At 64.8% G+C, this 57,671-nt stretch carries 48 protein-coding genes and 1 tRNA gene (2 of these 49 cut by a window edge); 11 read left to right on the forward strand and 38 right to left on the reverse strand.

All coding sequences use genetic code 11. The features are described from left to right. The 4 genes from ISP25_RS05505 to pilH form a co-directional block, all read left to right on the forward strand. On the forward strand, window positions 1-163 hold the 3' portion of the coding sequence (locus ISP25_RS05505; RefSeq protein WP_404612300.1) for a hypothetical protein. It extends 107 nt beyond the left edge of the window; 163 of the gene's 270 nt are visible here — the last part of the coding sequence; the start codon falls outside the window, past its left edge; its stop codon occupies window positions 161-163. 74 nt (window positions 164-237) lie between these two features. After that, window positions 238-834: an LOG family protein gene (locus tag ISP25_RS05510; protein WP_404612302.1), complete on the forward strand. Its 597-nt coding sequence runs from the start codon at window positions 238-240 to the stop codon at window positions 832-834. A 12-nt stretch (window positions 835-846) separates the two neighbouring features. Then, window positions 847-1,839, forward strand: coding sequence for an acrylyl-CoA reductase family protein (locus tag ISP25_RS05515; protein WP_404612304.1), 993 nt, complete (start codon window positions 847-849; stop codon window positions 1,837-1,839). Between the two features lie 73 nt (window positions 1,840-1,912). Next, entirely contained in the window at window positions 1,913-2,278 is a 366-nt protein-coding gene (gene pilH, locus ISP25_RS05520; protein WP_192155168.1) for a twitching motility response regulator PilH, read from the forward strand. 146 nt (window positions 2,279-2,424) lie between these two features. Here the strand turns inward: pilH and ISP25_RS05525 are convergent, their stop codons facing one another. Further along, the gene (locus ISP25_RS05525; RefSeq protein WP_404612307.1) at window positions 2,425-3,324 is read right to left on the reverse strand and encodes a DnaJ C-terminal domain-containing protein; all 900 of its coding nucleotides are present in this window, start codon (window positions 3,322-3,324) and stop codon (window positions 2,425-2,427) included. Between the two features lie 88 nt (window positions 3,325-3,412). After that, window positions 3,413-3,853 carry an Hsp20/alpha crystallin family protein gene (locus ISP25_RS05530; protein WP_192155164.1) on the reverse strand — a complete coding sequence of 147 codons (441 nt, stop codon included), beginning with the start codon at window positions 3,851-3,853 and terminating at the stop codon, window positions 3,413-3,415. Between the two features lie 158 nt (window positions 3,854-4,011). Between ISP25_RS05530 and ISP25_RS05535 the strand changes: the two genes are divergently transcribed. The 6 genes from ISP25_RS05535 (at window position 4,012) to ISP25_RS05560 (ending at window position 11,749) form a co-directional block, all read left to right on the forward strand. Next, window positions 4,012-5,820, forward strand: coding sequence for a peptide-N4-asparagine amidase (locus ISP25_RS05535; RefSeq protein WP_404612309.1), 1,809 nt, complete (start codon window positions 4,012-4,014; stop codon window positions 5,818-5,820). Then, complete coding sequence (locus tag ISP25_RS05540; RefSeq protein ID WP_404612311.1) at window positions 5,817-6,299, forward strand: peroxiredoxin; 483 nt, start codon at window positions 5,817-5,819, stop codon at window positions 6,297-6,299. Before ISP25_RS05535 ends, ISP25_RS05540 begins: the two co-directional genes overlap by 4 nt. Before the next feature lie 117 nt (window positions 6,300-6,416). Continuing rightward, on the forward strand, window positions 6,417-6,830 hold the full coding sequence (locus ISP25_RS05545; RefSeq protein WP_404612313.1) for a DoxX family protein: 414 nt from the start codon (window positions 6,417-6,419) through the stop codon (window positions 6,828-6,830). 129 nt (window positions 6,831-6,959) lie between these two features. After that, a complete protein-coding gene (locus ISP25_RS05550; RefSeq protein WP_192155156.1) occupies window positions 6,960-8,630 on the forward strand; it encodes a multicopper oxidase family protein in 1,671 nt (556 codons plus the stop codon). Window positions 8,631-9,187: 557 nt separating this feature from the next. Next, a complete protein-coding gene (locus tag ISP25_RS05555) occupies window positions 9,188-11,230 on the forward strand; it encodes an alkaline phosphatase family protein (protein ID WP_404612315.1) in 2,043 nt (680 codons plus the stop codon). A 69-nt stretch (window positions 11,231-11,299) separates the two neighbouring features. Continuing rightward, window positions 11,300-11,749, forward strand: a complete 450-nt coding sequence (locus ISP25_RS05560; RefSeq protein WP_404612317.1) for a hypothetical protein — start codon at window positions 11,300-11,302, stop codon at window positions 11,747-11,749. A gap of 289 nt (window positions 11,750-12,038) precedes the next feature. Here the strand turns inward: ISP25_RS05560 and ISP25_RS05565 are convergent, their stop codons facing one another. From ISP25_RS05565 to ISP25_RS05665, 21 genes are all read right to left on the reverse strand, one after another. Then, window positions 12,039-14,414: a TonB-dependent siderophore receptor gene (locus ISP25_RS05565; RefSeq protein WP_404612319.1), complete on the reverse strand. Its 2,376-nt coding sequence runs from the start codon at window positions 14,412-14,414 to the stop codon at window positions 12,039-12,041. A gap of 99 nt (window positions 14,415-14,513) precedes the next feature. After that, the gene (locus ISP25_RS05570) at window positions 14,514-15,515 is read right to left on the reverse strand and encodes a FecR family protein (RefSeq protein ID WP_404612321.1); all 1,002 of its coding nucleotides are present in this window, start codon (window positions 15,513-15,515) and stop codon (window positions 14,514-14,516) included. Further along, the gene (locus tag ISP25_RS05575) at window positions 15,515-16,069 is read right to left on the reverse strand and encodes an RNA polymerase sigma factor (protein WP_192155147.1); all 555 of its coding nucleotides are present in this window, start codon (window positions 16,067-16,069) and stop codon (window positions 15,515-15,517) included. The genes ISP25_RS05570 and ISP25_RS05575 overlap by 1 nt, the downstream gene beginning before the upstream one ends. Continuing rightward, complete coding sequence (locus ISP25_RS05580) at window positions 16,066-17,109, reverse strand: VirK/YbjX family protein (protein WP_404616278.1); 1,044 nt, start codon at window positions 17,107-17,109, stop codon at window positions 16,066-16,068. Before ISP25_RS05580 ends, ISP25_RS05575 begins: the two co-directional genes overlap by 4 nt. Window positions 17,110-17,263: 154 nt before the next feature. Beyond that, a complete protein-coding gene (gyrA, locus tag ISP25_RS05585) occupies window positions 17,264-19,936 on the reverse strand; it encodes a DNA gyrase subunit A (RefSeq protein ID WP_404612323.1) in 2,673 nt (890 codons plus the stop codon). A gap of 162 nt (window positions 19,937-20,098) precedes the next feature. Continuing rightward, window positions 20,099-20,509: a GtrA family protein gene (locus tag ISP25_RS05590; RefSeq protein ID WP_404612325.1), complete on the reverse strand. Its 411-nt coding sequence runs from the start codon at window positions 20,507-20,509 to the stop codon at window positions 20,099-20,101. Beyond that, entirely contained in the window at window positions 20,506-21,519 is a 1,014-nt protein-coding gene (gene mtnA, locus ISP25_RS05595; RefSeq protein WP_404612327.1) for an S-methyl-5-thioribose-1-phosphate isomerase, read from the reverse strand. The genes ISP25_RS05590 and mtnA overlap by 4 nt, the downstream gene beginning before the upstream one ends. Window positions 21,520-21,547: 28 nt before the next feature. Continuing rightward, window positions 21,548-21,733, reverse strand: coding sequence for a PspC domain-containing protein (locus tag ISP25_RS05600; protein ID WP_192155138.1), 186 nt, complete (start codon window positions 21,731-21,733; stop codon window positions 21,548-21,550). A gap of 17 nt (window positions 21,734-21,750) precedes the next feature. After that, a complete protein-coding gene (locus ISP25_RS05605; RefSeq protein WP_404612329.1) occupies window positions 21,751-22,818 on the reverse strand; it encodes a class III poly(R)-hydroxyalkanoic acid synthase subunit PhaC in 1,068 nt (355 codons plus the stop codon). A 14-nt stretch (window positions 22,819-22,832) separates the two neighbouring features. After that, window positions 22,833-23,900: a poly(R)-hydroxyalkanoic acid synthase subunit PhaE gene (locus tag ISP25_RS05610; RefSeq protein ID WP_404612331.1), complete on the reverse strand. Its 1,068-nt coding sequence runs from the start codon at window positions 23,898-23,900 to the stop codon at window positions 22,833-22,835. Window positions 23,901-23,962: 62 nt separating this feature from the next. Beyond that, window positions 23,963-25,600 carry a hypothetical protein gene (locus ISP25_RS05615; protein WP_404612333.1) on the reverse strand — a complete coding sequence of 546 codons (1,638 nt, stop codon included), beginning with the start codon at window positions 25,598-25,600 and terminating at the stop codon, window positions 23,963-23,965. Continuing rightward, window positions 25,573-26,529 (reverse strand): glycosyltransferase family 2 protein, encoded by a 957-nt coding sequence (locus ISP25_RS05620; RefSeq protein WP_404612335.1) that lies wholly within the window; start codon window positions 26,527-26,529, stop codon window positions 25,573-25,575. The genes ISP25_RS05615 and ISP25_RS05620 overlap by 28 nt, the downstream gene beginning before the upstream one ends. Window positions 26,530-26,684: 155 nt before the next feature. Next, complete coding sequence (pnp, locus tag ISP25_RS05625) at window positions 26,685-28,781, reverse strand: polyribonucleotide nucleotidyltransferase (RefSeq protein ID WP_192155128.1); 2,097 nt, start codon at window positions 28,779-28,781, stop codon at window positions 26,685-26,687. 143 nt (window positions 28,782-28,924) lie between these two features. Further along, window positions 28,925-29,194, reverse strand: coding sequence for a 30S ribosomal protein S15 (gene rpsO, locus ISP25_RS05630; RefSeq protein ID WP_192106900.1), 270 nt, complete (start codon window positions 29,192-29,194; stop codon window positions 28,925-28,927). Window positions 29,195-29,566: 372 nt separating this feature from the next. After that, window positions 29,567-30,520 carry a tRNA pseudouridine(55) synthase TruB gene (gene truB, locus ISP25_RS05635; protein ID WP_404612338.1) on the reverse strand — a complete coding sequence of 318 codons (954 nt, stop codon included), beginning with the start codon at window positions 30,518-30,520 and terminating at the stop codon, window positions 29,567-29,569. Continuing rightward, a complete protein-coding gene (rbfA, locus tag ISP25_RS05640; RefSeq protein ID WP_404612340.1) occupies window positions 30,507-30,878 on the reverse strand; it encodes a 30S ribosome-binding factor RbfA in 372 nt (123 codons plus the stop codon). Before rbfA ends, truB begins: the two co-directional genes overlap by 14 nt. Before the next feature lie 197 nt (window positions 30,879-31,075). Next, window positions 31,076-33,847 (reverse strand): translation initiation factor IF-2, encoded by a 2,772-nt coding sequence (gene infB / locus ISP25_RS05645; RefSeq protein ID WP_404612342.1) that lies wholly within the window; start codon window positions 33,845-33,847, stop codon window positions 31,076-31,078. Between the two features lie 125 nt (window positions 33,848-33,972). After that, entirely contained in the window at window positions 33,973-35,478 is a 1,506-nt protein-coding gene (gene nusA, locus ISP25_RS05650) for a transcription termination factor NusA (RefSeq protein WP_192155122.1), read from the reverse strand. Window positions 35,479-35,714: 236 nt separating this feature from the next. Next, window positions 35,715-36,257 carry a ribosome maturation factor RimP gene (locus tag ISP25_RS05655; RefSeq protein WP_192155120.1) on the reverse strand — a complete coding sequence of 181 codons (543 nt, stop codon included), beginning with the start codon at window positions 36,255-36,257 and terminating at the stop codon, window positions 35,715-35,717. A 198-nt stretch (window positions 36,258-36,455) separates the two neighbouring features. After that, window positions 36,456-36,532, reverse strand: a tRNA-Met gene (locus ISP25_RS05660). Between the two features lie 114 nt (window positions 36,533-36,646). Beyond that, window positions 36,647-36,886, reverse strand: coding sequence for a hypothetical protein (locus ISP25_RS05665; protein ID WP_404612344.1), 240 nt, complete (start codon window positions 36,884-36,886; stop codon window positions 36,647-36,649). Between the two features lie 363 nt (window positions 36,887-37,249). Here ISP25_RS05665 and ISP25_RS05670 point away from each other — a divergent pair, with 363 nt between their 5' ends. Continuing rightward, window positions 37,250-39,241: a S9 family peptidase gene (locus ISP25_RS05670; protein WP_404612345.1), complete on the forward strand. Its 1,992-nt coding sequence runs from the start codon at window positions 37,250-37,252 to the stop codon at window positions 39,239-39,241. A 194-nt stretch (window positions 39,242-39,435) separates the two neighbouring features. Here ISP25_RS05670 and ISP25_RS05675 read toward each other — a convergent pair whose 3' ends face one another. From ISP25_RS05675 to ISP25_RS05745, 15 genes are all read right to left on the reverse strand, one after another. Beyond that, on the reverse strand, window positions 39,436-42,618 hold the full coding sequence (locus ISP25_RS05675; RefSeq protein WP_404612346.1) for a TonB-dependent receptor: 3,183 nt from the start codon (window positions 42,616-42,618) through the stop codon (window positions 39,436-39,438). Window positions 42,619-43,246: 628 nt separating this feature from the next. After that, window positions 43,247-44,689, reverse strand: a complete 1,443-nt coding sequence (gene nuoN, locus ISP25_RS05680) for an NADH-quinone oxidoreductase subunit NuoN (RefSeq protein ID WP_404612347.1) — start codon at window positions 44,687-44,689, stop codon at window positions 43,247-43,249. Window positions 44,690-44,701: 12 nt separating this feature from the next. Further along, window positions 44,702-46,210, reverse strand: coding sequence for an NADH-quinone oxidoreductase subunit M (locus ISP25_RS05685; RefSeq protein WP_192155111.1), 1,509 nt, complete (start codon window positions 46,208-46,210; stop codon window positions 44,702-44,704). A 15-nt stretch (window positions 46,211-46,225) separates the two neighbouring features. Further along, window positions 46,226-48,277, reverse strand: a complete 2,052-nt coding sequence (gene nuoL, locus ISP25_RS05690; RefSeq protein ID WP_404612348.1) for an NADH-quinone oxidoreductase subunit L — start codon at window positions 48,275-48,277, stop codon at window positions 46,226-46,228. Window positions 48,278-48,281: 4 nt separating this feature from the next. Next, a complete protein-coding gene (gene nuoK, locus ISP25_RS05695) occupies window positions 48,282-48,587 on the reverse strand; it encodes an NADH-quinone oxidoreductase subunit NuoK (protein WP_077483669.1) in 306 nt (101 codons plus the stop codon). Beyond that, on the reverse strand, window positions 48,584-49,240 hold the full coding sequence (locus ISP25_RS05700; RefSeq protein WP_404612351.1) for an NADH-quinone oxidoreductase subunit J: 657 nt from the start codon (window positions 49,238-49,240) through the stop codon (window positions 48,584-48,586). The genes nuoK and ISP25_RS05700 overlap by 4 nt, the downstream gene beginning before the upstream one ends. 12 nt (window positions 49,241-49,252) lie before the next feature. Further along, the gene (gene nuoI / locus ISP25_RS05705) at window positions 49,253-49,744 is read right to left on the reverse strand and encodes an NADH-quinone oxidoreductase subunit NuoI (RefSeq protein ID WP_192155105.1); all 492 of its coding nucleotides are present in this window, start codon (window positions 49,742-49,744) and stop codon (window positions 49,253-49,255) included. Window positions 49,745-49,752: 8 nt separating this feature from the next. Then, window positions 49,753-50,769 (reverse strand): NADH-quinone oxidoreductase subunit NuoH, encoded by a 1,017-nt coding sequence (gene nuoH / locus ISP25_RS05710; RefSeq protein WP_192155103.1) that lies wholly within the window; start codon window positions 50,767-50,769, stop codon window positions 49,753-49,755. Between the two features lie 5 nt (window positions 50,770-50,774). Beyond that, window positions 50,775-53,099, reverse strand: a complete 2,325-nt coding sequence (gene nuoG / locus ISP25_RS05715; RefSeq protein WP_404612353.1) for an NADH-quinone oxidoreductase subunit NuoG — start codon at window positions 53,097-53,099, stop codon at window positions 50,775-50,777. Further along, the gene (gene nuoF / locus ISP25_RS05720) at window positions 53,096-54,433 is read right to left on the reverse strand and encodes an NADH-quinone oxidoreductase subunit NuoF (RefSeq protein WP_404612354.1); all 1,338 of its coding nucleotides are present in this window, start codon (window positions 54,431-54,433) and stop codon (window positions 53,096-53,098) included. Before nuoF ends, nuoG begins: the two co-directional genes overlap by 4 nt. Before the next feature lie 7 nt (window positions 54,434-54,440). After that, complete coding sequence (gene nuoE / locus ISP25_RS05725) at window positions 54,441-54,968, reverse strand: NADH-quinone oxidoreductase subunit NuoE (protein WP_192155097.1); 528 nt, start codon at window positions 54,966-54,968, stop codon at window positions 54,441-54,443. A gap of 21 nt (window positions 54,969-54,989) precedes the next feature. Then, window positions 54,990-56,246 carry an NADH-quinone oxidoreductase subunit D gene (locus ISP25_RS05730; RefSeq protein ID WP_192155094.1) on the reverse strand — a complete coding sequence of 419 codons (1,257 nt, stop codon included), beginning with the start codon at window positions 56,244-56,246 and terminating at the stop codon, window positions 54,990-54,992. 4 nt (window positions 56,247-56,250) lie between these two features. Then, a complete protein-coding gene (locus ISP25_RS05735; protein WP_192155092.1) occupies window positions 56,251-56,982 on the reverse strand; it encodes an NADH-quinone oxidoreductase subunit C in 732 nt (243 codons plus the stop codon). 10 nt (window positions 56,983-56,992) lie between these two features. Beyond that, a complete protein-coding gene (locus ISP25_RS05740) occupies window positions 56,993-57,550 on the reverse strand; it encodes a NuoB/complex I 20 kDa subunit family protein (RefSeq protein ID WP_192155090.1) in 558 nt (185 codons plus the stop codon). Then, window positions 57,541-57,671, reverse strand: partial view of an NADH-quinone oxidoreductase subunit A gene (locus ISP25_RS05745; RefSeq protein ID WP_192155088.1) — the 3' end only. Its footprint extends 226 nt past the window's final position; the window shows 131 of its 357 coding nt (coding positions 227-357); its start codon lies off the right edge, out of view; its stop codon occupies window positions 57,541-57,543. Before ISP25_RS05745 ends, ISP25_RS05740 begins: the two co-directional genes overlap by 10 nt.

Below are 57,671 nucleotides of genomic sequence, written 5' to 3' on the forward strand. Positions count from 1 at the left end.
AGATGTGAACCCCATTAATTGGCGGCACGATTACTTCTACACATTCACCCCGGAGCTTCCAAACTCGGAGCTCGAAGACATGACGCTCAGCGCTCAACTGTTTGAGAAAATTGGCGCCGCCGTGGTCGCCCGACTTCTTGCTCTCAATGGCCGGGTCAAGTGAGGTAGGTTGCTCGCTTGGTTCAAGCGTCGACTCATTACTTCGACATTCTTCCATCGCCCAAGATTTATAAAACCATGCCCCAACCCACCGCCCTCTGCGTCTACTGCGGCTCCAGCCCCGGCAGGCATCCCGAATACGCCGAGCAGGCCCGCGCCTTCGGCACCGAAATGGCCAGGCGCGGCATCGCGCTGGTCTATGGCGGCGGCAAGGTAGGCCTGATGGGCACGGTGGCCGACGCCGTGCTGGCCGGCGGCGGCAAGGTCATCGGCGTGATCCCGCGCCAACTGGTCGAACGCGAGGTGGCGCACAAGGGCCTCAGCGAACTGGTGGTGGTGGACACCATGCACCAGCGCAAGACGCGCATGTACGAACTTTCCGAGGCCTTCGTCGCCCTGCCCGGCGGCTTCGGCACCATGGACGAGATGTTCGAGATGCTGACCTGGGCGCAGCTCGGGCTGCACCGTCATCCCTGCGCCTTCCTCGACGTGCGCGGCTACTACGCTCCATTGCGCGCAGCGGTTGACCACATGGTGGCCGAAGGTTTCGTGCAGCCGGGCCAGCGCGAGAGCCTCTGGTTCGGTGCGACCATCTCCTCGCTGTTCGACTGGATGGAAAACTACGACGGCGGCAATGCCGCCCGCGTGATCGGCCCGGCCAGCATCAAGGCCTGATCGGAGAATCCCATGACCACCTTCCGCGCCTTTCGCATCCACAACGACGGCAGCAGCTGCCACGCCGGCATCGAGGCCATGGACACCGACGCGCTGACGCCCGGCGAGGTGCTGGTCAAGGTGGCGTACTCCTCGGTGAACTACAAGGATGCGCTGGCTGGTACCGGCAAGGGCCGCATCCTGCGCCAGTACCCGCTCAACGGCGGCATCGACGTGGCCGGCCACGTGGCCGCTTCCATCGACCCGAGGTTCAAGGAGGGCGACGCCGTGCTGTGCACCGGCAGCGGCCTGTCCGAGACGCGCGACGGCGGCTATGCCGAATACGCACGGCTGGATGCGCGCTGGACGATTCCGCTGCCCGCGACCCTCGACCTGCGCGAAAGCATGGTCCTCGGCACGGCCGGCTTCACCGCCGCGCTGGCGCTGTTGCACATGCTGGATAACGGCCAGACGCCCGCGCTCGGCCCCATCGCCGTCACCGGCGCCAGCGGCGGGGTGGGCCAGCTCGCCATCGACATCTTCAGCCGCGCCGGCTACGAGGTGCATGCGATCAGCGGCAAGGCCGATCACTTCGCCCATCTGGAATCGCTGGGCGCCGCCGCATGCATCGACCGCCACCAGCTCGCCTTCAGCGGCAAGCCGATGGACTCGGCCCGCTTCGGCGGCGCGCTGGACAACGTGGGCGGCGCAATGCTGGCCGGCCTGCTGCCGCTGATCGAGCCCTACGGCAACGTGGCGATCTGCGGCAACGCCGGCGGCATCGCCTTCGACAGCACGGTGATGCCCTTCATCATCCGCGGCGTGAACCTGCTGGGCGTGGCCTCGGCCGGTACTGCGCGGCACATGCGCGAACGCGTCTGGCAATATCTTGCGGGCGACTGGAAGCCGCGCCACCTGGCGCGCGTCGCCACCCGCGAGGCCACGCTGGACGAGCTGCCCGAAGTGTTCGACCGCATGCTGGCCGGCGACTCCTTCGGCCGCACCGTGGTGCGCGTCGCTGCTTGATGCCGCGCACCTTGGAAGCGTGGCGCCAGAAGCATAGAATCCACCGAACCGCTAACAAGGGGAAAACTGGCTTATGGCACGCATCCTGATCGTCGACGACTCGCCCTCGCAGCTCCTGGGCCTGAAGCGCATCGTCGAAAAACTCGGTCACGAAACCCTCACCGCCGAAGACGGCGCCGCCGGCGTCGAGGTTGCCAAGCGCGAGATCCCCGACCTGATCCTGATGGACGTGGTGATGCCCAACCTCAATGGCTTCCAGGCCACCCGCACGATCAGCAAGGATGCAGCCACCGCGCACATCCCGGTGGTGCTGGTGACCACCAAGGATCAGGAAACCGACAAGGTGTGGGGCATGCGCCAGGGTGCGAAGGCCTACGTCACCAAGCCGATCAAGGAAGAAGAGTTGATCGCGACCCTCAAGGAACTGCTTCCGGCCTGAACCGGGCTTCCGTGTGCATCGATGAAAATGGCGCCTCGTGGCGCCATTTTTGTTATGCGATCACCATCCTCGAGGATCGCGCCGCAGGCCGTCGCTGACACGATGCCGTAGTCGTTCCCGGCATTTCCGCTGCCGGCGTCCGATGCTCATTGGCGTGGATCGTAGTCGGCGAACTGTTTGCGCAACGCTTCGTAGGCCGCACGCTGCTTGTCGTTGTCCGCCACCGGTGCGCGTATCGACAGTTCCACAAACTGGTCGCCGGGTTGCGCTCCCGGCATGCCTCGCCCCTTCAGGCGCAGCTTGCGACCCGACTGCGAACCCGCAGGAATGCGCAGCTCCACCGTGCCGGCCAGAGTCGGTACCGGTACCGTGGCACCCAGCGCCGCTTCCCACGGGCTGATCGGCAGAACATGCAGCACGTTACGGCCGTCCAGTTTGAAGCGCGCGTTGTCGCGAATGCCGATTTCCAGCAACAGGTCGCCGTTCGGGCCACCGCTGTGACCAGGATGCCCCTGCCCCGCCAGCCGTATCGACTGGCCTGGCTGGATGCCGGCAGGGATCTTCACCTCCAGCACGCGCTCGCCGCCATGGCCGTCGTGCAGGGAGACGCGCGTGCGGCCGCCGTCGAACGCAGTCTGCAAATCGACCATCACCTGGGCCTGCACATCCTGTCCGCGGCGCGCGCGCGGTTGACCACGCTGGCCGCGCTGAGCACCGCCACGGTTGCCAAACAGGTTTTCGAAGAAATCGCTGAAGTCACCCTCACCACCGAAGTCGAAAGGCTGTCCCTGCCCGGCGGCCCCTGGCCGAAACGGTTCGTGACCGCGATAGCCGCCGGCACGCCACTGGTCGTAGGTGCGACGCTTCTCGGAGTCGAGCAGCACTTCCTGCGCCTCGTTCGCTTCCTTGAACTTGTCTTCCGCCCCCGCTTCCTTGTTCTTGTCCGGGTGGTACTTGCGCGCGAGCTTGCGATAGGCGGTCTTGATCTCCGCTTCGCCGGCATCGGGCTTCACGCCAAGGATCTCGTAATAGTCTTTGGATTCCACCGCCACTCCTTCGCACAACTGCATCAACGCCAAGCGGCCCGTGGCGGATCATCGTCCGCCACGGGCCGCGCTCGCAAGCTGCCGCGAATCAGTGGGCGGTATCGACCACGATGCGGCGCGGCGCGCTCTCGGCTTTCTTCGGTATCGCGATCTCCAGCACGCCATGCCGGTTGCTGGCGGTGATGCGCTCGGCATCCGCGCTCTCGGGCAGTGTGAACCGGCGCAGGAATGCGCCATGGGGACGCTCCCGGTGCACGCCAAGACCGGACGCATCGGCCGCTTCCGCCGCGCGCTCGCCGCTGATCGAAAGAACGTTCTTGTCCATGCTCACGTCGATGGCCGCCGGATCGACGCCGGGCACATCGGCATGGATCACGAAGCGTTCGGCCTCCTCGCGCACGTCCACGCGCGGCGACCATGCCGCGGCAGTGCCCTGGGCCTCGCCGGACTCCGTGAAACGGTCGAACGCATGCCGGAACGCCCGCGCATCGCGCGGCAGGCTCCACATCACATGATGATTCAGGCTCATCGCAAAACTCCTCGAATGGATTGCGGCACGTCGCCGCCTGCCAGCAGAAATAGGTGCGGCGGTTTCCGATTCAAGGCGGCGCGCGCAATTGCTCGCCAGGGGATGCGATCGGGTGCATGCTTGGGGTTCATGTTCGAAGCACCCCCTGGATGATCTTCATGCGCCACCTGATTCAACCCGGCCTTTTCCTCGTGCTGGCATTGCCGGCCGCATTCGCGGTGGCGCAGACAACGACACCGACACCCGCCGTGGGCGACCGCGGCGTCGCCATCGCCGACGCGCCGGTGCCGCGTCCTTCCGGCACGGCTTGCGTCGTGGACCTGTATGCGAACGTCGCCTTCGACGACCACGGCGAATCCACCTCGCGCGATGCGAAGCCACGCGAATTTAGCTACACCCCACCCGCGCAGTGCGCTGGATCATGGGCCAAGGTCGTACTGGAAGCGGATTTCTCGGTGGATGCCGGGCGGCAATACGACCGCACGGCCAGCCTGTGGCTCGGTGGGGTGAACCTTTACTACGGCACCACACAGGAACCCGGTGCCAAGGTCGCGCCGCACTGGCACGTCGAGCGCGACGTGACGGACTACGCCAGCCTGTTCCGCAACGCCGGGCATGGGCAGGTCGTCCTCAACAACTGGGTCGGCGGCAAGCGCGACAGCGTGATCCACGGCAGCGCGCGGCTGGTGTTCTATCCGGCGGCAGGCCATACCGATCCGGCACCCGCCGATCTTGCCATCGGCCTTGTCGGTGACAGCGGCGGACATCCGGTGGATGTGCAGGACGAAACGCAGGCGCTCGCGCGCGCTCTCACCCTGCCGCGCAACGTCGAGCGCGTGGCGCTGGACCTGATTGCGCAGAGCCAGGCCGTGGACGAGCAGTGGTACATGTGCATCGACGATGCCGACGTGGAACCCACGCGCGAATTCTCGCTGGGGCCGCCGAACGCCGGCGACCCGCTGGAGCAATGCGGCGGCGGCAACTACCGCGAGGTGGCCGTGAGCATCGACGGCCAGCCGGCCGGTCGCGCGCCGGTCTATCCGTGGACCTACACCGGCGGCGTGGATCCCAACCTGTGGCGCCCGACGCCGGACATTCAGACGCTCAACTTCATCCCGTACCGCATGGACCTGACGCCCTTCGCCGCACTGCTGGACGACGGCAAGCCGCATACCCTGGCGGTGCGCGTGCTGGGTGCACACGACTTTTTCAGCCTCGCCGCGAACCTGCTGGTCTGGCGCGACCATGGGGTTGAGGTGCTCACGGGCAAGCTCACGCAGAATACGCTGGCGACGCAACAGGGCACCTTGCAGCCGAAGGTGCAACGCCACTTCGACCACGGCACGGGAGACACGCTGCATGGCGAGGTTGATACCCGGCAACGCGGTACCTATGCGATCACCGGCGAGTTGCAGACCTCGCGCGGCAAGGTCGTCACGCAGGTCGCGCAGAACGCTGGCTTCGACAACGACCAGACCTTCGATCTCACCGCGCAAGGCATCTACCACCAGTACATACGCATGACCTCGCGGGTGGACGATGACGTGACGACCACCACCGACGCCGGCACGACGCAAAAGCGGCATCGTCTGTATTACCCGCTGACGATCGACATCCGCAAGCAGGTGCATGCCGGCGGCGACTTCACCGCCGACATCACCCTGCAGCAGGGTTACGAAAGCGCGCGCCGGAATATGGAAGGCAAGCGCGTGAGCTACGGATCCATGCTGACCAACCATCTCGAAAGCCACAGCAACACCGACTTCAACGCCGGCGGCACGGCCATCACGGGCTCGCGCGGACAGAACGGCCTGCAGACCTTCAGCTACGGCGACTCGCAGGGCAATTGCTATGCGCGCCGCGTGGAGACGCGCAACCAGGCCGTGGTCGCTGTCGCTACGAACCAGACCTGTCCAGAGGACCCATCGTTTGGACGGCCATCCACGAACTTGGGACGCACACCATGAGTATCCAGATCGGCCAGACCCTGCCTGACGTCGAAGTCCGCCTCGTCGGCGACGGCATCCGCGAGACCCGCACCGGCGAGCTGTTCGCCAAGCGCAAGGTGGTGCTGTTCGCCGTGCCTGGCGCGTTCACGCCCACCTGCTCCAACCGGCACCTGCCCGGCTACGTGACGCACCACCGCGATTTCCTCGAGCGTGGCATCGAGGTGATGTGCCTGTCGGTCAACGACGCCCACGTGATGAAGGCATGGGCCGAAGCGCAACACGTGCCGCACGACCTGCTGCTGATCGCCGACGGCAATGCCGCCTTCACCCGCGCGCTGGGCCTGGAACTGGACGGCAGCAGCTACGGCATGGGCCTGCGCGCACGCCGCTTCGCGCTGTACGCGGAAGACGGCGTGGTGCGCCAACTGCACGTGGAGGCGCCGGGCGAGTTCCGCGTTTCCAGCGCGGAGGCGATGCTCGGTGCCGTCCAGGCCTGAGCAAGGTCACAGAGAGCGGCCGTGTTGGTTGCCGTATAGTCGTCCTGCGCCACCCGTCGCGTACCGGCGGCGGCCACCAGTTGATGCGTACCAACCCAAGTGCCAAGGGGATCCACCATGCGCTACACGCTGCTGGAAAGCCGCAGGAACGAGGTGCTGTTGCTGGCCCGCTTGCTGCTGATGATGCTGTTCGTGCTGTTCGGCTGGAGCAAGCTGACCGACTTCGCGGGCACCACCGCCTACATGGCGTCGGAAGGCCTGCCGCTGCCTGCACTGGCCGCGGTGGTCGTGATCGCGATGGAATTCGTCGTGGGCCTGGCGATCATGCTTGGCATCTGCACCAGGCCACTGGCACTGTTGATGGCTCTGTACACGCTGGGCACGGCACTGGTCGGCCATCACTTCTGGACCATGGCCGGCGCCGAGCGCGCCGCGAACATGATCAACTTCTACAAGAACCTCTCGATCATCGGCGGCCTGTTGCTGCTGTGTCTCACCGGTCCCGGCAAGTACTCGCTCGATCGCAGGTAAGGCGAGGTACGCCAGCAGGAACCTGCACCGCGGCTACCCGTAAAGCGCCGGGGCCGATGCGGGTTGCGACCTGCGTCGGGAAGCCCCGCTTTCATCGATTTGTCATCCAGCCTGCCTAGGGTGGCCGGCATGGCCATCACCCGACGCGATTTCCTCCGTGGCACCGGCAGCCTGATCGGGGTCGGCGCATTGGCCGACATCCGGCACCCGGCTGCAGCGTTCGCTTCCTCCATGGCCATGCCGATGGCGTCACGCACCTCGGCGGCGATGCTCGCGGCACCCAAGGTGCCGCTGATCAACCCCGCATCGCTGGCGCGCTTCGTCGATCCATTGCCGATTCCGCCGACGGCGCGTGCGACGGAGCAGCGCACGCATCCGGCATTCCCTGGGCACAAGCTGCCTTGCTATCGGATGGAAATGCGCGCGTTCAAGGCACGCCTGCACCGCGATGTGCCGCCCACCGCCCTGTGGGGTTACGGTGGCCAGTTCCCCGGGCCGACGATCGAGGCCATGCGCGGCGAGCCGCTGCTGGTCGAGTGGGCGAATGCTTTGCCGACGCGACACTTCTTGCCGATCGACCACAACCTCCATGGTGCGGAGAAAGCCCATCCCGAAGTACGCACCGTGACCCACGTGCATGGCGCGCGTGTACCGGCCCATGCGGACGGCTACCCGGAAGAGTGGTACACGCCGGGGCATTCCAGGCTCTACCTCTACCCGAACGGACAGGATGCCGCCACGCTCTGGTACCACGACCACGCGATGGGCATCACCCGACTGAACATCTACGCTGGACTGGTCGGCACCTACATCGTGCGCGATCCGGATGAGCTGGCACTCGGTCTGCCATCCGGCGATTACGACCTTCCGCTGATCCTCTGCGATCGCCTGGTGGCGCAGGACGGCCAACTCTACTACCCGGTTTCCGACGATCCGGATGCGCCCTGGGTCATGCAGTGCAACGGCAACCTGCCGCTGTGCAACGGCAGGATCTTCCCGTATCTCGAAGTCGAGCCGCGCAGGTATCGCTTTCGCCTGCTCAATGCCGCCAATACCAGCTTCTTCGATCTGTCGCTGTCGCACGACCAGCCGTTCCAGCAGATCGCCAGCGACCAGGGGCTCCTGCCCGCGCCGCTGGAACGTGCGCGCATCGCGCTGTACCCCGCCGAACGTGCGGATGTGGTGATCGATTTCGCCGGCGTCGCCGGCAAGACTCTGCAACTGCGCCATCAGTCGCACGGCATCCTCGAATTCCGCGTGCGCGACGGCGGCCGGCGCGACACGTCTGCGCTGCCTGCGGCATTGCGCGCCGTGCCTCGCATCGACCCGGAGGCCGCCGCACAACATCGCGTGATGACGCTCAACGAAACCGATGACGCCAACGGCAATGCCTTGCAGATGCTGCTCGACGGCAAGCGGTGGTCCGCTCCGGTCAGCGAGAACCCTCGCCAGCACAGCGTGGAAACCTGGAGCTTCGTCAATCTCACCGGCGACGCGCACCCGATCCATTTGCATCTGGTGCGCTTCCAGTTGCTGGACCGCCGTCCCTTCGACCTGTTCGCCTGGAACGCCCGTCGGGAGCTGAAGTTCACCGGTCCGGCGCAGACGCCCGAGCCGCACGAAATGGGCTGGAAAGACACGGTGCGCGCGGACCCTGGCATGGTGACGCGCATCGCGATGCGCTTCGAAGGCGAGCCGGGACGCTACGTCTGGCACTGCCATTTCCTCGAACACGAGGACAACGAAATGATGCGCCCGTACGACGTGCTTCCCGAGATGCCGCCCAAGGGCTCCGCATAATCTCCGCCAACGACGAACCGGAAAAGCCCAGTCCAGATATGGCTCGACGTGGCCGCACCGGCTATCGCACGGGCGGGAATGGCTCCCACATCCTCAAGATGGCCCACCTGTAATTCCGGCGGATTGAACCGGGCCGTTTCCCTAGGCCACTTCTTTTACTCCGGGCGTCCATCCCTCCGCCCTTCGGGCCGGCTTCGCCGTTCGCCACTGCTCGTTTGGCGGCGCGGGCTGAGAAAGAGAAGTGGTTCGGGCGCCGGCAGACGCTCGAAGCCGCCTTGTTACTTGCGGCAACACAGCCCCTTTCTTCAAGTAATTCGGAGAGAAGATTTTGACCAAGCCCTGGTCACGCGTAAGTGTCTGGGCGCGAATCGAGCGGCGCGGTCCATCTCTTGTCGCAGCACTGTCATCTCCCGCGACCGTCGTGTCGCGCCGTTGCCAACACCACGTCATGCAGCCGGTGCACTGTGTTTCGGCTGGCGCAAGGCAGCTGCATGCGCAAGCGCAATCAGGGGGACCACTCGAGCCGGCACGCAGAAAGCCGACAGGAGAGACCAGTCATGTCCAGGAAATTCGGCAGTACCCGCTTGAAACCTTTCGCGCTGTGCATGTTGGCAACCGGTATCGTCGGCGTTGCCAATGCACAGACGAACACCTCGCAGAACGACGCAACCTTCCGCTCCAACGTGCCGCATACGAGCACCACGCCGGTGCATGGACTGCCCGGCGGCATCGTGACGCTGCATACCCCGGGCGACGACCAGGACGACAGCAACCGCACACGCACGCCGATCAAGCACGTGATCCTGCTGATCGGCGAGAACCGGACCTTCGACCACGTTTTCGCCACCTACACGCCGCCTGCCGGCCAGACCGTGAATAACCTGCTGTCCGAAGGCATCGTCAACGCCGACGGCACGCCCGGCCCGAACGTGGCCAAGGCGCAGCAGTGGCAGGCAACCCAGACGGGCGATTATTCGAATTCGCCCACGCGGGTCGGCCCGTATGCCAACCTGCCGGCGATGAACACCGGCGGCGCGCCGACGCAGCCCTACCTCGCTTCCGCCGCGCAGGCCGCCGCGATCGAACCAGCGTTGCCGAGCGACGACTACACCGAGCTTGCCGAGGGCGGCACGGGGCTGCCCAATGACGTGGTCGACACGCGCTTCCCGGGCACGCTGCCGAATGCGCCGGTGGATATGCACGCATCGATCAGCTACAACGATTACGCCAACAGCCCGGTGCATCGCTTCTTCCAGATGTGGCAGCAGCTGGATTGCAGCACCGCCAGCGCCACCACGAAGAATCCCAGTGGCTGCCGCGCGGACCTCTTCCCCTGGGTGGAAACCACCATGGGCGCCGGCAACAACGGCAAGACGCAGGCTGCGAACTTCACGGACGAAAGCACGGGTGAAGGCTCCACCTCGATGCAGTTCCTCAACATGGCGCAAGGCGATGCGCCCTACTTCAAGCAGCTGGCCGAGAAGTACGCGCTGAGCGACAACTTCCACCAGTCGGTGATGGGTGGCACGGGCGCCAACCACATCATGCTGGGCTTCGGCGACGCGATCTATTACGCCGACGCGAACGGCGATCCCGCCGTGCCGCCGACCAACCAGATCGAAAACCCGAACTCGCAAAGCGGCACCAACAACTGGTGGGTGCAGGACGGCTACAGCGGCGGCTCCTACGTCGATTGCGCCGACGATTCGCAACCCGGCGTGGGCGCGGTGCGCAGCTACCTGAAGGGCCTGCCCTATCACACCTTCCGCGGCACGGACTGCAAGGCCGGCGCGTACTACCTGGTCAACAACTACAACCCCGGTTACCTGGGCACCGGTGAGCCGGCTCCGCTGGGCACCGACCAGTACACCGTTCCGCCGACCAAGCAGGACAATCTTGCCTTGCTGCTGGCCCGTCACCACGTCAGCTGGAAGTATTACGGCGAAGGCTGGGCCAACGGCACGGAATCCGGCGAAGCCGGCACCTTCTGCAACATCTGCGACCCGTTCCTGTATTCCACGCAGGTCATGACCAACGCCAAGCTGCGCGCGAACAACCAGGACATCAACAATCTTTACAGCGACATCCAGAACGGCACGCTGCCGGCCGTGGCGATCGCCAAGCCGGATGGCCTGCTCGACGGCCACCCGGCTTCCTCCAAGCTGGAACTGTACGAAGGCTACGTGCAGAAGATCGTGCAGATGGTCCAGGCCAATCCGACGCTCTGGAACAACACCGCGATCATGATCACCTTCGACGAAGGCGGCGGTTACTACGACTCCGGCTACGTGCAGCCGATCGACTTCTTCGGCGACGGCACGCGCATCCCGCTGCTGGTGGTGTCGAAGTACTCGACCGGCGGCCACGTGGTGCACACCTACTTCGATCACGTGTCGTTCGACAAATTCGTCGAGGCCAACTGGGGGATCGACGAAACCATTTCCCGCCGCAGCCGCGACAACCTGCCGAACCCGGTCCAGTTCCGCAACAACCCGTATGTGCCGGTCAACGCCCCGGCCATCGGCGACCTGATGGACATGTTCGACTTCCATCGCGATTGGCAGCAGGACGGCAGCACCGTCGCCGCAGCCAAGAACTGAAACCCCGCAAGGCATGCCCCGTCCACTCCGGTGGACGGGGCTTTGCCGTTGCCAGACCGGGAATCTTCCATGACCCAGACCACGCGATTCGTCGCACGCCACTCCCGCGCAATTGCCCGCTTGCTGCTGTCCGTTGCTGCCTGCGCGCTGACTTCCGTCGTGCAAGCCGATCCCGGCGATTTCCAGACCATGCCCGGCTTGTGGAAGATCACCTTGCGCTCCGTCGCAAAAGACCATGCCCCGCCGACGCAGGTGAAATGGAAGTGCCTTTACGACGGCGGCGACCCATGGACGACCTTCGTGGACACAATGGCGCCGGACGCCGCCTGCCAGCGCAGCAACGAACATCGCGCCAGCACTGCGTTGGCGTGGCAGATCCATTGCGGCACACGCTCGGGCCAGGGCCGCATCACGCTCGACTCGCCCCAGCACTACACCGGCGACGTCGCGCTGGGTGGGCACCAGGTGCTGCAGGTCGAAGGCGCGCGGGTCGCCGCCTGCACCAGCCCCAGTGATTGAAGCACCCGACATAAGGGGCGCACGCCGTAAATTGGGACCCGGCCACAGAACCCCTTGGAGTCGTCTGTGCAAGGTCTCTGCCCAGCTCTCGCCGATGGCGAACCGGAAACCTCTCAGCTCCACACGGCGCCGACTTCACCGTTCGCGACGGCTCCCGTGCGGTGGCATGGGCCAGGAAAGTGGCCAGGGCGCCGGCAACGACTGGAATCGCCTTGTTTCTTGCGATAACGCGAAGCTCCTTACCTGCACAGGCGAGCACAAGTAGGTGAGCGATGGTGAGCCCCGGCTCTTAGAAATCCCGGCTGCCGCTCAGCAACACGCTACGGCCGCGATGCAGCGGCACGAAGGTTTCGTCGAAATCGACGTCATGCAGGTTGCGGTCGAGCAGGTTGCGCACGCCCAGCGTGACGTTCCAGAGCTGGCCTTGCCAGGACACATTCGCATCCACCCGGGCCTGCCCCGGTATGGCAAAGTACGCCGAGCCATCCGACAGCTGGCCGCGGCTGGCACTGCGTGCCAGCACGCCGCCGGCCACGCCCCAGCCGCGCAACAACCCGGAGTGCAACCGGTAACTGGCCCAAAGATTGCCGTGCTGTCGCGGCGAACCGGTCGGCAGCGAGCCGTCGTGGTTGGTCACCAACGTGTTGCTGTACGCAGCGCTCAAATCCAGTCCGGGCGCGAGCCGACCGTTGAATTCCAGCTCGACGCCGCGATTGGTCTGGCCGGGACCGGGGATGCCGTAATACGGCGGACGCGGTGAGCTCAGGTAGTTGCTGTGATCAAGCATGATGCGATAGGCCGCCATGGTGAACATGGCGCGCTGGTCGAACAGCATCAGCTTGGCGCCCGCTTCGACCTGGCGCGAGCGTGACGGCAGCAGTGGCTGACCGTTCTTGTCCAATACCTCGTCCGCCTGGAAACCACTAGTGGCGCTGGCGTACAACGACAGCAGCGGCGTGACTTTGTATAGCAGCCCGGCATTGGGCACCCACTGCGACTTGTGTTCGGTCAGCAGGTTGCCATTGGTGTCCTGCGCGGAAATTTCGTAGGTCGCCCGGCGCAACGCCAGCAAGACGTTCCAGTGTTCGCCCAGCGCCAGTTGATCCTGCAGGAACAGCGCATGATCGGTGGACCATGGGTCGGCAGGCGCATGCGCATCGACGTTATTGACGTTGCCGGGGCCGGTCACGGAAGGCACCGACGGCAACGGCGGCCCGGCATACAGGTTGTAGGTGTATTGGGGAAGGAGTCCGAGCACATCGTCGACGCTGCCGGACAGCGCACGCGAGTAATCGAAACCAGCCACTACGACGTGACTGACCGTATCGCCGTCGAAGCGCCCCACAAAATCGTTCTGCACCGTATAGAACGCATCGCCGTAGCTGTATCGCTCGGCCATCGGGAAGCTGTCGCCATTCGGCGAAAAGCCGGACACGATCCATTCCTGGACGCTGGAATCCTGATGCACGTACTGGCCGCGGCTGCGGAACGTCCACACATCGTCGAAGCGATGCTCGAATATGTACGAGAGGCGTGTGGTGCGAAACAGGGAATGGTCGTCCGGGCTGCCTATCATCAAGCCCGGCGGTGTCTCGCTGGACAGGCTTCCGCCAAGCATCACCGCGTAATCGGGGATCGGCTCGCGCCGCACGATGCGCTCTACGGAAAGCACCAGCTTGTTCGATACGTCGCGCCACCCGACAGACGGCGCCAGATAGCCGTTGCGCTGGCCGCGTCGCCCTTGCCGGGTGCGGTCGGCATACTCGGCCGAAGCCACCAGGCGATACGTCCACTCACCGCTTTTTCCCAGCGGGCCGCCCAGATCGACGCCGAGTTCGCTGTCGCCGTACTGCCCCAGCGCGAAATCGAGCCTGTGCACCGGCGTATCCGTCGGCTGCTTCATCACCAGGTTGATCAAGCCGCCGAAATTGTTGCTGACCGAATCGTCGCCGATGATCGCCTGCGGCCCCTTCAGCACTTCCACGCGCTCGATGCCGATCAGCGGCGGAAAATCGCCGTAGGACACGATGCTGTTGGGCAAGCCGTCGATCATGCCGTTGCCGACCTGGAAGTCGCGCATCAGGAACACGGGCAACGCATCCGAGCCGTCCAGGGACTGCACGCCGGCGACGTTGCGCACGGCATCGGCCACGCCGCGCGCCTGCTGCGAATCGAGCAGATCGGGCGACACCTCGCTCACCGAAGCCGGCAGTTCGAGCAGATCGGTGCCTGTACGCGTGGCACCACTGGTGACGTCGACCAGATAACTGCCCTGGTCGACCAGCCCGGTGCTGATGACCGGCGATAGTTGCCGGATGTCCGGTCTGGCGGCAGGCGCCGTGGCCGCTGTTGCGCCGGCTGGCAATGGCTTCACCACCACCGTGCCGGCATCGACGAAGCTGTATGCCAGCCCCGTGCCCTGCAGCAGGCGATCCAGCGCAGCGGCGGCGGTGCAATCGGCGTTGACGCCGCGGGAATGCAGGGCGTCGACGCTGCCACCCGCCGTGAGCACCTGCATGTTCGCCTGCCGTCCGAACGCGATCAGCGCGGTGGAGAGCGCCTGCGGTGGTATCGCGAAATGCAGCGTGTCAGCGGCAACGGCTTGGCACGGCACGGCCACGGCGGCAAGCGCGGCCATCGTTGGCAGCAGGCCGGACCGGCTCATGGCATCCACTCGTCCCCGATGAAAGCGACAAGTGTGGCATGCGCCGGATCCAAATGCAGCGCTGCGAACGCTGCGGCTGCGCTGGCGTGCCCGATGCGTTTAGCGCCGCTGCGCAGGCATCGGGCCGGCGGAAAGCGTCACCGCGTGCTCGCCCATTTCCACCTGCAACGGAAACACCTGCGGCAACGCGCGCAGCCAGCTGTCGATCTCGTCGGTGCGAACGGTGCCGGTGAAACTGAGACCCGCGACGTCGGCGCCATCCAGCCGCACCGGCCTGCTGCTGTAGCGGTTGACGCTGTCGACCACCACCGCCAGCGGTTCGCCCACGAATTCGAGCCGGTGGCTGCGCCAGCCCATCGCCTGCTCCTGCGTGGTAGTGCCCAGGCGCAGCGTGCGCGCGGCCGGATCCCAGGCCACGCGTTGCCCCGCGCCTGCATCCAGCGTTTGCATCGCACTGCTGGTAGCGGCGACCCGTACCTGCCCTTCGGTCACCGCCACTGCCACCTCGCCAAAACTGCGACGCACGTCGAAGGCAGTACCGATGTCACGAACCGTGACGCCGCCGGCGACGACCTCGAACGGGCGCTGGGAGTCGTGCACCACCTGAAAATACGCCTCGCCCGCTTCCAGCGTTGCCTGGCGCTGGCCGGCGTCGAAACGAACGCGCAAACGGCTGGCGCCACCCAGCGTCACCTTGCTGCCATCTGCAAGCACGATGTCGCGGTTCTGCCCGGTGACGCTCGCATAGGTCGCCTGCACCACGGCGTTGCCTGCGACACGCTCCCACAGCAGGAAGCCGGTACCGGCGACCAGGGCGACCACGGCCGCTGCAGCGGCCAGCGGCAGCCAACGCCGGCGTGGTGCGGCGGCAGGCGCGAACTCGTGCAGCAGTTGCCGGCGAGCGGCCGCATCCAGCCTGCCCAGCCGTTCGCCGAAAACATTGACGTATTCGAAAGCGGCGAGATGGCGCTCGTTCTGCGCCGTCCAGTCCAGCCACTGCTCCACGCTGGCCTCGGCGCCGCGCGTATCGCGCAGGCGGGTCCACCAGTCGGCAGCCGCCAGCAACATGTGTTCATCGAATGATTGTTGGGTGTTGGCCATCACGGCATCTCCCTTTCTTCCACGCGTGCGCGGCAATGTGCCAGCGCCCGGGTGACGTGGTAGCGCACCATGCGTGCGCTTAGCTCCATGGTTTGCGCGATCGCCTCGAAATCGCGTCCCTCGATCACGTGCAGCACAAAGGCACGGCTGGTCTTGGGAGGCAATTCGCGCAATGCCTCCTGCAATCCGCGCCATTGCTCGGAAGCCATCGCGTGGCGCTCCGGTACCGGTGCTAGATGCAGCTCCGGCGCGGGTTCCGGCAACTCGTCCATGGCTGGCGCCTCGCGCAGCTTGCGCATGCGCAGGCGATCGACCGCGAGATTGGCTGCGATGCGGAAGAGGAAGGCACGCGGCGAGTCGATCCGTCCGGAGTTTTCCAGCACGAGCATGCGCAGGTAAGCCTCCTGCGCCAACTCCTGCGCATCGGCGAGCGAGCCGAGCCTGCACTGCAGGAACGCGACCAGCGCGCGATTGTGTTCGCGGAACAACGTCGCGACACTGGCCCCCTGGCGCTGCTCTATCGTTGCATCGATGGTGTCTAGCGGCTGATTCATGACGCTTCTGCGCATGCCCCCTCCAATCGACGGTCGAAGCCCGGCATCTCGACGTGCCGCCTGTGCCGTTGGTGGCGTCCAGGTATCGCACCCAGCGCTTCGACGAGCAGGCGCTCGGCCTCCATGCGCAAGGCTTCGCGCTTGCGGAACGCGGAGCGATGCTGGCTGGGCACGTCCGCCTCGGTCTTGCGCAGCGGCTGCAACGGCAGTTCGTACCAACCGTCGCCGGCGGCCCTGCCCTGCTGCTCCTCCCAGTACGCATCGTAGTCCGCCACGAAGCGGCGCCGCGGATTGCGCAAGGGATGGGCCGCATTGCCGACCGCCAGCAACCGCGACAGGCCCCAGTGTCGCGCCAGTGCACGGGTCAGCGCCAGCATCAGGCAGCGCGGGCGCAGGCCATGCAGATTACGCGTCAACTCACGTACGGTTTCCCGTGCCGCTCCGCCGACGGGCCCTTGGATGCAGCCGATGGCCAGCGTATCGTCGTCGATCACCGTGACCACGATGCGGTACAGCGGATTGCCGAGTTCATCGGCAAGCTGAATGCACAGCTCGCCCTCGCACCCCAGGAAGATCGGCGGCCGCAGGCTCAGGATCAGCCGGCCGCCGTCCTTCAGCGTCAGCAGGCCCAGCGGGGCCGCACCCTCGGCGTACACCGCGCGGAACAAAGGCGTCGGCATCGCCGCCAGGGCATGGCGGTAATGCCCGCGGATCGCTCGCAGGCGCTGGCTGCGACGCCAACCCGTGTTGAGGTAGCGATGTAGGTGGCGCTCCAGCATGCGCGGATCACGGCGCCGGAACGCGCGCAATGCCGGCTCGCTCTCGACAAAGGCCAGGAAGCCCAGTTGCTGGCGAAACACCGCCAGGCAGCGTGCGATGTACTTGGCTGCCATCAAGGTGCGCCTGTCAACCTTGCCGTGCCAATCGTGGCGGCCGCGCAACGAGCGCAGGAAATGACCAATGGCCGGGGGAAGGACCTCGTCGCCAAGCCATGCCGCCGCCCGTTCGGACAGCGACATGGCAGGCAAGGTGTGCTGCATCTCGTTCAAGATCGTCGTCTCGCAATCGAACACTCGGCAGCAAGACGTTTGTGGCCCCGGAAATTGAAATGGTGACGCCAGCCACCCAGTCATCGGACGCGAAAAGCCCCGGCCAGGCCGGGGCTTTTCGTAGCCCAAGTGCGCCCGACGGCAATCAGGCCACGTCCGGACCCGGTTCCGGCGCCGCACCCTCGGGGGCCGGCTCTTCGCCGTTGTCCACCTCGGCGTCCAGACGCACCAGGCTGACCAGCGACTCCTCCGCCGGCAGGCGGATCAAGGTGACACCCTGCGTGATGCGGCCGACCTTGGCGATTTCCGCGGCGCGCGTACGCACCAGGGTACCCTGGTCGGAGATCAGCATGATCTCGTGCGTTTCGTCGAGGGACACGGCGCCGACAAGGTTGCCGTTGCGCTCGGAACACTGGATGCCGATGACGCCCTGGATGCCACGGCCCTTGCGCGGATACTTCGACAGCGGCGTGCGCTTGCCGTAACCGCGCGCAGTCGCGGTCAGCACGTAGCTCTCCAACGGCGACGTGGAGCCGTCGGCCAGATCCTCGGCCTCGTCCACCTCGTTGGTCTCGTCGTCGCCACCGGCCTGCTCGGCCGCATGCTCCACCACGAGCAGAGATACGACCTGCGCCCCTTCGGCAAGGCGGATGCCGCGCACGCCTGTGGCGGTGCGACCCATGACGCGCACCTCGCCCTCGGCGAAACGCACGGCGCGGCCATTGGAGGCAAACAGTATCACGTCACTGTTGCCGTCGGTAAGTTCAACGTTGACCAGCGCATCGCCCTCGTCGAGGTTGATCGCGATCTTGCCCTTCTGCAGCTGGAATGCGAATTCGCTGAGCGGCGTCTTCTTCACCGTGCCGTGCTTGGTGGCGAAAAACACGTAGCGGTCTTCGCCGTACTCGCGCACCGGCTGCACGGCCTGCACCTTCTCGCCTGCGGTCAGCGGCAGCAGGTTGATGATGGGTTTGCCGCGCGCGCCCGACCCCGCCTCCGGTATCTGGTAGACCTTGAGCCAATACACGCGACCGGTGCTGGTGAAGGTAAGCAGGGTGTCGTGGGTGTTCACGACCCACAGCTGCTCGACGAAATCCTCGTCCTTCAACGCGGAGGCGGAACGCCCCTTGCCGCCACGCCGTTGAGCACGATAAGTGCTGGCCGGCTGGCGCTTGATGTAGCCGGTGTGCGACAGCGTGACCACCATGTCTTCCGGCGCGATCAGGTCGAGGACGTTCAAGTCCTCCTGCGAGTGCTGAATCTCGGTGCGGCGCGCATCGCCGAACTCGTTCTTGATCGTCTCGAGCTCTTCGCGGATTACCGCGAGCAGGCGTTCCGGATTCTCAAGAATCTCGATCAAGCCGCGGATGGCTTCGAGGATTTCGCGGTATTCGTCGGAGAGCTTCTCCTGCTCCAGGCCGGTGAGGCGATGCAGGCGCATGGCGAGGATCTCCTGCGCCTGTACCTCGGAGAGCTGGTAACCACCAGGCTTGAGACCATCGCGCGGGTCCATGTCCTCCGGCCGCGAAGCCTCGGCGCCTGCAGCGGCGAGCAGCGCACCCACCATGCCCGGCTGCCACTTGCGCGCCAGCATGCGTTCGCGCGCCTCGGCCGGCGAGGCCGAGGTCTTGATCAGCTCGATCATCTCGTCGATGTTGGCTAGCGCGACGGTGAGGCCTTCGAGGATGTGCGCACGGGCGCGTGCCTTGCGCAGTTCGAAGATGGTGCGGCGGGTCACCACCTCGCGGCGATGACGGATGAAGGCCTCGAGGATGTCCTTGAGGTTCAGCAGGCGCGGCTGGCCGTCCAGCAGCGCCACCATGTTGATGCCGAAGGTGACCTGCAGCTGGGTTTGCTGGAACAGGTTGTTCAGCACCACGTCGGCCATCGCGTCCTTGCGGATCTCGATGACGACGCGCATGCCGTCCTTGTCGGACTCGTCGCGCAGCTCGCTGATGCCCTCGATCTTCTTTTCCTTGACCAGCTCGGCGATCTTCTCGATCAGCCGCGCCTTGTTCACCTGGTACGGCAGCTCGTGGACGAGGATGGTCTCGCGGCCGTTGCTCTCGGTCTCGATCTCGGTCTTGGCACGCACCAGGATGCGGCCGCGTCCGGTGCGATAGGCCTCGACGATGCCGGAGGAGCCGTTGATGATGCCGGCGGTGGGGAAGTCCGGGCCGGGAACGTAGCGCATCAGGTCGTCGACCGACAGCACCGGATCGTCGATCAGCGCGATGGTGGCGGCGATAACCTCGTTCAGATTGTGCGGCGGCACGTTGGTGGCCATGCCCACCGCGATACCTGCCGATCCGTTCACCAGCAGGTTCGGCACGCGGGTAGGCAGCACCAGCGGCTCGTTCTCGCTCTCGTCGTAATTGGGCCCGAAGTCGACGGTTTCCTTGTCGATGTCGGCGAGCAATTCGTGCGTGAGGCGCGACATGCGCACCTCGGTGTAGCGCATCGCTGCCGCGTTGTCGCCGTCCACCGAACCGAAGTTGCCCTGGCCATCGACCAGCATGTAGCGCAGCGAGAACGGCTGCGCCATGCGCACGATGGCGTCATACACGGACGCGTCGCCGTGCGGATGGTATTTACCGATCACGTCGCCGACCACGCGGGCCGACTTCTTGTAAGGCTTGTTCCAGGCGTTGCTCAGCTCGTTCATCGCGAACAATACGCGGCGATGTACCGGCTTCAGGCCGTCCCGCACGTCCGGCAGCGCGCGGCCTACGATCACGCTCATCGCGTAGTCGAGATAGCTCTGGCGCATCTCGTCTTCGATGTTGACGCGAATGACTTCTTTGGCGAGTTCTGCCATTGAGTGGCTTCCCTGGAGGACTGAAAGGAGCGCGAGACAAGTGCGGCACGAAGCGCGCACGGAGGCGCCGTCGCATGCCGCGCCAAAGCCTCTCGCGCAATCTTGGAATCATAGCACAGATGCACATTTCAACCAAGCAAAATGCGCTTTTAATTCAATGACTTATGAATGCTCTTTGGGCTTCTTGTAAAGCATCATGCGGGCACCCGCGTAATTGACCACGGCGGCAACGGCCGAACCCACCGCCACGGCCAGCACGGGCCAGCGACGCCAGGACGGAAACAGCAGGAGGCTGCCCGCGTAGGCGGCGTAATTGACCACGGCACCGAAACCCATCAGGGCCATCCAGTGCAGCCATTCGCCCAGCAAGGAACGGCCGCTGGAACGTCCCGCGAAGGTGCGGCTGCGGTTCCACCACCAGGTCACCGTGGCCGCGACGAGAAAGGCAAAGACCTGCGCGACGTAGGGGTTGGCTCCGCACAACGACACCAGCGCCTGCAGGATGGCGGCATCGACCACGAAGCCAATGCCGCCGCCAACCGCGAACAACATCAGCTCGCGACCGTGCCTCATGCGCCGAACATCGTGCGCATCGCGGCTTCGGTCGGCCGCTCGATCACGCCGCGCTCGGTGACGATGGCGTCGATCAGGCCGGCAGGCGTCACGTCGAACACCGGGTTCCAGGCCTCGGCGCCTTCCACCACCACGCGCCTGCCGCCGACGGCGAGCAATTCCGCCGGATCGCGCAGTTCGATCTCGATGTGGTCGCCCGAAGGCGTGGCCATGTCCACCGTGGAAGACGGCGCGGCCACCATGAACTTCACGCCGTGGTGCTTCGCCGCGATGGCGAGCTGGTAGGTGCCGATCTTGTTCGCGGTGTCGCCGTTCGCGGCGATGCGATCGGCGCCCACGACCACCCATTGCACTGCCCCCGACTTCATCAGGTGCGAGGCAGCCGAATCCGCGATCAGCTGCGCGGGAATGCCGTCGCGCACCAGTTCGTACATGGTCAGCCGCGCACCCTGCTGCCAGGGCCGCGTCTCGCCTGCGAACACGCGGGCGATGCGCCCCTGCGCCACGCCCGCACGGATCACTCCCAGGGCCGTGCCGAAGCCAGCGGTAGCCAGCGAACCGGTATTGCAATGGGTGAGCACGCCCGTACCCGGCGCGATCAGCGCCGCACCGAGGCTGCCCATGTGACGATTGGCGGCAAGGTCTTCGTCCTGGATCGCCTGCGCTTCGCGCTCCAGCGTCTGCGCATCCGCACCTGCGGCGACGCGCGCCTTCATGCGGTCCAGCGCCCACATCAGGTTCACCGCGGTGGGCCGCGCCGCGCGCAACTGCGCCAGTGCGGCATCCAGCGGCGCCCCTTGCTGCGCGGCCAGCACCACACCCCACGCGGCAGCGATGCCGATGGCCGGGGCGCCGCGCACGGCGAGATCCTTGATGGCCTGCGTCACCGCGGAGGCGTCGCGGCAATCGATCCAGCGCTCCTCCTGCGGCAACAGGCGCTGGTCGAGCAAACGGAGGTGGTCGCCGCGCCATTGCACGGCGCGGACGCGGTCGTAGCGGTCGTAATCCATGGGAACTTCGTGTGTTGGAGCGAAAAAGTCAGGGCGATTCCGGCATCACCAGCCAGAAAATCAGGTAAATCAGGATGCCCGAGCCACCCAGCAGGGTGAGGATGATCCATGCCACCCGCACCAGGGTCGGATCCCAACCGAGATATTCGGCGATGCCGCCGCAGACACCGGCCAGCGTGCGGTTCTGGCGGGAACGATAGAGACGTTTTTCCATGGATGGCTCCTGTCGGGTCAGTCGCGCGCGCGCAACCACTGGTGGATCGCCGGCGGCACCTCGCGCTGTGCGCGGCCGGAGACGTAGATGCCGATATGGCCGCCCTTGAACGCAAGCTCGGTGTAGTCGGAGGTGCCGATGCGACGCTTCAACGCACGCGAAGCGTCCGGCGGCACCAGATGATCCTGCTCGGCATAGATGTTCAGCACCGGCTGGCTGACCATGCCGAGATCCACCTCGCGGCCGCCGATGACGAGGCCGCCCTTCACCAGCTTGTTGCCCTGGTAGAAATCCTTGATGAACTGGCGGAAGGCTTCGCCGGCCTGATCGGGCGAGTCGAAGATCCAGCGCTCCATGCGCAGGAAGTTCTCCAGCTCCGCGGGCTTGTCGAGGATGTCCACCAGGCTCACGTATTTCTGCTGGTTCAGGCGTACCGGCTTGAGCGTCAGGTAGACCCAGTTCATCAGCATCGCCGGCACGTTGCCCAGCGTATCGACGAACAGATCAGCGTCCATCGCGCGGCACCAGTGCGAAAGCATGTTGTCCGGCGTCTGGAAGTCCACCGGCGTCACCATGGTGACGAGGTTCTTGACCTTCTCCGGATGCATCGCGCTGTAGCACAGCGAAAACGCGCCGCCCTGGCAGATGCCGAGCAGATTGACGGCGTCGAGGCTATGACGTTCGCACAGCGCGTCCACGCAGCGATCGAGGTAGCCGTTGAGATAATCGTCCAGCGTCAGCCAGCGATCGGCTCCGTCCGGGTAGCCCCAGTCGATCAGATAGACGTCCTCGCCCTGCGCGAGCAGGTTGCGCACCAGCGAGCGGTCGGCCTGCAGGTCGGTCATCCAGACCGTGTTGACCAGCGCGTAGACGATCAGCGTGGGAGTCCGCGTGGTGGGCGCGCGATCGCCCTTCATATGCCACAACTTGAGCTTGTCCTCGGCATACACCAGTTCGCGTGGCGTGTTGGCGTAACTGGGCTCGCTCATGCTGCGCAGATGGCCCATGCCGGCACTGAGCTTGCGCTGGAACGTTCCGATTTCCTGCATCAGTCGCGTGGGATCGAGATGGAGCGGGTTATCCATGATGGCTCTTCCTGTCAGCGCTTGCGCGAGCGGCCGTTGGCCAGTACGGGCTTGGCGCGAGCAGGCGCCTTCTTCGCGGCAGTGCTGGCGGCACGCCCGCTGGTGGACTTGGCCACGGCAGCCTTCGCACGTGCCGGCTTGGCCGTAGCCCCATCGTTCCCCGCGGGCTTGACCGCAGCCCCCTGCGTGCGGGCAGGCCTGCCGGCCAGCTCGGCCAACTCGCGGCGCAGCGCCGTCACTTCGCGACGCAACGCGAGGATTTCATCCGCGGCCTCGCCGCCATTCTGCTTGCGCAGGTCGCGGCGCAATTGTTGCAGACGCTCACCCAGCGAGGAAACTTCCTCTCGCGTGGGCAGGCCAAGCTCGCGGCATAGCTGGCCGGTCTGCTTTTGCTGCAGTTGGCGCACGCGCATCTGGCTGTTGATCATCTCGCCATAGGCCGCGCGAAACTCGTCGGACAACGCGACTTCAGCATAGGCCTCCTCCGCGGCGTCAACCCAGAGGTCATACAGCGCCTTGAGCGACTCGATCGGTGGACTCGACGTGTCACGTCTGGCGAGCGTCGCCTGCAGGCGCTCCAGCCCTTGCGTGTTCGCGCGCTGGATCAGCTCCTGGTAGCGCGCATTCGCTTCCAGCGCAGTCTGGATCGCGGTAGCGATTTCCTGATGCTGCATCAACTGTTCGCGATGCAGGCCGAAACCCGGCACCGGACCGCCGGCCGCGACCTGTGCAACAAAACCGCCGCCCTGCATCGATTGCAGCCACGCCTGCCACTGCTGCACGAAACCCTGTGCAGCCGCGTTGTCGATGCCGTTGAAGGCTTGCGTGAAAGGCTGGTTGCCGGAACCCGCCCATGAGCGCAACAGGGTCTGCCAGTCCGTACCAGGCTGACTGGCACCGGCCGCGGCCACGCCCTGCATCCAGTCGAAGCAGCCCTTGAGTCCGGCCAGCGTGCGTTCGAACGCCTCGTTTCCGGGCGGAGGCACGGCGGCGGCGGGCTGCATTTGCCGCAACCATGCATCCCAGGATTGCTGGGCAAGCACCTGCCAATCCTTGATGAAATCGCCTGTCTGTCCGCTCATCGCGCGCCCTCGTCAACCGGTGTTCGTATCGTAGCGCCTCGGGCAATCCCGCAGGCTCGCGGTCAATGTTGCAAAACCCTGCACAACCGCAGATTTGCGTCATCGTACCGGCGATTATGAAGATTGCTTGACACCACCTCGCACTGTCCGGCGAATTGCGCCCCCGGCAACCACTGCTGCAATGCCTCTGCTCCGCTCGCGACATTACTTTCCAGCAGTGCGTAAATGGGGCCTTGGTGGCTATGCAGGCGCTCGCGCACGAGTGCGTTCAACCGGTAATTCCCGGCGTGCTGGTTGAACGATGTCAATCCGATGAACTGGCTGGATTCCGCATTGCCGATGAACGGAATGATGTAAGCCAATGGCTGACCGATCAGCAACACCGTGCTTCCCGGCTCGACGGCTGGCGCACGCACGTGAAATACGGTGTCGGCATAGTCGGCGCGCCCCCAGCTGGGGTAATGACTGCAGTAGACCGACACGAGAAAGATACCGGCCATGCACCATGCAAGCCACGACCGCGACGACCGACCTTTGCCGGCAACGACGAGCAGAGCCTGTATCGCCAGCAACAGCAACAAGCCCGTCAAGGCTTCAAGTGGGATCACATACCGCAGTATCGAGAACAGCCGCAGCCACGCCACATAGGCCAGCACGACGAATACCGCCAACAGGCGTAAGGCACGTCCACCGGCCGCGGGTTGCTTGCGACGAAACCATGCAGAGGCAGCCAATACGGCCAGCGCGGCCATCGCCAATGCGTAACGCGGATCGGCAAATCTTGTTTCGGTGACCAGCCACTGGTTCTTGAACACCCAGTAGCACGGATAAAACAGCCATTGCCCAGCTGTTTTCGGCAGGAAACGAATATCGGTACCACTGACGGGCGGCAGCCAAGCCGAATGGAAAACCTGGTTGAACATCGGAAACACGGGGTTTCCGGTCAGGCTCCACAGCTTCACGCCCCACCAGCCATAGACGGCAAGAAATCCACCCGACGCCGCGGCCACGAACAGCAGACACAGCCGCCATGTCCCCGCACGGCCCACGCAAGCCACCAGCAAGGCGCACGCCAGGGCTGGCGAATAGACGATGGCCGTGGACTTCAATCCCGCCGCCAAGCCGCATAGCAGGCCAGCCAGCAAGACCCGTTGGGCCGCCCGCTCGACCGGATCTTCGGCACATAGCGGCAGTAGCAGGTAGACGGCCAGCAATACCAGCATGGCCAACGGCATCTCGTTGGAACTCAGTCCGACCTGCGATACGGTCATGGTGCCCGTGGCGCCGATCAGCACTGCGAACAAGTCGCCCGCGCCGAAGGCTCTCCCCTGCAAATCCGCCAACCGCATTGCGATCCGCAGCAACACGAACACCATGCCGCCGTACCACAGCCCTTGCAGGGCGGCCAACAGTCGCGGCAGGTGCGCAAGCGGCCCCATGCCAAGCAGGTAATACGGCAGATCCAGCAACGGATTGAAATAGCTTTGGAGCCCGGCCGCAGCGAGATCGAGCGTGAGTCGCCCGTGCAGCAAGGCCCATACGTTGTAGAGGTGGTAATTCCGCAGATCCCAGCTAGAGTCCTGCCTCAGGAACAAAGCTCCAATCGCCCCGAGCAACAAGCAGATAGGCAAGGCATGGCGGTCGACGGCGCTGCGCAGATCCGGCATCCGCATCAGCGCGCGCCCTGCGTCGACCAGCATCCCGGCGCCGGTTGGCCGAGATAAGCCAAGTGCTTCTGCTCGCGTCGCCCCAGGGTCACTGTGTCGAGCACCAACCCGCAGACCAGGAACACCCCGCCAAGCAACGTCAGCGACGCGCACAGGATCGCCGTCGGGAAGCGCGGCACCAGGCCGGTCGACAGGTAGGTAGCGAACAACGGCCACGCCAGCACGGCGGCCAACAGCAGGCATGACGCGCAAGCCAGCGAGAAAAAAGCCAGTGGCTTACCGTTCTTGGCCAATTTCAGGATGGTCAGCAAGATGCGCCAGCCGTCACGCCACGTGTTCAGTTTGCTGTGCGAGCCTTCGGGGCGCGCAAAATAGCGGTTGGGTACTTCCGCTACCGGCATGCGCAGCTCCAGCGCATGCACCGCCAGCTCGGTCTCGATCTCGAACCCCTGCGCATCGACAGGAAACGACTTCACGTAACGGCGCGACATCACTCGATAACCCGACAGCATGTCGGTGAAACTGCGTCCGAAGATCCGTCCTGCCAGGCCAGTCAGCATACAGTTGCCGAACCGGTGGCCCGGGCGAAATGCCAGATGCTGCCCGGTCACGCGGCTGCCCACCACGAGATCAAGGTGCTCGTCCAATAGGCGCTGGATCATTGCGGGTGCATCGCTGGCGTCGTAGGTGGCGTCGCCGTCCGCCATCACATAGATATCCGCGTCCACGTCGGCAAACATCCGCCGCACGACGTTGCCCTTGCCTTGCAGCCGCTCTTGCCGAACCTCGGCGCCGGCTGCGCGAGCCACCGATGCTGTGTCGTCGGTCGAATTGTTGTCGTACACGACGATGCGAGCCTGCGGCAGGCTTTCGGCGAAATCCCGCGCCACTTTGCCGATAGCCACCGCCTCGTTGAAGCACGGAACCAACACCGCTACACGCTGCATCCCGCTGGCTGGCATCGGGTTCCCTCGCTCTTTGCTTGGCAAGCCTGGATTCTAACAAGCACCTGTGACGGATCGGACCGGAATCCAGCCGGCTTTCGTTTGCTCGTATACGAAAACGCCCCGCAGTTGCGGGGCGTTTCCGGAGACACGCGATGCGAAGCGCGGCTATATCAGCCCTCGCCCTCCGCCACCGCTTTCATGGACAGGCGGATGCGGCCCTGCTTGTCCACTTCCAGCACCTTGACCTTGACGATGTCGCCTTCCTTGAGCTTGTCGGAAACCTTCTCGACGCGCTCGTTGGAGATCTGCGACACGTGCACCAGGCCGTCCTTGCCCGGCATGATGGTGACAAATGCGCCGAAGTCCATCAGCTTGGCGACCTTGCCTTCGTAGATGCGGCCCGGCTCGACGTCGGAGACGATCTGCTCGATGCGCTTCTTCGCCGCTTCGCCCGCGTCGCGGTTGACCGAGGCGATGATCACGGTGCCGTCGTCGTTGATGTCGATCGTGGCGCCGGTCTCCTCGGTGATCGAGCGGATGGTGGCGCCGCCCTTGCCGATGACCTCGCGGATCTTGTCCGGGTGGATCTTGATGGTGATCAGGCGCGGCGCGTACTCGCTCATCTCGGTGCGCGCGGTGCTGAGCGCCTTGGCCATCTCGCCGAGGATGTGCAGGCGGCCACGCTGGGCCTGGGCCAGCGCCACTTTCATGATCTCCTCGGTGATGCCGTCGATCTTGATGTCCATCTGCAGAGCGCTGATGCCCTCGGACGAACCGGCCACCTTGAAGTCCATGTCGCCGAGGTGATCCTCATCGCCCAGGATGTCGGACAGCACGACGAAATCGTTGCCTTCCTTCACCAGGCCCATTGCGATGCCGGCCACCGGCGCCTTCAGCGGCACGCCCGCGTCCATCATCGCCAGCGAGGAACCACAGACCGACGCCATCGACGAGGAGCCGTTCGACTCGGTGATTTCCGACACCACGCGCAGCACGTAGGGGAACTCTTCCATCGACGGCTTGACCGCCTGCACGCCGCGCTTGGCGAGGCGGCCGTGGCCGATTTCGCGACGCTTCGGCGCGCCGAAGCGGCCAGCTTCGCCCACCGAGAACGGCGGGAAGTTGTAATGGAACAGGAACGGATCCTTCGACTCGCCGGCCGGTGCGTCGATGATCTGCGCGTCACGCGTGGTGCCGAGGGTGACCACCACCAGCGCCTGCGTCTCGCCGCGGGTGAACAGCGCCGAGCCGTGGGTGCGCGGCAGCACGCCCACGCGGGCGGTGATCGCGCGGATGTCGTCGAGTTGTCGGCCGTCGATGCGCTGCTTGGTCTTCAGCACGCCGCTGCGCAGGGTGTTGTATTCGATCTCGGCAAACGCGTTGTTGATCTCGAGGTCGGACCAGCCGTGCGAAGCGGCGCTCACGGCGATGCCAGCCTTGATGTCGCTCTTCAGCGCACTGATCGCGTCGCGGCGCTCCAGCTTGTCGCGGATCGCGAAGGCCTTGACCAGACGATCGCCGAGGATGCTCTCGATGGCCGAGAACAGGGCATCGTTGCGTGCCGGCGCTTCCCACTTGAACGGCTTGCGGCCAGCCTCGGCCACGAAGGCGTTGATCGCTTCGACGGCGACCTGCATCTGCTGGTGGCCGAACACCACCGCGCCGAGCATCACCTCTTCGGAAAGCAGCTCGGCCTCGGATTCCACCATCAGCACCGCACCGGCAGTACCGGCGACAACTAGGTCAAGCTTCGAGCCGGCCAGCTCGGAGGCATCGGGGTTGAGCAGGTACTGGCCGTTGGCGTAACCGACGCGGGCGGCGCCGATTGGGCCCTTGAACGGGATGCCGGCGAGGGTCAGCGCGGCGGAGGCGCCAAGCAGCGCCGGGATGTCGCCATCGACCTCGGGATTCAGCGAAACGACCTGCGCGATGACCTGCACTTCGTTCTTGAACTCTTCCGGGAACAGCGGGCGCACCGGACGATCGATCAGGCGCGAGGTCAGCGTCTCCTTCTCGGTCGGACGGCCTTCGCGCTTGAAGAAGCCGCCCGGGATACGACCGGCCGAGTAGAACTTCTCGACGTAGTCGACGGTGAGCGGGAAGAAGTCCTGGCCTTCCTTCGCCTTGGCCGCGGCCACGGCGGTGACCAGCACCACGGTGCCGCCCATGCTGACCATGACCGCGCCGGACGCCTGGCGGGCGATTTCGCCCGTCTCCAGCGTGACTTGGTGCTTACCGTACTGGAATGACTTGGTTACTTTCGCCACGATGATTTCCTGCCTTTTTGAAGAGTGCGACCATGGATGGCCGCCTCTTGATCTTTGCGTTCACGGGCGAACGCAGAACCCTTGGAGAGTGCGGCCATGCATGGCCGCCCTTTTGACTTTCGCGTTCAGGACGAACGCAAAAGTTACCTCCGGAGGCCGAGGCGCTCGATCAGGCTCTGGTAACGGGCCAGATCGCGATCCTTCAGGTAGGCGAGCAGGCTCTTGCGGCGGTTCACCAGCTTCAGCAGGCCGCGGCGCGAGTGGTGATCCTGCTTGTGCGACTTGAAGTGCTCGGTGAGGTGCTCGATGCGGGCGGACAGCAGCGCCACCTGCACTTCGGTGGAGCCGGTGTCGTTCGGCACGCGGCCGAAGTCAGCGATGATCTTGCCGGTCTGTTCTGCGTTGAGCGACATGGTGATACCTGTTTCCTTGAAAAGACGATGCGAAGCTTGCGTTTGCGTCATCGGCGATGACACAAACGCAAGCTTCGACTATGGATGAAAGTGTCGGAATAACTTGTTTATTCTAACGGCTGCGCGGGCTTGGCAACAAGGGATGCCCTGATCAAATCCGCGCAGGCGTCACCGGTTCTGCCCATTCGCAGGCCGCAGGATCATCGACAAAGGCAGGCTGGTGGTCGGTCGAGGCGATGGGCCGAAGGCATGCGGACGGGCAGAATCAGCCCCAACGTATTGAAATTCAGAGCGACGGGGTGATGTCCAGAAGGCCCGCTGCATGGATTTGATCAGGGCATCCCTGGGGCGACAGGACAGAAACGGACGAATTCACGGCGGCGGCAGGTTGAAACCGCGCAGGATGCGGCTGCGTCCGTCCACATCCAGCTCCAGCAGCGCCAGCAAGGCACCGTCGCTGGCAAACGCGGCGTGCGGTCCACGGGCCCCAGCCACCACGATGGGCTGGCCGCGGGCGATGGCCTGGCTCTGTGCCTCGTCCAGTTGCAGCTTCGGCCAGTCGTCCAGCCCTGCCTCTACCGGCAACAGCCAGGCCAACAAGGCCTCGTCGCCTTGCGACGCGGCCTCCTCCAGCGCGGTCAGCGTGACCATGCGTGGCTCGAGGAACGGCTCCACCCACAGCCGGCGCAAGGCGGTGAGGTGAGCACCGCAACCCAGCGCCTCGCCCAGGTCCACGGCCAGTGAACGCACATAGGTGCCCGAACCGCACTCCACTTCGAACACCAGGGTGTCGGCGGCATGGGACAACAGTTCAAGCCGATGGACTTCGATCTCCCGCGGCGGCGCCTGCACCGCTTCGCCGCGGCGCGCCTTGAGGTACAGCCGCTCACCACCCTGCTTGAGTGCCGAATACGCTGGAGGCACCTGTACGATACGGCCCCGCAGCGGTGCCAGCGCAGCCTCGATGGCGACATCGTCCAGCGCAGGCACCGGCCGTTCGCGCTGCACCTCGCCCTCGCGGTCGGCGGTTGCCGTGGTGACACCCAGCCGGCATTCGGCCCGGTAAGCCTTGCGCGCGCCAAGCAGGTTGCCGGCCAGTTTGGTGGCCTCGCCGAAGCACAGCGGCAACAGGCCAGTAGCCATCGGATCGAGCGCGCCGGTATGGCCGCCCTTGGCGGCACGGAACAGGCGGCGCACCGATTGCAGGACCTGGCTGGAGCTGATGCCTTCCGGCTTGTCGAGCAGCACGATACCGTGCAGATCGCGCCAGGCGATGCGAGGGAGCTTGCGGTCGCGGTGCATGAAGCCCGGATTACGTCTCGTCATCCGACGGCGCGGCATCGCCCGCATCGCGCAGCAGCGCATCGATGCGTTCGCCCTTGTCCACCGAGTCGTCGTATTTGAAGCGCAGTTCCGGCACGCGCCGCAGCCGCATGCTGCGCGACAGCGCGCGCCTGAATTCGCCGGCCAGCGTGTTCAGCGCCTTCACCGCCGCGGCCGATTGTTCGGGCAGCAGCGCGGTCACCCACACCGAGGCGAAGTCGAGATCGCGGCTCACCTCCACGTCCGACACGCTGCACGACGGCAACCCATGGTCGCGCACCGCGGCATGCACCAGCATGCTCAGTTCGCGGCGCAGTTCGGCACCTACGCGGTCGGTACGTTTGAAGTCGCGGGAAGGCATGATTGGTTGGGTATCTTGTTGGGAAAAGCAATAAAGCCAAAGCGCGTTACTGATGCCGAGAAAATGCCATCCAGCACTTTCCTGGCTCGGCGCGCCGGGCATACGCCTGTCGCACCTCCACCGAAGCCGCGACTAACGCCGCTGCTTCTCGTACGGCCATCCATGGCCGCGTTCTGCCTTGCAACACCTTTTGGGCGTTACAGGGTACGAGCCACCTCGATGCGCTCGAAGCACTCGATCTGGTCGCCGACCTTGACGTCGTTGTACTGCTTCACGGCGATACCGCACTCCATGCCGTTGCGCACCTCGTCGACGAGGTCCTTGAAGCGGCGCAGCGATTCCAGCTCGCCCTCGAACACCACGGTGTTGTCGCGCAACACACGGATCGGCTTGTTCCGCTTGACCACGCCCTCGACCACCATGCAGCCGGCCACCGCACCGAACTTGGAGCTGCGGAACACGTCGCGCACCTGGGCGATACCGATGATCTCCTCGCGCACTTCCACGCCCAGCAGGCCGGAAGCCGCCTGCTTCACCTGGTCGATCACGTCGTAGATGATCGAGAAGTAGCGGACGTCCAGGCCCGCGGTGTCGATCACCTTGCGCGCCGAAGCGTCGGCACGCACGTTGAAGCCGATCACCAGCGCCTTGGAAGCCGCCGCCAGGGTGGCATCGGACTCGGTGATGCCACCGACGCCGGCGGAAATCACGTTGACCTTGACGTTCTCATTGCCGATGGCGCTGAGCGATTCGCGCAGCGCCTCGACCGAACCCTGCACGTCGGCCTTGACCAGGATGTTGAGCGTCTGTTGGCCGGCACCCTGGCCCATCTGCGCCATGATGTCCTCGAGGCGGTTGGCCTTGCTGACCATGCGCGTCTCGCGGCGCTTGAGCTGGCGCTCGGCGGCCACTTGCTTGGCCAGCTTCTCGTCGGCCACCACCACGAAGTCGTCGCCCGCTTCCGGCACGCCGGAGAGGCCCAGCACCTGCACGGGGATCGAGGGACCGGCTTCCTGCACGGTCTTGCCGGTTTCGTCGATCAGCGCGCGCATGCGACCGTATTCGATGCCGCAGACCACGAAGTCGCCGCGCTTCAGCGTGCCCTGCTGCACCAGCACCGTGGCCACCGGGCCGCGGCCCTTGTCCAGGCTGGACTCGATCACCACGCCCGAGGCGGCGCCATCGACCACCGCGGTGAGTTCCATCACCTCGGCCTGTACCGAGATCGCGTCGAGCAGGGCATCGATGCCCATGCCGGTCTTGGCCGACACCGGCACGAACGGCGTATCGCCGCCCCACTCTTCCGGGATCACTTCCAGGTTGCCAAGGCCCTGCTTGACGTGGTCGGGATTGGCGTCGGTCTTGTCCATCTTGTTGAGCGCCACGATCAGCGGCACCTTGGCGGCCTTCGCATGCTTCACGGCTTCGGCCGTCTGCGGCATCACGCCGTCGTCGGCGGCCACCACCAGCACCACGATGTCGGTGGACTGCGCGCCGCGGGCACGCATCGCGGTAAACGCCGCGTGGCCCGGGGTGTCGAGGAAGGTGATCACGCCCTTCGGCGTTTCCACGTGGTAGGCACCGATGTGCTGGGTGATGCCGCCGGCTTCGCCCGAAGCCACCTTGGTGCGGCGGATGTAATCCAGCAGCGAGGTCTTGCCGTGGTCGACGTGGCCCATGATGGTGACCACCGGCGGCCGCGGCTGCTTCTCGCCTTCCAGCTCCACGCTCTGCGTATGCGCGGCCAGTGCGGCCTCGGCGTTGCTGGCGTTGGACTCGATCACCTTGTGGCCGAGTTCCTCCACCACCAGCATCGCGGTATCACGGTCGATGGTCTGGTTGATGGTAGCCATCACGCCCATCTTGAACAGGGCCTTGACCACCTCGGACCCCTTGACCGCCATCTTCTGCGCCAGTTCGGCGACCACGTTGGCGTCGCCCACCACCACCTCGCGCACGACAGCGGCGGTGGGACGGGTGAAGCCATGCGCACCGGCTGCCGGCGCGCCGCCGCGCACGGCCTCGCGCACGGCGCCCTTGGCCGGCTTGCCGCGCTTGCCGCTGGAGCGGCGGGCGCGGTCGGCGTCGCTCAGGTGCATCTCGCCAGCGGCGAAACGTTTGCCACCGGCGACGTCGTCGCGATCGCGGCCGCCATGGCGGGCCTTGCCGCGTGCGTCGGCCGCCGCCGCCGCAGGTGCGGCGGCGCGCGCAGGCGCAGCCGCCGGGGCGGGCGCAGGTGCCGGCTTGACCAGCTTCTCGCGCTTGCGCGGCTCGTGCACCTGCGGAACGATCATGCCCAGGCCGCGCGTGTCGAGGCGCTGCACCACGGGTTGCGCTTCTTCGGCGGCCTCGCCGACAACTACGGGTTCAGCCGACTCCGGGACCGGTTCGGCGACGTCCTCTGGCTCCTTCGCGGCGGCGGCCTCGGCTTCCGCCGCGGCCTGGCGGCGACGCTCCTCGGCTTCCTCCTGCTCGCGACGCTGCTCTTCCAGCGCACGCTCTTGCGCTTCCTGCTTGCGCTGCTCGGCCTCGCGGCGGCCTTGTTCTTCCTGCGCACGCTGCTCGCGGGATTCGGCCAGCTTGCGCACTGCATCTTCGCGCTCGGGCTCGACGCTCGCCTCTTCGGCGATCACGCTGCGCTTGACGTAGGTGCGCTTGGCGCGCACTTCGACGGACACGGTCTTGGCCGTGGGTGCCGCACCGCGGCCGCCCGGCGTGGAGACCTTCAGCTCGCCGACCGTACGACGCTTCAGCGTGACCTGGCGCGGCGCGCTGTCGGCAGCCTCCGCATCCAGCTCGCTCTTGCCGTGGGCGCGGCGCAGGAAGCCGAGCAGCTTCACCTTTTCGGTGCTGCTGACCACCTGCTCCGGATCGGAGAAATTCATGCCTGCCTCGGCAAGCTGGTTGAGCAGCTTGTCCACCGGCTTGCCCACCAGCTGGGCGAGTTGTTTGATCGTGATGTCCGACATCGTGTTGTTTCTCCGCCTTTCCCGCGCTTGTCGTCCGTGCGGCCTACGCCGCGCGAACACCGCCGTCCATGGTGGAAGGCCTTCGCCTTCCTCGGCGCGCCCGTCCGGGGCGCGGCCGTTCGCGGTTAGCCGCCCTTCTCCAATTGCTCGATCATCGGCGCACGCGCCGCCATGATCATCGCGGCGGCCCGCTCTTCGGTCATGCCTTCGATGTCGATCAGGTCGTCCACCGCCTGGTCAGCAAGGTCGTCCAACGTGGCCACGCCCCGCGCAGCCAGCGCATAAGCCGTCTCTTCGTCCATGCCCTTGAGCGCCAGCAGCTCTTCGCTGGGCTGATGCTCGTCGAGGTTCTCTTCGACGGCCAGCGCCTCGGTGAGCAGCGCATCGCGGGCACGGGCCCGCAGTTCCTCGACGATGTCCTCGTCGAAGCCTTCCACCGCCAGCAGCTCGGCGCTGGGCACGTAGGCGATTTCCTCGACGCTGGAGAAGCCTTCCTGCACGAGGATGTTGGCGATCTCCTGGTCCACTTCGAGCTTTTCCATGAACAGGTTGCGGGCAGCCTCCTGCTCGGCCTCGCTCTTGGCGGCGACCTGGTCCTGCGTCATCACGTTGAGCTGCCAGCCGGTGAGCTTGCTGGCGAGGCGCACGTTCTGGCCGCCGCGACCGATGGCCTGCGAAAGCTTGTCCTCCGCCACGGCGATGTCCATCGAGTGCTTGTCCTCATCCATGATGATGGACTGCACTTCGGCGGGCGCCATCGCATTGATGACGTACTGCGCCTGGTTCTCGTGCCACAGAATGATGTCCACGCGCTCGCCGTTGAGGTCGTTGGACACCGCCTGCACACGCGAGCCGCGCATGCCGATGCACGCGCCGATAGGATCGGTGCGGTTGTCGTGCGCCAGCACGGCGATCTTGGCGCGGTCGCCCGGATCGCGCGCGCAACCCTTGATCTCGACCAGGCCCTGGCCGACTTCCGGCACCTCGAGCTTGAACAGCTCGATCATGAATTCCGGTGCGGCGCGCGACACGAACAGCTGCGGCCCGCGCACTTCAGACTTCACTTCGTACAGGTAGCCGCGCACGCGGTCGCCCACGCGCACCGACTCGCGCGGAATGGTCTTGTCGCGCGGGATGAAAGCCTCGGCATTGCCGCCGAGATCGAGGTAGATGTTGCCGCGCTCGACGCGCTTGACGATGCCCGTGAGCAGCTCGCCCACGCGGTCCTTGTAGGCGTCCACCACCTGCTGGCGCTCGGCTTCGCGCACGCGCTGCACGATCACCTGCTTGGCGGCCTGCGCGGCGATGCGGCCGAATTCGGCGTTCTCGATCTGCGTCTCGACATACTCGCCCACCTGGGCATCAGCGCGCTCGTCCACCGCGTCCATCAGTCGCAGCTGGTAGAACGGCGACTCCATCTCGCCGTCGTCGGCGATGACTTCCCAGCGACGGAAAGTTTCGTACTCGCCGGTGTCATGGTTGATGGAAACACGGATGTCCGGCTCTTCCTCGGGGTAGCGCTTCTTGGCGGCCGAGGCCAGCGCGGCCTCCATCGCTTCGAAGATCACTTCGCGCGGCACGCCCTTCTCGTTGGCAACCGCGTCGACCACCAGCAAAAGTTCTTTGCTCATTGCTGCAACTCCATGGACGCCCCGACGGCGACCGGTGATTTTTTGCATTCATCCCGTGAATGCGAAGGTCAAAAAGCAGCCACCCTTGGCTGCACTATTCAATATTTCTACACTCATCCATGATCGCAAAGATCAAGAAGCGACTGTCCATGGTCGCACTTTTCAGCATTTTTGCGTCCATCCGCGATCGCGAAGATCAAGAGCAACCACCCACGACCGATCTCTTCAATGGAGCTTCAATCAAGCTTTTTCTTGCTGGGACCCTTGCCAGGCTTGGGCTTGGGCGCATAGCCCAGCTCCACCCAGTCCGGCACCACGCGGGCACTTTCCACCTGCGCGTGCTCGAAGGCGAAGACCCTGCCCTCGGCTTCCAGCGAAATACGTTCGCCTTCCACCGACAGCAGCTTGCCGCGCAAGCGGCGACGGCCTTCCAGCGGCGCGCGCAACAGCAACTTCACTTCCTGGCCGACTACGCGCGCAAACTGCGCAGCTGTGAACAGCGGGCGGTCGAGGCCAGGGGAAGAAACTTCCAGAACATAATGGCCGGGAATCGGATCTTCAACGTCCAGCATGGCGGAAAGCTCGCGGCTGGCCGCTTCGCAATCCTCGATGCCCACCTCGCGGCGCTCGCCATCGGCGCCGGCGGCACCTTCAGGAATATCCAGGTAAACGCGCAGGGTGCTCTGCCCCTGGGATGGCGAAAACTCCACGCCGATGCACTCCAGGCCGAGGTCGGCCAGGATCGTGCTGAAGCGTTGTGCAAGTGCGTTCGTATCCATCATGCGTTTCCAAATCGCAAAAACAAAAAATGGGCTCGACGGCCCATTCCCTGCTCCTTGCCGGAGCGTCCTCGCCGATGTACCGACTCCAGGCGGCTCATCCGGCGCCTGCCGCGACAAAACCGCAGCAAGCGCGACGCCATCCTGGCGCCCAACAAAAAAGCCTCACGAGGAGGCTTTCTTGCTCTAAGAAAGATCTGGTAGCGGGGGCAGGATTCGAACCTGCGACCTTCGGGTTATGAGCCCGACGAGCTGCCAGACTGCTCCACCCCGCATCAGAGTCCGGAGAGTGTAACGATGCTTGCCTATATTCGCAAGCCGCATTCACGCGCCGGCTCCGAAGTCCCCCTCCCCCGAGAGCAGCCGGGGATGAACTTACCCGTTTGCCGTCACTTCGGCAGCACTCCTAAATATCTGCGCAGCGCATCAGGCTTGCTGCCGTAACATGCCGCATCGGAGACGCCGCGATGGATCGACTGCCTCTTTTGCGCGGCATCGGGCGTACTCGATTCCGCGCGAAGTCGATGGGGCAACACGCAGGCCGGATCGAAGGACGTCTGCAGCGTTTCAGAAGTCGCCGTAGACCACGACGATTTCTTCCAGGGCGCAAACACGTCGACCCACAGCACGACAGCAGCGCATCATCGAATCAGATCGGCGCGCTTACGCCGGCAGCGCGACATGAGTGCGATGCCTGATCGCGGCGAGCGAGGTTCCGCGCGGGCACGCGCTCTTTACTTCCCGCAAAGCCCTGGTCGAGCTAGCGCACGATAGGCATCAACTGTTTCAGCCCGGTGTGGCGAGCCAGATTCATGGACCGTCCCCTCCGGATTTCTCACCGCATCGCCTTTCGTAAAATGTAAAATAATCATACTTATCATGATAACGTAGGGCTCCTCTGAAGCAGCTTTTTCCGGTCCAACGGAAGACGGTTCCGAACCGTGGCAAGCGCCACGCGCAGACAGGAACTCGTGCTAGCGGGGGGGTACAACATGAAGTTGATTGTCCGCGTCACCCTGGCTCTATGCGCGTCCTTGGTGTGGCCATCGCATCGTGCCGTGGCAGCAGACGGCACGAGGTCGTTCCAGTTGGACGACCTGCGCAAATTGACCCGTCTGAGCGAACCGCAGATCTCGCCAGATGGCCAGCGCATCGCGGTGATAGCGTCCACTCCGGATTGGGCATCGGACCAACGACGCCAGCAAATCGATCTGGTCGATACGGCTAGCGGCGCAGTACGTGTACTGACTTGGCAGCGCAAACAACTGTCCATGCCGCGCTGGTCGCCCGACGGGAGCCAACTCGCCTTCCTCGCCAAAGATGCCGAGACCAAACAAGCGCAGATTTTCGTGTTGCCGATGGATGGCGGCGATGCTTCGCGCATCACCACAGCTGCCGGGGGCGTAGACGGCTATGGCTGGAGTCCGGACGGCCGGCAGATCGCGTTCGTTAGCGAAGACGAACCGGCCAAACCGGCGAGCGGCAAACCGCAGGGCGATGCCTTTCGCGTCGGAGACAACGACTTCTTGGCGCGATCGGCGCGCGCGCCTTGGCAATTGTGGGTGGTGTCGAGCCAGGGCGGCGAGGCGAGGCGACTCACACAGGGCGACGGCAGCCTGTTCACCGAGCAGCAGGACCATGCGCCCGAGCCGGTCTGGACTCGCGACGGGCGCCGCATCGTCTTTACCCGCTTCCCGAACGCCTACTGGGGCAGCTCGTTCAAGTCGGTGATTGCGAGCGTCGCCGTCGAAGGCGGCCAGCCCGAGCTACTGGCGCCGGAGGAAGGCAGCATGGACCCGGCTTACGCGCCCGGTGACGATGCGTTTGCCTACGTGCGGCCGCGGCAAGGCGACCGGAACAATGGCAACGCGGTCTATGTCGCCATCGACGGCAAGGTCAACGACGCTACGCAGAAGTTGGCTCGGCATATCGAAGCCTATGCATGGCTGCCCGGCGGCCACGCCTTGTTGCTGGAGGGCGACGACGGCACGCGGACATCGCTGTGGGAGCAACCACTGGCGCATCCGGCGAAGAAGCTCGATCTCGGCGATACGCTCGTCCACCCACCGTTGTCGGTGTCGCAGCCCGGCGCGATCGCTTACGTGGGCAGCACTGCCACACACCCTGATGAGCTTTATGTGATGGATTCGACGACCGCCAGGCCGCGTCGGCTCACCGACGTCAATGCCTTCATCGACAGCTTGACCCTCGGGCGCAGCGAATCCGTGGCATGGACAGGTCCCGACGGGTTCCCCGAAGACGGCGTGCTTACCTATCCCGTGGGTTATGCGGCAGGGAAGAAATATCCGCTGGCCTTGGTCATCCACGGCGGCCCGCAAAGTGCCTCCAATGTGTCGTTCTCCCCGCTGCCGCAATTGCTGGCGGCACGAGGGATTGCCGTGTTTCAACCGAATTACCGTGGCAGCAGCAATCTTGGCGACGCCTACCAACACGCGATCTTCCGCGACACAGCGACTGGCCCGGGCAACGATGTCATGGCCGGGCTCGCGGCCGTGGAAAAACTGGGACTGGTCGACGAGCAGCACGTAGCCGTCAGCGGCTGGTCCTATGGCGGTTTCATGACCGCCTGGCTCACGAGCCACTATGGGGTCTGGAAGGCGGCGGTGGCGGGCGCACCGCTCACCGACTGGGTGATGGACTACACCGTGTCCTATTACCAGCAGGGCGACGACTTCTACTTCGGTGGCTCACCGTGGACAGCCCAGTCCTGGGATATCTGGCGCGAGCAATCGCCGATCGCCTATGTCCGGAACGTCACCGCGCCCACCCTGATCATGGGCGACGTGGGCGACCCGGACGTGCCCCTGGTCAACAGCTACGAGTGGTACCACGGCCTGCGCGACAACGGCGTACCCGTGGAGTTATATGCCTACCCGGCCGACACGCACTTCCCTCACGACATCGCACGCACCACCGACGTGTACCGGCGCTGGGTGGACTGGCTGGTGCGGTATCTGGAGTGAGAACAGCGCGTCCCCCGATGGCGAGCGGCCAGCCATTCGCCACCTGTTGCACGTACCCATCCTTCAACCAGCAGAACGATGCATCGGCGGTGGTGAAATCGGGTCGGCGATACACTGCCGCGCGAGCAGACGCCGCTCGTCGAATGAAAACCGAACCTCCCCTGGCATGGCAAGGGAGGGTTCGATGCTGCCGGTCAGAAGTCGTACGACACGTAGAAACGGACCATGCGCGGTGGCGTCATTCCCTGAACCAAACCATAGCCCGGATTAGGCACCGTCGATTGTCCGTAGTTGTTTATCAACTGGATCGGCGTCTGTTTGTTGAACACGTTGAACACGGCGAGATTGAAGTTCCACTCGTGCTTCATCCAGGCCGGGCTGTAATTCACGTTGAGATCGAGCGTGTGGATCCACGGCATCGAGCCCAGCGAACCAGGGGGCGCCGGCTGACCGCCGCACCAGTGGTAGGCGCTACCGTAGCCGACGGGATCCGTCTGGCCAGGGCCGTAGTAGCCGATGCAGACCTTGGGCGTGCCGGAGGAAATGTATAGATTGCCACCGAACCGCCAGTCCGGATTGATCTGGTAGAAGCCGTAGGCTTTCAGCGCGTTGGTGTGGTTGTTGGGCTGCACGCCGTACGAATAGTCCATCAACGACGCTTCGTCCCACTGCGGCGTCAAGGCGACCGAGGTGCCACCGCCACCGCCGCTCAGGCCGACGTAGGAATCCACCGGCCCCTCCGTGTTGCCCCACGAGCGCGACCAGATGTAAGTGACGATGCCGTACCACTTGCCGTCGAAGGGATGCTCCAGCGAGAGGTTGACTGCGTAATAGCGGCGCTCGACCTTGCGCGGGAATCCCTGGTCCTGTGGCGTGATCACCACCTTGTGCAGGTTGCCGTTGCCGTCGGAGATCAGGAGATCGTTGGTCTGCGTCGGGTTGATCAGCACGAAGCCCGGCGCGACATTGCTGCAGCTGGAGAGCCGCTGATCCAATGTCGTGCCCGCATACTGCAGGCCCTGCGCGATCGCCGCCCGGCACATGGCGGTGGTGTCATCCCAGTCGTCGATGATGTTCGGACCCATGTCCTGATACACACCATTGGCGCTGAACACGTACTTCGACCCCAGCATGTCGAATTCCTGCTTCATGCCCAGCACGAAGTTGTCGGAATACTCGGCCTTGATGTTGGTCGCCGCCGCGGCTGCCGCATTCACCGGCTGGCCGTAAGCGTTGAAAGCGGACACGCCCACGTCGCCACGGCCGCCGTTGTTCTCCGCGATCGGCACCAAGCCGAGCGGGACGCCCGTGACCGGGTCGATGCCGGAATAGGTGTAATACTTCGAAGCCTGGTACGCGGTCGCCGTGGCGTTCCAGGAGACCGCCGCCGGCAGCGCGAGGTAGTAGCGGCCCGCATTGCCGTATATCTGCAAGGTCGCATCGCCGTGCACGTCCCAGCTGAAACCGAGGCGCGGCGCCCATTGCGGCTTCGTCAGCCGGGCGAAGGGCGCCCCGGAAGCAGCGTGGTTGACGAACTGGTCGTCGCGCAGGCCCAGATCCAGCAGCAATCGCGGAGTGACCTGCCAGTTGTCCTCGATGTACTGCGCCTGCTGGGTCAGGCGCGTCGACGCCACCAGGATGTTGTAGACCTGCTGGACATAGTAGCCACCCGGATTGGGGCCGTTCGAATTCGGCGCGGCGACGTAGGGCGGCCGGTTGGGGTCACTGCCGATGATGGGCGTGCCGGGATCGCCCTGCTCGTATGCCCAGCCGTAGCCCGGCCCGGTCATGACCGAGCCTTCGTCGTGATCCCAGGTCTGCAGGTTGTCGATGCCCGCCCGCAGGTCATGGTTGCCCAGCTGATATTCCAGGTCGATGCGGTAATTCATCTCCATCGAGCTGTGCGCCGGGTCGGAGATCGTCGAGGAAGTCTGGGTATTGGAGATCGGCCCGTTGGGTATGAAGGCCGGGTTCTCCGTCGAGGCGTTGGCGATGTTCGGCAATGCGGGGTTGTATCCCGGATACGGCTCGGCGATCACCGGGTATTCGGCGCGAACCTTGCCGAACATCGCGTGCAACGTGAAGTCGTCGGTGATGTAGGAGGTGTAGTTGGCCACCCACATGTCGTAGCTGTTCTTGGTGGTCAACGGCTTGGAGGAAAAACTGCCGTTCTGCAACGTGTCGTAGTTGAAGTTGTAATTGGACGACCAGACCTTGTTGGAGTTCTGCACGCCCGACAACGTCAGCACGTTGTTCTCGTTGATGTTCCAGTTGATCTTGGCGTAAAGCTTCGGCTGGTGCTGGGTATACACATTGGTGTACGGCGAGCCGACCGAACCGGTCGATTCTCCGCTGATGTCGTCGCGCTCGACGCCCAGGAAGAACGTCAGCTTGTCCTTGATCAGGGGACCGCTCACATACGCGTCGTAGACGCTTTCCTGCTGCCGGTTGCCCGCGTTGTACGTGTACAGATTCCCTGGCGTTTCCGCAGGGTTGAGGGCGTATTGGCCGGTGTAGAGCGGGTTGTCCCAGTATTCGTTGCGAGTGTCGGCGGTCAGGCTGGCCGGCGTCCACTGGGCCTTGAAACCGAAATGCCAGTCGTTCGTGCCGGGCTTGCCGATTTCGTTGATCACGCCGCCGATCGTGCGGCCGTAACGGGCACCATAACCGGACGTCATGGTCTGCTGCTGATCGATGGCGCCGTACGGCAGCGGCACGCCACCCTGCCCGGTCACCGCATCGGTCGTATTCATGCCGTCGATGAAATAGGCGTTTTCCGCAACCGACGCACCGCCGAACGACAGCAACGGATTTCCCAGTTGCCCTTTGCCAAGCGACGGTGCTCCCATCGCCACACCCGGCGCCAGCATCGCAATGGCTTCGGCAGTGTTTCCCAGCGGAAGGCGGGCGAGCTGGGCAGAGGTGATCGTGGTCACCTGGTTGCTGGTCGTCACATCGATCGGCGGAACGGCGCTGGCGGTAACTACGACGCCACTCAATGCTTTCGGATTGTCCGATGTGCCGCCGGTGCTGGCAAAGCTGACAGTAGCCGTGCCGGAGGCAGCCGGGCTGACGTTCGCGCGGGATTGCACCGGCTTGCCATCGCGCAACAAGGTGACTGTATAGGTGCCGACCGGGAGGATCATCGAGTACTGGCCCGACGAATCCACTGGAATGGTGCGATCGAATCCGGTGGTGCTGGTGATACGAACGCTCTCGTTCGGAGCCACCGGCACCGTGCCGCGGATGGTGCCGGTGACCGACTGCGCCAGCACAGCTTCGGCACAAACGAGGCAGAAACAACCGCCGATCGCCAGAACCAGCGTCTTGCGCGGCAGCGCAAGGCAACGCGATCGATTACCCGATGCATGCTTCATGACTTCACCCTCCCCGGTGGCAGTCTGGCTGCCTTTACCTGTGCGGCTTACATCAATCTACATTCCAGTTGCGATGTTTTAGATTATTTTAATACAAATACGATGATCAGTCGGTGATGTCAAGCCACGGAATCGCGCCGACGGCGAAGGCCGTCGCGATGAGGCATATGACCTTGATGGTGCGCCCACAGGCCTGTCCGGAGCGTCATGCGAACCATATCGTAGCCCGGCGGCAAACCAAGGGACTTATTCCCCGATGGGGATTCGCTACGTGGGTTCTCGACCAATAGCCTGCCGGGGCGCACGCTTTTTATCGCGCAAGGCAAAGCCGGCAAATGCGGTTTCGAAGCAATCCGTTCACTGGATCGGCGAATACAAAACATGCGGGCACATCGCTTGCCACAGGGAGCGCGGGCGTCTCAATGCGGCACAACGGACGATCAGATTACCCCGACGCTGACGACCAACGGCTTGCCTTCAGGTACTCACGGGCGCGCTGACGAACGATCCAGCCACTTCGGCGAGTCCGGCAGATGTCCGCACGCGCCTCGGTGAAGCCGTCATTTGCGTGACGGGTTCACAAGCGCCGATCCATGGCCACCCCGAGCGTTCGAACATTTACAAACGCTCAGCCCAGGCCGAACGAGTGACGGCACCAGCCCAGCAACGGACCCCAGTACACGCCCAGCACCAGCAATGCCAGTGCATTGATCGACAGCACCACGCGCAACGAGGCGTCAGCCTGCGGCTGATCGGCGCCGCCCTCTTCCGGCTTGTCGAAGTACATCACCTTCACCACGTGCAGGTAGTAGTACAGGCCGATGATGGCGAACACCGCGCCGACGATGGCCAGCCACAGCATGTGCGCGTCGATCGCCGCCTGCAGCACCAGGTACTTCGCGTAGAAGCCGAACAGCGGCGGCACGCCAGCCAGCGAGAACAGCGCCAATGCCATCAGCGCGGCAAACCACGGCGAACGCTGGTTCAGGCCCTTGAGGTCGGAGATCTCCTCGCATTCGAAGCCCGCGCGTGCCAGTGCCAGGATCACGCCGAACGACACCGTGCTCATCAGCGCGTAGCTGATCGCGTAGAACATCGCGGAGGAATAGCCTTCCGGCCCCGCATTGACCAGGCCCATCAGCAGGTAGCCCATGTGCGAGATGGTCGAATAGGCCAGCATGCGCTTGAGGTTGCTCTGCACGATGGCGACCAGATTGCCGATGGCCATCGACAGCACCGCCACTGCGGCCAGCATCGGCTGCCAGTGCTGCGACAGGCCGCCCAACCCCGTCTCCAGCAGGCGCCACGCCATGCCGAACGCGGCCAGCTTTGAGGTGGAGGCGATGAAGGTGGTGACCGGGGTGGAAGCGCCCTGGTACACGTCCGGGATCCACATGTGGAACGGCGCCGCGCCCAGCTTGAAGGCGATGCCCACCAGCATGAAGATCAGGCCGAACACCAGCAGGTTCGGCATCGCGCTCTGCGTCGCCACGGTGTGCAACTGGGCCAGGTCCAGCGAGCCGGTGGCGCCGTACACCATCGACATGCCGTACAGCAGCATGCCCGAGGACAGCGCACCCAGCACGAAGTACTTGATCGCAGCCTCGGACGACAGCGACGAATCGCGGTTCAGCGCCACCAGCGCGTAGGACGACAGCGTCAGCAGCTCCAGCCCCAGGTAGATCATGATCAGGTTGCCGGCCGATACCAGCAGCATCACGCCGATCACCGCGAAGATCATCAGCGTGTAGAACTCGCCGATGAACTGCTTGCGCTCGCGCAGATAGGGGCGCGCATAGACCAGCACCAGCACGGTGCACAGCAGCGCGAACACCTTGAGGATTTCCGAAACCTGGTCGCGTATGAACATGCCACCGAAGGCGGTCACGGTGACGTCGGGCTGGCCGGCCACCACGAAGTAGGCAGCCGCCAACAGCACCACGATGGAAATCCAGTGCAGCCAGTGACGCTGCTCGGGCTTCATGAAGGCATCCAGCAGCAGCAGCAAGCACGCCACCGTCACCATATAGAACTCGGGCAACAGGACCAGGATGTCGTTGAGGGTAATCATGTTCTATCCCGATCAGATCTTGTGGATGGCCAACTGCTGCACCACCTGCGTCACCGAGCTGTCCATCAGGTGGATCAGCGGTTCCGGCCAGATGCCCAGCGCCACGGTCAGCGCGGCGAAGGCAAGCAGCACGAAGGTCTCGCGTCCATTGATGTCCTTCATTTCGGCCACATGCGGGTTATGGATCTCGCCCCACAGCACGCGCTTGACCAGCCACAGCGTGTACGCCGCGCCGATGATGAGGGTGAACGCTGCGAAGAAGGCGATCCACGGATTGGCCTTGAAGCTGGCCAGTATCACCATGAATTCGCCCACGAAACCGCTGGTGCCCGGCAAGCCGCAGTTCGCCATCGCGAACAGCACGTAGAAGAAGCCGAACCAGGGCATCACGTTGATGAGGCCGCCGTAGTCCTTGATCTGACGGGTGTGCAGGCGGTCGTACATCACGCCGATGCAGGTAAACATCGCGCCGGAGACGAAGCCGTGCGAGATCATCTGCACCATCGCGCCCTGCATGCCGAGGCGTGCCGTGTCGACGTCGCCGAGCCCGCGTGCCAGCAGGAAGGCGATGAAGATGCCCAGCGTGACGAAGCCCATGTGCGCCACGGACGAATACGCCACCAGCTTCTTCATGTCCTCCTGCACCAGCGCCACGTAGCCGATGTAGACCACCGCCACCAGGCTGAGCGCGATCACCAGCCATGCGTAGTGCTCGCCCGCATCCGGCACGATCGGCAGGATGAAGCGCAGCATTCCGTAGGTGCCCACCTTCAGCATCACCGCCGCCAGCACCACCGAGCCGCCGGTCGGCGCCTCCACGTGGGCGTCCGGCAGCCAGGTATGTACCGGCACCATCGGCACCTTGATCGCGAACGCGAGCAGGAAGGCGAAGAAGATCCACATCTGCTCGGTGAAGGTCAGCGGCAGCGCTGCCAGCGTGTGCAGATCGAACGTGCCGGCCCGGTGGTACAGGTACAGCAGCGCGATCAGCATGAAGACCGAGCCGAGGAAGGTATAGATGAAGAACTTCAGCGTGGCGTACACGCGGCGCGGACCGCCCCAGACACCGATGAGGATGAACATCGGAATCAGCATCGCCTCGAAGAACACGTAGAACAGCAAGGCGTCGGTGGCGCAGAACACGCCGATCATCACGCCCTCGAGTGCGAGCATCGCGGCCATGTACTGGTGCGGCTTGTTCTGGATCACTTCCCATGCGCCGACCACCACGAGGATGCCCACGAAGGTGGTGAGCAGGATCAGCGCCACCGAGATGCCGTCCACGGCCAGGCCGTAGTGCACGTTCAGCGAGGCGATCCACAGGTGGCTCTCGACCAGCTGCATGCCGCCCTGCGCCGCGTCGTACTGCGGCAGCAGGAACAGGCTCGCCACGAAGGTGAGCACCATGAACAGCAACGCGAGCCAGCGCGCCAGGTTGGGCCGTGCGGAACCGGCCAGCAGCACCGGCACCGCGCCGACGATGGGCAGCCAGATCAGAAGGCTGAGCAAGTGAGTGAACATGTTAGCTTGCTTCCCTTATTGCGCAGCCGGCATGGAACCGAACAGCCAGTACCCGCCGAGCAGCAGGATCAGGCCGAGGATCATCGCGAAGGCGTACTGGTAGAGGTAACCCGACTGCAACCGGCGCATGCCGGCAGCCACGCGGTGCGTCAGGGCGGTGGTGCCGTCGACCATCACACCGTCGATCACCGCGGCATCGCCCGCCTTCCAGAACAGGCGGCCGAGCTTCTGCCCACCCTTGGCGAACACGGCGAAGTACAGGTCGTCGATCCAGTACTTGCGGTCGAGCACCGTCCACAGCGGGTGCAGTGCGCCCTTGATGCGGCCGGCGAGCGCCGGGTTGAACAGGTAGATATAGGTCTGGATCACGAAGGCCAGCAGCACCAGGCCGAACGGGCCGAGCAGCGAGAAGCCATGCAGCGCCATTGAGGCCGCGCTCTGGAAGTGTCCGCCCATCTCGGCGAGCACGTTGTTTGCCTCGTCCACATGGATGGCCGGACCGAACCAGCCACCGAACAGCATCGGCCCGACGGTGAAGAAGCCGACCAGCAGCGACGGGATCGCCAGCAGCACCAGCGGCAGCGTCACCACCCACGGCGACTCGTGCGGCGCGTGCGCCAGCTCGCCCGGCTTGTGATGGCCGTGGTCGTCGTGGTGATCGTCATGGTGTCCGTGGCCGTGATGCGCCACCACGGTGAAGCGCTCTTTGCCATGGAAGGTCAGGTACATCTGGCGGAAGGTGTACAGCGCGGTGACGAAGGCACCGGCCAGCACGCAGAAGTAGGCGTAGCCCGAGCCCCAGCGATGCGACTCGCCCACCGCGTCGATGATCGCGTCCTTCGAGTAGAAGCCCGAGGTGAACGGAATCGCCACCAGCGCCAGCGAGCCGATCCACATGGTGATCCAGGTGATCGGCATGTACTTGCGCAGGCCGCCCATGTAGCGCATGTCCTGCTCGTGGTGCATGGCGATGATCACCGAGCCCGCGCCGAGGAACAGCAGCGCCTTGAAGAAGGCATGCGTCATCAGGTGGAACACTGCGCCGGCGTAAGCCGACACGCCCAGCGCCACCGTCATGTAACCCAGCTGCGACAGCGTGGAGTACGCCACCACGCGCTTGATGTCGTTCTGCACGATGCCGATCAGGCCGGTGAACAAGGCGCCTGTCGCACCAATGACCATCACGAAGCTGAGCGCGGTCTGCGACAGCTCGAAGATCGGCGACATGCGCGCCACCATGAAGATGCCCGCAGTCACCATCGTCGCGGCGTGGATCAGCGCGGAGATCGGGGTCGGGCCTTCCATCGAATCGGGCAGCCACACGTGCAGCGGTACCTGTGCCGACTTGCCCATCGCGCCGATGAACAGGCAGATGCAGATCACCGTGGCCGCGTCCCACTGCGTGTTCGCGGTGATCTGCAGGGTCTTGCCGGCCAAGCCGGGCGCCGCCGCGAAGACGGTCGCGTAATCCAGCGAACCGAGGAAATACAGCACCGCCGAGATGCCCAGCAGGAAGCCGAAGTCGCCCACGCGGTTGACCAGGAAGGCCTTGAGGTTGGCGAAGATCGCGGTCGGGCGCTTGAACCAGAAGCCGATCAGCAGGTACGACACCAGGCCCACCGCTTCCCAGCCGAAGAACAGCTGCAGGAAGTTGTTGCTCATCACGAGCATCAACATCGAGAAGGTGAACAGCGAAATGTAGCTGAAGAAGCGCTGGTAACCCGGATCGTCGGCCATGTAGCCAATGGTGTAGACGTGCACCAGCAGCGACACGAAGGTGACCACCACCATCATCATCGCGGTGAGGCGGTCGACCAGGAAGCCAACGCTGCCGCTGTATTTGCCGATCGCGAACCAGGTGTAGATGTCCTGGTTGTAGTTGACCGCGCCACCCCAGACCAGCTGGTACAGCACGTAGAACGCCAGGCCGCAGGAAACCAGCAGGCCCAGGATGGTGACGCTGTGCGCGCCAGCACGGCCGATCTGCTTGCCGAGGAAGCCGGCCAGCAGGCAGCCCACCAGCGGCGCCAGCGCGATCGTCAGCAGGATGGATGTCGAAAGTTGCATCGGATCAACCCTTCATGCTGTCGATTTCGGCGACGTTGACCGTGCTGCGGTTGCGGAACAGCAGCACCAGGATCGCCAGGCCGATGGCGGATTCCGCCGCGGCCACGGTGAGGATGAAGAACACGAACACCTGCCCCGCCACGTCGTGGCCGAAGCGGGAGAACGCCACGAAGTTGATGTTCACCGCGAGCAGCATCAGCTCGATCGCCATCAGCAGCACGATCACGTTCTTGCGGTTGATGAACAGGCCGGCGACGGCGATGCAGAACAGAATCGCGCCGAGCACGATGAAGTGCGAAAGGGTAATCATGGCCGGGGCTCCTGCGAGGTCTGGACTTCCTGGGCCGGAGCGGCATCGACAGGACGCTCGGCCGCCATCTTCAACACGCGCACGCGGTCACGCGGATTGACCTGCACCTGCTGGCTGGCGTACTGGCGCTTCACACCCACGCGCTGGCGCAGAGTCAGCGCCACGGCAGCGACCACGCCGACGGTGAGGATCAGCGCGGCGATTTCGAACGGCAGCAGGTACTGCGAGTACAGCGCCTTGCCCAGCCACGCGGTGTTGGAATCTCCCGCGGGGTTCGCGCCCAGCGTCTGCGCATGCATCACGCGCACGCCGATCAGGGCCAGCATCTCCAGCAGCATCACCACGGCCACCATCAGGCCCACCGGCAGGAAGCGCACGAAGCCCTCGCGCAACCGCTCCATATCGATGTCCAGCATCATCACCACGAACAGGAACAGCACCATCACGGCGCCCACGTACACCACGATCAGCGCGATGGCGAGGAACTCCGCCTCGGCCAGCATCCAGATGCAGGCCGTGCTGAAGAAGGTCAGCACCAACGCCAGCACCGCATGCACCGAGTTGCGCAGGGTGATCACCGCCAGCGCGGAAATCACCGTGACCGCGCCGAAGGCGTAGAAACAGATGAGTTGGAACAGGTTCGGATCAATCATGACGTTCCGTCCTCAACGGTAAGCCGCGTCTTGCGCACGGGCAGCGGCGATGTCCGCCTCGAAGCGGTCGCCGATGGCGAGCAACTGCAGCTTGGTCACCACGTTCTCGCCGCGGTGCTCGAAGTGGTACTCGTGGATGCTGGTCTCGACGATGGAGTCCACCGGGCAGCTCTCTTCGCAGAAGCCGCAGTAGATGCACTTGAACAGATCGATGTCGTAGCGCGTGGTGCGGCGCTGGCCGTCGCTCTCGCGCGGCGCGGAGTCGATGGTGATCGCCAGCGCCGGACAGACCGCCTCGCACAGCTTGCAGGCGATGCAGCGTTCCTCGCCGTTCGCGTAGCGGCGCAGCGCGTGCAGGCCGCGGAAGCGGTTCGACTTGGGGATGTGCTCCATCGGGTAGCGCATCGTGTACTTCGGGCTGAACAGGTAGCGCCAGGTGAGTCCCAGGCCCTTGAGCAGCTCGATCAGCAACAGGCTGTTGAAATAACTGATTACGCGTTTCATCGGAATTCTCAAGCCCCCGCGATGCCGTAGTACTTCATGCAACCGGCCACCAGCACCCACACGATCGCGATCGGAATGAACACCTTCCAACCCAGTCGCATGATCTGGTCGTAGCGGTAGCGCGGAAAGGTGGCGCGCAGCCACAGGAACAGGAAGGCGAAGACGAACACCTTGGCGAACAGCCACAGCGGATTGCCGTGGCCGATCAGGCCCCAGCTTTCCGGGAACGGGCTGAGCCAGCCGCCCATGAACAGGATCGAGGCGAGGAAGCTCACCAGGATCATGTTGGCGTACTCGGCGAGGAAGAACAGCGCGAACGCCGAGCCGGAGTACTCCACGTGGAAACCGGCGACGATTTCCGATTCGCCTTCCGCCACGTCGAACGGCGCGCGGTTGGTCTCGGCCACGCCAGAAATGAAGTAGATGATGAACACCGGCAGCAGCGGCCACATGTACCAGCTGAGAATGCCCTTGCCGCCGGCCTGCGCGTTGACGATGTCGGTAAGGTTCAACGAACCGGCCAGCACCAGCACGCAGACCAGGCACAGGCCCATCGCCAGTTCATACGAGATCACCTGCGCCGCCGAACGCATCGCGCCTAGCAGTGCGTAGCGCGAGTTCGACGCCCAGCCGGCGAGGATGATGCCGTACACGCCGATCGAGGTCATCGCCAGCAGGTAAAGCAGGCCCGCATTCGCATTCGACAGCACCAGCTTGGCGCCGAACGGAATCACCGCCCATGCCGCCAGCGCCGGAATCAATGCAAGCAGCGGCGCGAGGTAGTACAGCGAGCGGTTCGCGCTGGTCGGCAGGATCACTTCCTTCAGCAACAGCTTCACCACGTCGGCGAAGGCCTGCAGCAGGCCGAACGGGCCGACCTTGTTCGGCCCCATGCGCACGTGCATCCAGCCGAGCACCTTGCGCTCCCACCACACGTACAGCGCTACCGTGACCACCAGCGGCAACACGATGCACAGGATGTGGATGACCGGCCAGATGACCTGGTTGAGTAGCTGTTCGCCCATGTGCCTTACGCCTTGCTCAAGGTGATGGCTGCGCCATAGGGCGGCAGCGTGGCGGTGATGTCCTGTGCAGCCTCGATCCACACGGCGCCGTCCGGCACGGTGCGATCGATGGCCACCGGCAGCGTGGCATCGCCGACGCGCACCTGCGCGCCATCGGCCACGCCGAAACGTGCGGCCTGGTCCGCGTTGATGCGGGCCGCCGGTGCACGGTTCAGCGGGTGTGCGTTGAGCGCCGTGGCACGACGCAGCACCGCGTCGCTACGGTAGATCGGCCACGTTGCGATGCGCGCAAGACCGGCCACCGGCATGCGCGCAGCCAGCGAATCACGCGCCGCGACGGTGCGTACCGCAATGCCATCGCGCAGGCCGGCGAGATCGTCGAACTCGAAACCGGCGAACTTCATCAGGCCACCCAGCGCGCGCAGCACCTTCCAGCCCGGTCGGGCCTCGCCAGGTGCCTTCGCGCCGGCCTGCACCGCCTGTGCCGTGCCATCGACGTTCACCAGCGTGCCGTCGGTTTCCGGCAGCAGCGCGATCGGCAGGATCACATTGGCCACCTCGCGCAGCGCGTCGCTGGCGTAGCCGCTGAACGCCACCACCTGCTGCGCGCCACGCAACGCATCGAGCGCCAGTGCGCCGTCGGCGAAATCGTGCGGCGGCTCCACGCCGTACAGCACGTAACCCTTCCGCGGCTGCACCAGCATGGCCTGCGCATCCAGGCCGCCATTGCCCGGCACCACGCCGAGCTGGCCGAGGCCGACAGCGTTCGCACCCACCGGCAGTTCGTTGTAACCGGCACCGGTCGCCGTGGCGATGAAGCGCGCGATGGCGCGCAGCCACGAGGCTTCCGGATGGGTGGCCGCGGCTTCGCCGAGGATCACCACCGCCTTGCCCGCCTTCAGCGCAGCGAGGGCGGCATGATCGCCTTCGTCACTGGCAGCGGCGTTGATCGAATCGACCAGCGCGTCCGGCGCCGTGGCACCTTCCGCCACGGCGGCGCGAGCCAGTGCCAGCAGCGCGTCGACCATGCCCTGCGGCGGCACGACGGCGACACCGGCCAGCTTGTAATTGAACTCGAACGCTGCCGGGTTGACCGCGTACACCTTGGCGCCCTTCTTGGTCGCCTGGTGCAGGCGATGGTTGAGCAGCGGCATCTCGTGGCGCAGGTCGGAACCGACCAGCAGCGCAGCCTGCACCTGCGACACCTCAGCCATCGGCAGGCCGAAGCGGCTGGCCACGGCGTTGTCGGCGAAATCGAGCTGGCGCAGACGGTGGTCGACGTGTGCGCTGCCCAGGCCGCGCGCGAGGCGCAGCAGCAGGTCAGCTTCCTCGTTGGTGGTAGCCGGGTGCACCAGCACGCCCAGGTCGCTGCCCGGCACGCCCTTCAGCGCCTCGGCGGCAACGGAAAGCGCGTCTTCCCAGGTGGTCTGCTGCCACTGGCCGTTGCGCTTGACTTGCGGTGCGCTCACGCGATCCGCCGCGTACAGGCCCTGGTGGCTGTAGCGGTCGCGGTCGGACAGCCAGCACTCGTTGATGGCTTCGTTGTCGCGCGGCACCGTGCGCAGCACGTCGCCGCGGCGCGTGTGCAGCCACAGGTTGGAGCCCATGGCGTCGTGGTAGGCGACGGACGGTTTGGCGATCAGTTCCCAGGCGCGCGCTTGGTACTGGAACGGCTTGTTGGTCAGCGCGCCCACCGGGCAGACGTCGATGATATTGCCCGACAGCTCGGTCTCCACCGTCTTGCCGATGTAGGTGCCGATCTGCAGATTCTCGCCGCGGCTCAAGCCGCCCAGTTCGTAGGTGCCGGCGATCTCGCTGGTGAAGCGCACGCAGCGCGTGCACTGGATGCAGCGGGTCATCTCGGTGGCAACCAGCGGCCCGATGTTCTCGTCGGCCACGGTGCGCTTGCGCTCGGTGTAGCGCGACACGCTGCGGCCGTAGCCCAGCGCCACGTCCTGCAGCTCGCACTCGCCGCCCTGGTCACAGATCGGGCAGTCCAGCGGATGGTTGATCAGAAGGAACTCCATCACGTCCTTCTGGAACTTCAGCGCCTTGTCCGAGCGCGTGGTGACCTTCATGCCCTCGCCCACCGGCGTAGCGCAGGCCGGCTGCGGCTTGGGCATCGGGCGGCCGCCCATCTCCACGTCCACCAGGCACATGCGGCAGTTGGCGGCGATGGGAAGCTTGCGGTGGTAGCAGAAGCGCGGGATGGCGATGCCGATGGCGTCGGCCGCCTCGATGATCATCGCGCCCTTGCGGATCTGCACGGGCTTGCCGTCAACCTCGATGTTGACGACGTCGGGGGCGGTGCTGGTGGGCTGCGCACTCATGCAGCGACTCCACGGTTGGCGGCAAGCTGGTCTTCAGTCATCGAGCGACCGTGCTGCACGTAGTATTCGAATTCGTTCCAGAACTTGGCGAGGAAGCCCTGCACCGGCCACGCGGCGGCTTCGCCGAACGCGCAGATGGTGTGGCCTTCGATCTGGCCGGCGATGGCCTTGAGGCGGTGCAGGTCGTCCTGCGTGCCCTTGCCTTCCACGATGCGAGTCAGCACGCGGAACATCCAGCCAGTGCCTTCACGACAGGGCGTGCACTGGCCGCAGGACTCGGCGAAATAGAACTGCGAGATGCGATGGCAGGCCTTCACCATGCAGGTGGTCTCATCCATCACGATCACCGCACCGGAACCCAGGCCCGAGCCCAGCTTCTGCAGGCAGTCGTAGTCCATCGTGGCGGACATCATCTCCTCGGCGTTGAGCACCTTCATCGAGGAGCCGCCGGGGATCACCGCCTTGAGCTGGTTGCCGTCACGCACGCCGCCGGCCATTTCCAGCAGGTCCTTGAAGGACGTGCCGAGGCGGATCTCGAAGTTGCCGGGCTTGTTGACGTGGCCGGAGACCGAGAAGATCTTCGGACCGCCGTTGTTCGGCTTGCCGAGATTGAGGAACCACTCCGCACCGTTGCGCAGGATCGCCGGCACCGAGGCGTAGGTTTCGGTGTTGTTGATCGTGGTGGGCTTGCCGTACAGGCCGAAGTTGGCCGGGAACGGCGGCTTGAAGCGCGGCTGCCCCTTCTTGCCTTCCAGCGACTCCATCAGCGCGGTTTCTTCGCCGCAGATGTAGGCGCCGGCGCCGAGCGCGCCGTAGATGTCCACGTCGATGCCCGAACCCTGGATGTTCTTGCCCAGCAGGCCCGCCGCGTAGGCTTCCTTCAGCGCCTCTTCGAAATGCTCGAACGGCTCGTGGTGGAACTCGCCGCGCAGGTAGTTGTAGGCCACGGTGGAACCGGTGCAGTAGCAGGCGATCGCCAGACCCTCGACCACCGCGTGCGGGTTGTAGCGCAGGATGTCGCGGTCTTTCGCGGTGCCAGGCTCCGACTCGTCCGAATTGCAGAGGATGTACTTCTGCATGTTGCCCTTCGGCATGAAGGACCATTTCAGGCCAGTGGGAAAGCCCGCGCCGCCGCGGCCGCGCAGGTTGCTGTTCTTGACGATCTCGACCAGCGAGGCGGGATCGGGCTTCTCGGCGAGGATCTTCCGCCACGCCTTGTAGCCGTCCACCTTCTCGTAGTTGTCCATAGCCCACGGCTTGTCGAAATGCAGCGTGGTGTAGACGACCTGGTGTTCCTGGGGTGCGGGCCCGACCGGACCGGTAGTGCTTGCCATGTCGCGCTTACTCCAACCCGTCCAGAATCTGGTCGAGCTTCTCGATGGTGATCCGCTCGTGGTAGTGGCCGTTCACGGTCATCGCCGGCGCGTACACGCAGGCGGCGATGCACTCTTCCTCGCGCTTGAGGTAGATGCGGCCGTCCGCGGTGCTCTCGCCCAGCTTGATGCCGAGCTTCCGCTCGCAATGCTTCACCAGGTCCACGCCGCCGTTGAGCCAGCACGAGATGTTGGTGCAGATCGCCACGTTGTTGCGGCCTACCGGCTTGGTCTCCAGCATCGAGTAGAAGCTGGCCACCTCGTAGGCCCACACGGCGGGCAGGTCGAGGTATTTCGCCACGGCGGCGATCAGCTCGTCGGTGAGGAAGCCCTGGTTCTGTTCCTGCGCGGCGAACAGCGCCTGGATCAGCGCCGAACGCTTGCGGTCCGGCGGAAACTTGGTCAGCCAGTGGTCGATGTGCTGGCGCGTGTGCTCGTTGAGCACGGCGAGCGCATCGACGTTCTTGACCTGGTCGTAATGTCCGGTGGCTTTCATGCGTTTCTCCGTCGTGCCGGCTCAGCGATCCACTTCGCCGAACACGAGGTCGTAGGTGCCGATCATCGCCACCACGTCGGCCAGCAGGTGGCCGCGCACGATGGCATCGATCGACGACAGATGGGCGAAGCCCGGCGCGCGCAGGTGCACGCGGAATGGCTTGTTGGCGCCGTCGGAGACGAGGTAGCAGCCGAACTCGCCCTTGGGCGCCTCGACCGCGGCATACGTCTCGCCGGCCGGCACGCCGTAGCCTTCGGTGAACAACTTGAAGTGATGGATGAGCGCTTCCATGCTCTCCTTCATCTCCGCACGCTTCGGCGGGGCGACCTTGTAGTTCTCCACCATCACCGGGCCGGGATTGGCCTTCAGCCACTTCACGCATTGCTTGATGATGCGGTTGGCCTGGCGCATTTCCTCGACGCGCACGAGATAGCGGTCGTAGCAGTCGCCGTTGACGCCCACCGGAATGTCGAAGTCCATCTCGGCGTACTTCGCATACGGCTGCTTCTTGCGCAGGTCCCAGGCAACTCCCGAGCCGCGCAGCATCGCACCGGTCATGCCCCAGGCCTGCGCCTGTTCCGGCGAGATCACGCCGATGCCGACGGTGCGCTGCTTCCAGATGCGGTTGCCGGTGAGCAGTTCCTCGTACTCGTCCACCTTCTTCGGGAAGTCGTCGGTGAAGGCGTCGAGGTAATCCAGCATCGAGCCTTCGCGCCAGCTGTTGAGGCGCTTGAGGTCCTTGCCCTTGTGCCACGGCGATTCGCGGTACTGCGACATGTGGTCGGGCAGGTCGCGGTAGACGCCGCCCGGGCGGTAGTACGTGGCGTGCATGCGCGCGCCCGACACCGCCTCGTAGACGTCCATCAGCTCTTCGCGTTCGCGGAACGCGTAGAGGAACACCGCCATCGCGCCGAGGTCGAGCGCGTTCGAGCCCACCCACATCAAGTGGTTCAGGATGCGCGTGATCTCGTCGAACATGGTGCGGATGTACTGCGCACGCTCCGGCGCCGCTATCCCCAGCAGGTTCTCGATGGCGCGCACATAGGCGTGCTCGTTGCACATCATCGACACGTAGTCGAGGCGGTCCATGTAGCCGATCGACTGGTTGAACGGCTTGGACTCGGCCAGCTTCTCGGTGCCACGGTGCAGCAGGCCGATGTGCGGGTCGGCGCGGACGATGGTCTCGCCGTCCATCTCCAGCACCAGGCGCAGCACGCCGTGCGCAGCGGGATGCTGCGGGCCGAAGTTCATCGTGTAGTTGCGGATTTCCTGGGCCATCGAATCAGTTCCTGCGCCAGTCGTCGGCGGCTTCGGCCTTGGCCTGCATGAGGTCGGCGTCGTCGCGGATCACGCGCGGCACCAGCACGCGCGGCACTACCGACGTCACGGGTTCGTACACCACGCGCTGCTGCTCGGGGTCGTAACGCACCTCGACGTTGCCGATCAGCGGGAAATCCTTGCGGAACGGATGCCCCACGAAGCCGTAGTCGGTGAGGATACGGCGCAGGTCCGGGTGGCCGTCGTAGATGATGCCGTAGAGGTCGAACGACTCGCGCTCGAACCAGTTCACGCCCGGCCAGATGCCGCAGACGGACGGCACCAGCGGCAGGCTGTCGTCCTCGCAGAACACGCGCAGGCGCAAGCGCTGGTTGTGCTCGATCGAGAGCAAGTGCATCACGGAGGCGAAACGGCGGGGGCGGTTCACGTCGCGCGGACGGTCGGCCCAGTCGAAACGGCCCACGGCTTCGCCTTCCACACCACGCGAGAAGCCGGTCCACGAGACGTCGGACGTGTCCCATTCGTTCTGGCCGTAGCCGAGGTAGTCGACGCCACACAGGTCGACCAGCTCGCCGAAGCGGAAGCCCGGCTCATCGCGCAGCGCGGTGGCCACGGCAAGCAGATCGGCAGCCGCCAGTTCGGCGGTGGTTTCGTTGCGCACGACGCTGATCTTCAGCGTGTCGCCGAACCGTGCGGCGAGCCGCTCGGCCAGCGAGGTCTTTTGCGTATCGGTCATGGCTCTGCCTTCAACCGCGGGCGATGGTGCTGGTGCGACGGATCTTCTTCTGCAACTGCAGGATGCCGTGGATCAGCGCTTCGGCCGTGGGCGGACAGCCCGGCACGTAGATGTCCACCGGCACGATGCGGTCGCAGCCGCGCACCACGGAATACGAGTAGTGGTAGTAGCCGCCGCCATTGGCGCAGCTGCCCATCGAGATCACCCACTTCGGCTCGGGCATCTGGTCGTAGACCTTGCGCAGCGCGGGAGCCATCTTGTTGACCAGGGTGCCGGCCACGATCATCACGTCGGACTGGCGCGGCGACGGACGGAACACCACGCCGTAGCGGTCCAGGTCGAGGCGCGCCGCGCCGGCGTGCATCATCTCCACCGCGCAGCAGGCCAGGCCGAAGGTCATCGGCCACATCGAGCCGGTGCGCGCCCAGTTCATCAGGGCGTCGACGCTGGTGGTGGCAAAGCCGCGCTGCATGACTGGGTTGTCGCCGGCCGGGCGCAGGATGTCGTCAACCACGCTCAACGGCTGCGGGTTGTGCATCACCTTGTCGATGGCGGAGATCACTCCCATTCCAGTGCTCCCTTCTTCCAGACGTAGGCGAAACCGATCACCAGCAGCAGCAGGAACAGCGCCATCTCGATCAGCGCCACGATGCCGATCTGCTTGAACACCACCGCCCAGGGAAACAGGA

It is taken from the genome of Rhodanobacter hydrolyticus, assembly GCF_044904645.1.

Excerpts from the sequence above, each read along its gene's own strand:
- ISP25_RS05510 (WP_404612302.1), top strand. The coding sequence starts at position 238 with ATGCCCCAACCCACCGCCCTCTGCGTCTACTGCGGCTCCAGCCCCGGC.
- ISP25_RS05515 (WP_404612304.1), top strand. The coding sequence starts at position 847 with ATGACCACCTTCCGCGCCTTTCGCATCCACAACGACGGCAGCAGCTGC.
- pilH (WP_192155168.1), top strand. The coding sequence starts at position 1,913 with ATGGCACGCATCCTGATCGTCGACGACTCGCCCTCGCAGCTCCTGGGC.
- ISP25_RS05530 (WP_192155164.1), bottom strand. The coding sequence starts at position 3,853 with ATGAGCCTGAATCATCATGTGATGTGGAGCCTGCCGCGCGATGCGCGG.
- ISP25_RS05535 (WP_404612309.1), top strand. The coding sequence starts at position 4,012 with ATGCGCCACCTGATTCAACCCGGCCTTTTCCTCGTGCTGGCATTGCCG.
- ISP25_RS05540 (WP_404612311.1), top strand. The coding sequence starts at position 5,817 with ATGAGTATCCAGATCGGCCAGACCCTGCCTGACGTCGAAGTCCGCCTC.
- ISP25_RS05545 (WP_404612313.1), top strand. The coding sequence starts at position 6,417 with ATGCGCTACACGCTGCTGGAAAGCCGCAGGAACGAGGTGCTGTTGCTG.
- ISP25_RS05550 (WP_192155156.1), top strand. The coding sequence starts at position 6,960 with ATGGCCATCACCCGACGCGATTTCCTCCGTGGCACCGGCAGCCTGATC.
- ISP25_RS05555 (WP_404612315.1), top strand. The coding sequence starts at position 9,188 with ATGTCCAGGAAATTCGGCAGTACCCGCTTGAAACCTTTCGCGCTGTGC.
- ISP25_RS05560 (WP_404612317.1), top strand. The coding sequence starts at position 11,300 with ATGACCCAGACCACGCGATTCGTCGCACGCCACTCCCGCGCAATTGCC.
- ISP25_RS05565 (WP_404612319.1), bottom strand. The coding sequence starts at position 14,414 with ATGAGCCGGTCCGGCCTGCTGCCAACGATGGCCGCGCTTGCCGCCGTG.
- ISP25_RS05570 (WP_404612321.1), bottom strand. The coding sequence starts at position 15,515 with ATGGCCAACACCCAACAATCATTCGATGAACACATGTTGCTGGCGGCT.
- ISP25_RS05575 (WP_192155147.1), bottom strand. The coding sequence starts at position 16,069 with ATGAATCAGCCGCTAGACACCATCGATGCAACGATAGAGCAGCGCCAG.
- ISP25_RS05580 (WP_404616278.1), bottom strand. The coding sequence starts at position 17,109 with ATGCAGCACACCTTGCCTGCCATGTCGCTGTCCGAACGGGCGGCGGCA.
- gyrA (WP_404612323.1), bottom strand. The coding sequence starts at position 19,936 with ATGGCAGAACTCGCCAAAGAAGTCATTCGCGTCAACATCGAAGACGAG.
- ISP25_RS05590 (WP_404612325.1), bottom strand. The coding sequence starts at position 20,509 with ATGAGGCACGGTCGCGAGCTGATGTTGTTCGCGGTTGGCGGCGGCATT.
- mtnA (WP_404612327.1), bottom strand. The coding sequence starts at position 21,519 with ATGGATTACGACCGCTACGACCGCGTCCGCGCCGTGCAATGGCGCGGC.
- ISP25_RS05600 (WP_192155138.1), bottom strand. The coding sequence starts at position 21,733 with ATGGAAAAACGTCTCTATCGTTCCCGCCAGAACCGCACGCTGGCCGGT.
- ISP25_RS05605 (WP_404612329.1), bottom strand. The coding sequence starts at position 22,818 with ATGGATAACCCGCTCCATCTCGATCCCACGCGACTGATGCAGGAAATC.
- ISP25_RS05610 (WP_404612331.1), bottom strand. The coding sequence starts at position 23,900 with ATGAGCGGACAGACAGGCGATTTCATCAAGGATTGGCAGGTGCTTGCC.
- ISP25_RS05615 (WP_404612333.1), bottom strand. The coding sequence starts at position 25,600 with ATGCTGGTCGACGCAGGGCGCGCGCTGATGCGGATGCCGGATCTGCGC.
- ISP25_RS05620 (WP_404612335.1), bottom strand. The coding sequence starts at position 26,529 with ATGCCAGCCAGCGGGATGCAGCGTGTAGCGGTGTTGGTTCCGTGCTTC.
- rpsO (WP_192106900.1), bottom strand. The coding sequence starts at position 29,194 with ATGTCGCTCAACGCAGAACAGACCGGCAAGATCATCGCTGACTTCGGC.
- truB (WP_404612338.1), bottom strand. The coding sequence starts at position 30,520 with ATGACGAGACGTAATCCGGGCTTCATGCACCGCGACCGCAAGCTCCCT.
- rbfA (WP_404612340.1), bottom strand. The coding sequence starts at position 30,878 with ATGCCTTCCCGCGACTTCAAACGTACCGACCGCGTAGGTGCCGAACTG.
- infB (WP_404612342.1), bottom strand. The coding sequence starts at position 33,847 with ATGTCGGACATCACGATCAAACAACTCGCCCAGCTGGTGGGCAAGCCG.
- nusA (WP_192155122.1), bottom strand. The coding sequence starts at position 35,478 with ATGAGCAAAGAACTTTTGCTGGTGGTCGACGCGGTTGCCAACGAGAAG.
- ISP25_RS05655 (WP_192155120.1), bottom strand. The coding sequence starts at position 36,257 with ATGGATACGAACGCACTTGCACAACGCTTCAGCACGATCCTGGCCGAC.
- ISP25_RS05670 (WP_404612345.1), top strand. The coding sequence starts at position 37,250 with ATGAAGTTGATTGTCCGCGTCACCCTGGCTCTATGCGCGTCCTTGGTG.
- ISP25_RS05675 (WP_404612346.1), bottom strand. The coding sequence starts at position 42,618 with ATGAAGCATGCATCGGGTAATCGATCGCGTTGCCTTGCGCTGCCGCGC.
- nuoN (WP_404612347.1), bottom strand. The coding sequence starts at position 44,689 with ATGATTACCCTCAACGACATCCTGGTCCTGTTGCCCGAGTTCTATATG.
- ISP25_RS05685 (WP_192155111.1), bottom strand. The coding sequence starts at position 46,210 with ATGTTCACTCACTTGCTCAGCCTTCTGATCTGGCTGCCCATCGTCGGC.
- nuoL (WP_404612348.1), bottom strand. The coding sequence starts at position 48,277 with ATGCAACTTTCGACATCCATCCTGCTGACGATCGCGCTGGCGCCGCTG.
- nuoK (WP_077483669.1), bottom strand. The coding sequence starts at position 48,587 with ATGATTACCCTTTCGCACTTCATCGTGCTCGGCGCGATTCTGTTCTGC.
- ISP25_RS05700 (WP_404612351.1), bottom strand. The coding sequence starts at position 49,240 with ATGATTGATCCGAACCTGTTCCAACTCATCTGTTTCTACGCCTTCGGC.
- nuoI (WP_192155105.1), bottom strand. The coding sequence starts at position 49,744 with ATGAAACGCGTAATCAGTTATTTCAACAGCCTGTTGCTGATCGAGCTG.
- nuoH (WP_192155103.1), bottom strand. The coding sequence starts at position 50,769 with ATGGGCGAACAGCTACTCAACCAGGTCATCTGGCCGGTCATCCACATC.
- nuoG (WP_404612353.1), bottom strand. The coding sequence starts at position 53,099 with ATGAGTGCGCAGCCCACCAGCACCGCCCCCGACGTCGTCAACATCGAG.
- nuoF (WP_404612354.1), bottom strand. The coding sequence starts at position 54,433 with ATGGCAAGCACTACCGGTCCGGTCGGGCCCGCACCCCAGGAACACCAG.
- nuoE (WP_192155097.1), bottom strand. The coding sequence starts at position 54,968 with ATGAAAGCCACCGGACATTACGACCAGGTCAAGAACGTCGATGCGCTC.
- ISP25_RS05730 (WP_192155094.1), bottom strand. The coding sequence starts at position 56,246 with ATGGCCCAGGAAATCCGCAACTACACGATGAACTTCGGCCCGCAGCAT.
- ISP25_RS05735 (WP_192155092.1), bottom strand. The coding sequence starts at position 56,982 with ATGACCGATACGCAAAAGACCTCGCTGGCCGAGCGGCTCGCCGCACGG.
- ISP25_RS05740 (WP_192155090.1), bottom strand. The coding sequence starts at position 57,550 with ATGGGAGTGATCTCCGCCATCGACAAGGTGATGCACAACCCGCAGCCG.